Raw genomic sequence first — 55,936 nt, 5'->3', positions numbered from 1 at the left:
ACTGACCAGTGACCCGCACGTGGCGATGATCCAGTTCACCGGTTCCACCGCCGCTGGCCGCAAGGTCGGAGAGGCGGCCGGCAGGCATCTGAAGAAGGTCTCGCTGGAACTGGGCGGCAAGAATTCGTTGATCATCCTTGATGATGCAGACCTGGACCTGGCGGTGGCCAACACCGCGTGGGGCGTCTACCTGCACCAGGGCCAGATCTGCATGGCGACCGGCCGCGTGCTGGTGCACCGGAAGATCCACGACACGTTCCTGCAGAAACTGGTGGCCAAGGCCAATTCGCTGAAGGTGGGCGACCCGGCGCGCGAAGACGTGGCGATCGGCCCGCTGATCAATGCCGGCCAGCGCGACCACGCCGCGCGCGTGGTCGAACAGGCGGTGCAGGCCGGTGCCTCGCTGGAGGCGGGCGGCACCCATCGCGATCTGTTCTTCGCGCCGACGGTGCTTGGCAACGTCTCTGCCGACAATCCGGCGTTCAATGAAGAGATCTTCGCGCCGGTGGCGGTCGTGGTGCCGTTCGACGATGACGACGAAGCCGTGCGCCTGGCCAACGACAGCGAGTACGGGCTGTCGATGGCGATCGTGTCCAGCAACGTCGGCCGCGCGCTGAAGATAGGCGAGCGCCTGCGTACCGGCCTGCTGCACATCAACGACCAGACCGTGAATGACGAGGTGATCAATCCCTTCGGCGGCGTCGGCGCGTCCGGCAACGGCACCAGCATCGGTGGCCCGGCCAACGGCGAGGAGTTCACCCAGTGGCAGTGGTTGACCGTCAAGGGCGAAGCGCCCGCTTACCCGATCTGATCGAAGGAGCCATCACGATGAACGACAACAACGCAACGCGTGAGATCACCGCCGCCGTGGTACGCGGCAAGGAGCAGCCCTTCGTCATCGAGCAGGCGACGCTGCGCGGCCCGCAGGACGACGAGGTGCTGGTGAAGGTGGTGGCCACCGGCCTGTGCCACACCGACCTGATCGTGCGCGATCAGTACTATCCGGTGCCGCTGCCGGCGGTGCTCGGCCATGAGGGTGCGGGCATCGTCGAAGCGGTTGGCCCGAACGTGCGCGACCTCAAGGCGGGGGATCACGTGGTACTGACCTACGGCGCCTGTGGTCACTGCAATCCCTGCCGGGGCGGACACGGTGCCTATTGCAGGGATTTCTTCGCCCTGAATTTCGGTGGCGACGATGGCCACGGCCATACCGCCATCACCGATGCGCAGGGCCAGCCGCTGCACGATCACTTCTTCGCGCAGTCCTCGTTCGCCACCTACGCGCTGGCCCGCGAGATCAATGCGATCAAGGTGCCTGATGACGCACCACTGGAATTGCTGGGCCCGCTGGGGTGCGGCATCCAGACCGGTGCCGGTGCGGTACTCAACTCGCTGCAGGTGCGCTCGGGCAGCAGCTTTGCAAGCTATGGTGCCGGTGCGGTGGGCCTGAGTGCGGTGATGGCGGCCAAGGTGGCCGGCGCCACCACCATCATTGCCATCGACGTGGTGCCTTCGCGCCTGGAGCTTGCGCTGGAACTGGGGGCCACCCACGTGGTCAACAGCCGGGAGACCGATGTGGTCGAGGCGGTGCGCGCGATCACCGGTGGTGGTGCTGACTTCGCGCTGGAATCGACCGGCCGTCCGGACGTGCTGTCCGCCGGCATCGAGGCACTGGGTGGGCTGGGCATGATGGGCGTGGTCGGTGCGCCGAAGCTGGGCACCACCGCCAGTTTCGATGTGAACAACCTGCTGCTCGGCGGGCGCAGCATCCGCGGCATCGTCGAGGGTGACAGCGTGCCGCAGGTGTTCATTCCGCAGCTGGTGACCCTGTTCCAGCAGGGGCGCTTTCCGTTCGACAAGCTGGTGAAGTTCTATCCGTTGGAACAGATCAACCAGGCGGCCGAAGACAGCACGAAGGGAATCACGCTCAAGCCGGTCCTGCGGATCGCGGCGTAAGGGTGGGGTGGGTTTGCAGGGCTGCGCCCTGCACCCGCCGAAGCAATGGCAGCCGCCAGAGCAACAGCAGAAGCTGGATTCCTGAGGTTGGCGGGGTGGGTCCGGTTGCTTTTGGTGGGTGCCGACCGTTGGTCGGCACGGGGTCGGAGCCGTTCTCCAAAGTAAAACGGCTCTGACCCCTTGTTTGAACCGCTGGCGGAAACATTCCGTTGTCGGAACGTAACGTGGCGTTGCCGCAGACGGGTGTACGCTGCCTCCATGATGGCCACGACAGTCGGGCAGCAGCAGTTGGTGGCGGCACGTGCCGCTTTCGCCGAGGGCGATGTGCGCTCATTGGGCGTGTTGCCGCTGCCGCTGCAGCAATCATGGCTGCGTTCGCGCGCGGCGGGCCTGCAACCGGGGCAGGAGCCGGACTATCGGCCGCTGCTGGGGGGCGGACAGCGTCTCCCGCATCCCGACGACCGGCGCCTGGCACGTTGCGTGCAGCCGGAGCTGGAGCAGCTCTGGGCGGCCTTCGGTGGGCGCGGCTGGACGATGTTCTGCGCCAACCGCGACGGCATGGTGATCGCGCAGCAGGCCCACGGCCTGGAAGATGCTCCCTTGCTGCGGCCGATCCAGGTCGGGCGACAGCTGGGCGAGACGGAGATCGGCACCACCGCGCCGGCGGTCAGCCTGGCTGACGATGTGCCGGCACTGGTACGCGGCAACGAACATTACCTGCAGCGGTTCGCGCCGGTGTTCTGCCTGAGCGAGCCACTGCACGATCTCGACGGTCGGGTCTGTGGGGTGATCGACATCACCGGTCTTGGCGAACGCGATCCCGCCCTGCTGCAGGGCTATTTCCGGCAGGCTGCGCTGGCCAGCGAAAATCGCTTGTTCCATAGCCTCACCGACGTGCACCTGCTGGCCGTACAGCATGATCCGCGCTGGCTGGCGTCACCGCTGCAGGGACTGCTGGCGGTGCAGGAGGATGGCCAGCTGCGTGCAGCCAACCGCGTTGCACGGCGCCTGCTGGGCCTGCCACGGCGGGGGCCATTGCCGCTGCTGGATCTGGAGGCGCTGTTTGCTCGCGCCAGTGCGGCGCAACGGCGTCGCCTGCTGCAACCGGGCGCAGCGCATCGGGTCCGGTTGGGCGAGGGTAGTGCGGTGTACCTGCAGCGTCTGCAGGGGCCGCGGGGCGGGGCGCACCGGTCTACTCAGCGGAGCACCCCGGCAGATCCGGTCGCGCCGCTGCTGCGTGACCAGCAGCGTGAGGCCGCGCGCCGCGCGGCCCAGGCCGCTGACGGCAACCTCAGCCTGGCTGCACGCCAGCTGGGGATCTCGCGCACCACGCTGTACAAGCTGCTGCGCGATTGACCGCGTAGTCCGCCGGGCATGACCCGGCGGGGGCATCAGTCGCGGAAGTTGTTGAACTGCAGCGGCAGCTCGAACTTGCCGGCCTTGAGTACGGCAATGGCGTCCTGCAGGTCGTCGCGCTTCTTGCCCTGCACGCGCAGCTTGTCGCCGTTGATCTGGCTTTCCACCTTCAGCTTGGCGTCCTTCAGTGCCGCCGCGATCTTCTTGGCGATCTTCTGCTCGATGCCCTGCTTGACGGTGATCTTCTGCCGGGCCTGGGCCAGGTTGGTCTCGATGTCACCGAACTCCAGGCTGAGCACATCGATGCCGCGCGCGGCCAGGCGTGCACGCAGGATGTCGTTCATCTGCTTGAGCTGGAACTCAGTCGGCGCAGTCTGGTTGATGACATCGCCATCGCGCTCGAACTTGGCGTCCACGCCCTTGAAGTCGAAGCGGGTGGCCAGTTCGCGGTTGGCCTGGTCGATGGCGTTGGTCAGCTCGTGGGTGTCGACTTCGGACACGACGTCGAAGGAAGGCATGGGCGTGGCTCCGCAGAATTCAGTGGCGGTCATTCTATCGCGGCGCCCATGCCCGGCGCCCGGCGGGGCGCGCGGTCGGCGATAATGGGCCATGAACCTGCAACGCTCCCCTTCGCGTGCGGTGGCCTGGATGGTCGCTGCGGTCGCCTGTTTCTCGCTGATGGACGCTGGCATGAAGCAGCTGTCGGCCAGCTATCCCACGCTGGAAGTGACTTTCCTGCGCGGTGCGGCCTCGTTGCCGTTCGTGCTGGTCTGGGTGCTGGTCAGCGCCGGCCCGCGCTCACTGATCCCGCGCCGCTGGGGCCTGCACCTGCTGCGTGGCGGGCTGGGCATGGCGATGATCGGCTGCTTCGTGTTCGCCCTGCGCGACCTGCCGTTGTCCACCGCCTACACCATCTATTTCGTTGCCCCACTGCTGATTGCCGCGCTGTCGGTGCCGTTGCTGGGTGAGCGGGTCGGGCCGCGGCGCTGGGTCGCCATCGGCATCGGCCTGGTGGGCGTGCTGGTGGTGCTGCGGCCGGGCGTGGACGGCTTCATTTCGGTGCCCGGCCTGATGGTGCTGGCGGCGGCAACGGCCTATGCCGTGGCGGCGATCACGGTCAGCCTGCTGACCCGCACCGATACCTCGCAGTCGATGGTGGTCTGGTTCCTGGTGATCATGGCCATCGGTGCCGGGCTGCTGTCCATTCCCGGTTGGGTGCCGCTGCAGCTGGCACATGCCCCGCTGATCGCTGGCATGGGCCTGGCTGGGGCACTGGGCCAGATCGCTCTGACCAAGGCCTTCCAGCTGGGCGAGGCCTCGATGATCGCGCCGTTGGAGTACAGCGGCCTGGTCTGGGTGATCGGCTGGGACCTGGCCTTCTGGGGCCAGCTGCCGGACGGCTATACCTGGGTGGGTGCGGCAATCATCGTGGCCTCGGGGCTGTACCTGCTGCACCGCGAGCGGGTGAACCGGCAGGAACCACCGAAGCCGCTGGATCACCCCTGAGCCTGGAGTGGTGCCGGCCGCCGGCCGGCACTACCGGGGAGGGCGGCGGCTTAGAATCAAAAGGAATAACATTCTGGCCCATGGCGCGGGCGCGCGACCGCCTGCGCTGGTAGGCTGCACGCCCCCTTCCGTCACCCAGCCGGTGAGCCACGCCCGTGATCGAGTTCCAGCGCCTGCACAAATCCTATGCCGTTGCCGGCCGCGCAGTCAGCGCGCTGCAGCCGCTGGACCTGACCATCGAGGCCGGTGAGGTCTTCGGCATCATCGGCCATTCCGGCGCCGGCAAGTCGACCCTGATCCGCATGATCAACCGCCTGGAAGAGCCCAGCGGTGGTCGCCTGCTGATCGGTGGCGAGGATGTCACCGCACTGGATGCGGACGGCCTGCGCGCACTGCGCCGGCGCATCGGCATGATCTTCCAGCACTTCAACCTGCTGTCTTCGCGCACGGTGGCCGGCAATGTCGCCTTCCCGCTGGAGCTGGCCGGCACGCCGAAGGCGGAGATCGACGCGCGCGTGGCCGAGTTGCTGCAGACGGTAGGCCTGGAGGCGCACGCGCAGAAGTACCCGGCACAGCTGTCCGGTGGCCAGAAACAGCGCGTCGGCATTGCGCGTGCGCTGGCAACGCGTCCGCAGATCCTGCTGTGCGACGAGGCGACCAGTGCGCTCGACCCGCAGACCACGGCCTCGGTGCTGTCGCTGCTGTCGAAGATCAACCGCGAGCTGGGCCTGACCATCGTGCTGATCACCCACGAGATGGACGTGATCCGCCGCGTCTGCGACCGCGTCGCCGTGCTCGATGCCGGCCAGATGGTCGAGACCGGACCGGTCACCCGCGTGTTCCTGCACCCGCAGCACCCGACCACGCGCCGTTTCGTCAGCGAATCGGAGCAGGTGGACGAAGGTGCGCTGCACCGCGATTTCGATGCCGTCGGTGGCCGCATCGTGCGCCTGACCTTCCTCGGCGGCGACACCTACGAACCCCTGCTCGGCAGTGTCGCGCGGCAGACCGGGGTCGACTACAACATCCTGTCCGGCCGTATCGACCGGATCAAGGACACCCCGTATGGCCAGCTGGTGGTCGCCCTGGTGGGCGGCGACCAGTCCGCCGCGCAGGCCGCATTCGTGGCCGCCGGCGTGCACGTTGAGGAGCTGCGTCGATGATCATCGCCACTGCCGGCGGATTCTTCCGTCACCTGGATGCGGGCAAGTGGGCCGACATCGGCCAGGCCACCATCGACACCCTGCTGATGCTGCTCGGTTCGCTGCCGCTGACCCTGGCCATCGGCCTGCCCCTGGGCGTGCTGCTGTACCTGTTCGGCGCGCCGCAGATGAAGCGTCGGCCGTTCGCCTATGGCGTGCTGGCGCTGGTGGTGAACCTGCTGCGCTCGGTGCCTTTCATCATCCTGATGATCGTGCTGATCCCGGTCACGTTGTTCCTGATGGGGACGTCGCTGGGTGTACGCGGTGCGATCGTGCCGCTGGTCATCGGTGCTGCACCGTTCTATGCGCGCCTGGTCGAGACCGCGCTGCGTGAAGTCGACCGGGGCGTGATCGAGGCGACCCAGGCGATGGGTGCCACCACCTGGCAGCTGGTCACCTGCGTGCTGCTGCCCGAAGCGCGCCCCGGCCTGATTGCCGGTGCGACGGTCACCACGGTGGCGCTGATTGGTTTCACCGCGATGGGCGGTGCGATCGGCTCCGGTGGCCTTGGCGACCTGGCCTTCCGCGACGGCTACCAGCGCTCGCACACCGACGTGGCCCTGGTCACCGTGGTCCTGTTGCTGATCCTGGTGCAGCTGCTGCAGATGCTCGGCGACCGCCTGGTCGCGCATTACAGCCGCAAATGACGAGGCGCTCCACCCGCATCAGGTAGTGCCGGCCGCTGGCCGGCAGACTCGCGATGCGTCCGGATGTGGCAGGGTTGCCGGCCAGCGGCCGGCACCACCGGAATGTTGGCCCGGAGGCGCTCATAGCGCTTGGCTCTGGACACAGCCGCATCGATCAGGAATCGATATCGCCAGACTGGGACTGGCAGCACATCACGTTCCTTGGTATGTTCCGTTCAACGTAATACGTTTTACGGAATGATCCGTTCATTCCGCTGCAAGCAGACCCGCGCTCTGTTTGAAGGAACCTGCCCCCGCGCCTGGCGCCCGATCCGGCGGGCTGCTGAGCGCAAGCTGCAGTTGCTCGACTCGGCACAGACGTTGGCCTTCCTGCGCAGCCCGCCGGGAAACCGGCTGGAGGCCCTGTCAGGTGATCGAAGGGGGCAATACAGCCTTCGCATCAACGATCAGTGGCGGCTCTGCTTCACCTGGACAGACAACGGTGCCGATGCCGTGGAAATTGTTGACTATCACTGAGGTGCCCGCCATGAAGCGTCCCTACAACGGCATGCGCGCCATCCATCCTGGCGAGGTCCTGCGCGAAGAGTTCCTGATACCGCTGGGGCTGAGCGTGAACGCGCTGGCGAGGGCCCTGGATGTTCCCGCAACGCGGCTGCATGCCATCGTGCATGGCGAACGCGGCATTTCGGCGGACACCGCCGCACGGCTGGCGCGCCATTTCGGTGGGGATGCCGCGTCCTGGCTTGCGATGCAGGCGGCCTACGATCTCAAGACCTTGCCAACGCGCAACGAGATTGAGCGCAGGGTGCAGCCGCGGGCGGCCTGAGGTTCAATCGCGCGGATCCAATGCCCGCAACCACAGGCGCGATCAGCGCACGTTCGGTACTTCGTAACCCAGTTTTCCGACCTGCTCGGGGTGCTGCGGCACGCGCTTGAGCTTGTCGGTGTTCACGCCGTACTCGTCACGCAGGCGCTCGGCCAGCTCCTTGTACAGGGCTTTGTCCATGTCCGGCGTACGCGAAAAGATCCAGGCCATTTCGCGGCCGGGGTAGCCGATCAGCGCCCACGAGTAATCCGGCGCCACTTCCAGCACCCGCGAATGGGTTGGCACGACGCGGTAGAACCAGGTGCGCCAGCCGTGGTTGCCGCTGTCCGGGTCGACGCTGGCGCGGGCACGCACTTCCTGCAGCGGTTCGCCGAAGCCATCACGGTAGCGGTAGGTGATGCCGACCTTGTGCGCGTCGCGCAGCTCGTACTCGTTGACGCTGGCGACATGGCCACGTTCGATGAAGTTCGGCACGCGGCCGATCACATACCAGGTGCCCATGAAGCGCTTCAGGTCGATCGGTGCGTCCAGGGCAGCTGCACCAGAGGCACTGGTACGGGGCGACGGCGGCTCACTGGCGGCCACGGCGGGGCCGGCCAGGGAAAGGGCCAGCAGCGCGGCGCAGAGCGGGCGGATCGAAGTCATGCGGGAGCGGGCTCCAGTGGGCTTGCACGCGCATGGTCGACTGTGTGCACGCGATCCGTCAATGGTGTCGCAACCTGTGAGAAGGGCCTTGCCCAAGCTGTGTTGCATTGTCCACCGGAGAAGCCCCATGAACGCACGTTCCGTTCGTCGCCCTGCAACTGAACGCGTCATCATTGAACGCGCCGATCCACGCCTGCTGCGCAGCGTGCAGCAGGTGGCGCTGGCCGGCCTGGCGCTGGTGCTGGTCTGGCCAGCCGCGCGCGGCAGCAGCGCCTGGCTGGGCTGGCTGCCGATGTGGCTGGTGGGCATGCCGCTGGTGGCCTGGTGGGCGTTGTTGCGCTTCCCGCTGCCTGGGCTGTCGTGGCTGCGGCTGGCCAGGCGTACCGGTGGACAGGCCCGTCGCCGCGCCGGCGGCACGACCCGTGGCCGGCGCAGCCCCGCAGCCACGGCCTGACCTTCGACACGGGGGCGGCCGCGACATTCCGTGCTAGCGTTCCAAGGCTTATGACTGCCTGGAGCTGCAATGTCACGACTCGCTTCCGCCTGCCTGCTGGCCGGCATGATGACCGCTGCCTCGGTGGGGACCGCCGTGGCCGCTGAAGATACCGACCGTTACGCCTGGCTCGAAGACGTCACCGGCGACAAGCCGCTGACCTGGGTCAAGGAACAGAACGCCAAGTCCGAGGCGCGCCTGGCGCAGACCCCGGCCTTCAAGCAGATGGAGACCAGCATCCGCGAGGTGCTCGACTCCGATGCCAAGATTCCCGCCGTGCAGAAGATCGGCGACTACTACTACAACTTCTGGAAGGACCAGCAGCACGAGCGCGGTCTGTGGCGGCGCACCACGCTGGCCGAGTACCGCAAGGCCTCGCCGCAGTGGGAAACCGTGCTCGACCTGGATGCGTTGAACAAGGCCGAGGGCGAGAACTGGGTCTGGCATGGTGCCGACTGCCTGCGCCCGGACTACAGCCGCTGCCTGATCGCGCTGTCGCGTGGCGGTGCGGATGCCGACGTCACCCGCGAGTTCGACCTGGCCAACAAGACCTGGATCAAGGATGGCTTCTTCCGTCCCGAGTCCAAGGGCGGCCTGAACTGGGTCGACCGCGACACCGTGTTTGTCTACACCGACTTCGGTGCCGGCTCGATGACCACGTCGGGCTACCCGCGCGTGGCCAAGCTGTGGAAGCGTGGCACGCCGATGACCTCGGCCACCCTGGTGTACGAAGGCAAGCCGGAAGACATGTACATCGCGGCGATGCACGATGACACCCCGGGCTTCGAGCGCAACCTGGTCAGCCGCACCCTGGCCTTCTACAACAACGAGATCTACCTGCGTGGCGACGATGGCACGCTGACCAAGATCGATGCGCCGAACTCGGCCGAGAAGGGCCTGCACAAGCAGTGGCTGACCCTGGAACTGCGCGACCCGTGGACGGTGGGCGGCAAGACCTATGCCTCCGGTTCGCTGCTGGCCACCAAGCTGGATGATTTCCTGGCCGGCAAGCGCGACTTCGAGGTGCTGTTCACCCCGACCGCGACCACCTCGCTGGCCAGCGCCACCTGGACCAGGAACCATCTGGTCCTGAACGTGCTGGACGACGTCAAGAACCGCCTGTCGGTGCTGACCCCGGGCGCCGATGGCTGGCAGACCAGCCGCTTCGTCGGCGCGCCTGCCTTCGGCACGCTGGGCGTGGCCGCGGTGGACAGCAACGACAGCGACGCTGTTTGGCTGACCGCCACCGACTACCTGACCCCGACCACGCTGGCACTGGCCGAGATCGGGCAGGCGCCGGAAACGCTGAAGACCATGCCGGCCTTCTTCGATGCCAAGGGCAAGGTGATCGAGCAGCACTTCGCCACCAGCAGGGACGGCACCCGCGTGCCGTACTTCGTGGTGCACGACAAGGCGATGAAGCTGGACGGCTCCAACCCGACCCTGCTGTATGGCTACGGTGGTTTCGAGATCTCGCTGACTCCGAACTACTCCGGTGGCATGGGCCGCGCCTGGCTGGAGAAGGGCGGTGTGTACGTGGTCGCCAACATCCGCGGTGGCGGCGAGTACGGCCCGCGCTGGCACCAGGCAGCGCTGAAGCAGAACCGTCACAAGGCCTATGAAGACATGGCCGCGGTGGCGCGCGATCTGGTCAAGCGCAAGATCACCAGTGCCAAGCACCTGGGCGTGCAGGGCGGCAGCAACGGTGGCCTGCTGACCGGCAACATGCTGACCCAGTACCCGGAACTGTTCGGTGCAGTGGTGGTGCAGGTGCCGCTGCTGGACATGAAGCGCTACAGCCATCTGCTGGCCGGTGCATCGTGGATGGCCGAGTACGGCAACCCGGATACAAGCGACTGGGAGTTCATCAAGACCTTCTCGCCGTACCACCTGTTCAACGCCAAGAAGAACTACCCGCCGGTGCTGTTCACCACCTCCACCCGCGATGACCGCGTGCACCCGGGCCACGCCCGCAAGATGGCGGCGAAGATGATCGACGCCGGCAAGGACGTGACCTACTACGAGAACATCGAAGGTGGCCACGGCGGTGCAGCCAACAACGCGCAGGCCGCACACATGTCGGCGCTGGCCTACAGCTTCCTGTGGGAGCGGTTGGGCGGTAAATAAGCAGAACGGAAAACGCCGCCCCAGGGCGGCGTTTTTCGTTGGGTCCGCGCATCTACGTGGCGTAGGGCCAGTAGATCCACGCCATGCGTGGATGCCGTTCGCGCAGATCGATCAGGCGCCCCAGCTCCGCAATCCACGTGCAATCCGCGCCACCGCTTCCTGCAACCGCGGCACTTCCTGGGTATAGGCCAGGCGCACGTGCTGGTTGGCGCGATGGAAGCCGAAATCCAGCCCAGGGGTGAACGCCACGTGCTCGGTTTCCAGGAAGTGCGCGCAGAACGCCTGCGCGTCGTCGGTGAATGCGCTCACATCGGCGTACAGGTAGAACGCACCCTGCGGCTCGACTTCGATGCGGAAGCCCAGTTCGCGCAGTGCAGGCAGCAGGAAATCACGGCGTTGGCGGAACGCTTCACGGCGCTGTTCGAAGATCGCCATCGATTCTTCGCTGAAGCAGGCGAGTGCGGCGTGCTGGGCGATGCTTGACGCGCTGATGTACAGGTTCTGTGCCAGCTTCTCCAGATCGGGCACCGCCGCCGGCGGTGCCACCAGCCAGCCCAGCCGCCAGCCGGTCATGCCGAAGTACTTGGAGAAGCTGTTCAGCACGAACGCGCTGTCGTCCACCTGCAGCACGCTGGGCGCATCCAGGCCGTAGGTCAGGCCGTGATAGATCTCGTCCACCACCAGGTGGCCGCCCCGCGCGTGCAGGGTCTGCGATAGTGCAGCCAGTTCGTCGGCGGAAAGCACGGTGCCGGTCGGGTTGGCCGGCGAGGCGACCAGCGCGCCGACGCTGTCGGTATTCCAGTGCTGTTCCACCAGCGACGGGGTCAGCTGGTAGGCGGTGTCCGGCCCGACCGGCACCAGCTGTGCGCCGCCTTCAACGAGGCGCAGGAAATGGCGGTTGCACGGATAACCGGGGTCGGCCAGCAGCCAGTGGCGACCGGGATCGACCAGCAGGCTGCTGGCCAGCAGCAGCGCACCCGAGCCGCCGGGGGTGACCAGGATGCGTTCGGGATCGATATCCAGCCCGTAATGGCTGCGATAGAAGCCGCTGATCGCCTGGCGCAGGGCCGGCAGGCCACGCGCGGCGGTGTAGCGGGTATGGCCGGCGGCCAGTGCGGCCTGGCCGGCACGCACGACCGGTTCGGCCGTGGTGAAGTCTGGTTCGCCGATTTCCAGGTGGATCACATCGTGGCCGGCCTGTTCCAGCGCCTGTGCGCGGGCCAGCAGGGACATCACGTGGAACGGAGCGATTTCATGGCTGCGCCGGCTGTAGCCCGGCGTGTGGGGCAGGGTACTCATGTGCCCATGGTACGCCGGTCGGCATGACCCATGACGATCCGCAGGGTTGCCGCATTGCAGGGATTGGGGTCAGATCCCTTTTCGGGAAAAGGGATCTGACCCCGCCGAAGACCATTGCATTGATGCGCCTGGAGCCTTATCTCATGAAATCCACCCTCTGCCTGTTGCTTGCCAGCCTGATGACCACCACTGCCACCGCCGCCACTCCGCCCGTTCCGCCGGATGCCGCCAAGCATCCGCATGTGGTCAAGGCGCCGTTCGGCGCGACCCGCAACGATGACTATTACTGGCTGCGCGACGACAAGCGCGAGAACAAGGACATGCTGGCCTACCTGCAGGCCGAGAATGCCTATGCCGACCAGCTGCTGGCGCCGCTGAAGCCGCTGGAAGACACCCTGTACAAGGAGATCGTCGGCCGCATCAAGCAGGACGATTCCAGCGTGCCGGCGCGCGAGCGTGGCTACTGGTACTACAGCCGCTTCGAGACCGGCCAGGACTACCCGATCCACGCGCGCCGCAAGGGCAGCATGGAGGCCGCCGAGGAAATCCTGCTGGACGTCAACACGATGGCTGCCGGCAAGGGCTACTTCAGTGTCGGCTCGATGGAAGTCAGCCAGGACAACCAGCTGCTGGCCTGGGCCGATGATGATGTCGGCCGCCGCCAGTACACGATCCGCTTCAAGGACCTGGCCACCGGCAAGGTGCTGCCCGACGTGATCACCGGCAGCTCCGGCGACCTGGTCTGGGCCGACGACAACCGCACCGTGCTGTACGTCGAGAACGATCCGGAAACGTTGCTGACCGTGCGCGTGAAGAAGCACGTGCTGGGCACCCCGGCCAGCGCCGACACCGTTGTCTACGAAGAGAAGGACGACAGCTTCTACATGGGGATCGGCCGCACCCGCGACGATCGCTTCATCACCATCGGCGTGCACAGCACCGTGTCTTCGGAAGAGCGTTACGCGCCGGCCAGCGACCCGACGAACTTCACCGTGCTGGCGCCGCGCCAGCGCGACGTCGAGTACGACGCCGACCACTACGATGGCCGCTGGGTGATCCGTACCAACGACGGTGCGAAGAACTTCAAGCTGGTCACCGCACCGACCGATGCGGCCTCGCGCGCGCAGTGGAAGGACTGGATCGCGCATGATGATGCGGTGTTCATCGAAGGCTTCGAACTGTTCGATGGCTACACCGCCATTGCCGAACGTTCCGAGGGCCTGGAACGCATCCGCCTGCTGTTCAAGGATGGTCGCAGCGACTACGTGAAGGCCGACGAGCCGGCGTATTCGATGGGCCTGGGCGACAACACCGAGGCCGATACGCCGTGGCTGCGCTACGTCTACACCTCGATGACCACCCCGACCACGGTGTTCGAACTGAATACCGCCACCGGCGAGCGCCGCCAGCTGAAGGTGCAGCCGGTGATCGGCTATGACGCCTCGAAGTACGAAACCGATCGCGTCTGGATCACCGCGCGCGATGGCGTGAAGGTGCCGGTGTCGCTGGTCTACCGCAAGGGCTACCAGAAGGATGGCAAGGGCGCGCTGTTCCAGTACGCCTATGGCAGCTATGGCATGTCGATGGATCCGTACTTCAACCAGACCGCGGTGAGCCTGCTCGACCGTGGCGTGGTGTATGCCATCGCCCATATCCGCGGTGGCCAGGAAATGGGCCGCGACTGGTACGAGAACGGCAAGCTGCTGCACAAGCAGAACACCTTCAACGACTTCATCGACGTCACCCGAGGGCTGGTGGCACAGGGCTGGGCGGCGAAGGATCGCGTCGCCGCGTCCGGTGGCAGCGCCGGTGGCCTGTTGATGGGCGCGGTGGCCAACCAGGCGCCACAGGATTACCGGGTGATGGTGGCGCAGGTGCCGTTCGTCGACGTGGTCACCACCATGCTCGACCCGACCATTCCGCTGACCACCAACGAGTACGACGAGTGGGGCAATCCGGAGCAGAAGCCGTACTACGACTACATGCTGTCCTACTCGCCCTATGACAACGTGAAGCAGCAGGCCTATCCGGCGCTGTTCGTGGGCACCGGCCTGTGGGATTCGCAGGTGCAGTACTGGGAACCGGCCAAGTGGGTGGCCAAGCTGCGTGACGACAACACCGGCCACTACCCGATCCTGTTCCGCACCAACATGGAAGCCGGCCACGGCGGCAAGTCGGGGCGCTTCCAGCGTTACCGCGAGCTGTCCGAGTCGTATGCGTTCGTGCTGCAGCAGCTGGGCATCGCCCAGCCGTGATGGCGACAGGGTGCCGGGCATTGCCTGGCACCCTGAACCGGTATCCTTGCGGCCATGAGCACGCCAGATCCTTCCGCCCCTCGCGACGCCACCACGCCACCGCGCGTGGTGCGTTTCCGCTGGGCGTGGTGGCTGCTGGCGTACGTCAGCCTCGGTACCGGCATCGTCGGCATCTTCGTGCCGGGCCTGCCGACCACCGTATTCATCCTGATCTCGGCGTGGGCCGCCTCGCGCGGCTCCGAGCGCCTGCACACCTGGCTGCTGCAGCATCCACGCTTTGGCCCGGCCATCGCCAACTGGCAGGCGCATGGTGCAGTCAGCCGCTACGGCAAGTGGATGGCCACGATCACCATGGCGGTATGTGCCGGCATCATGTTGTGGTGCGTGCCGATCGCCTGGGTGAAGTGGTTCTCGATCGGCAGCATGACCGTGGTGGCGATCTGGCTGTGGACCCGGCCGCTGCCGCCGCCCGCGGATTGAACCCCTGCGGTGGTGCCGGCCGCTGGCCGGCAACCCGATCCCCTGCACCAACCGCTCAGCCGCCAGTGGCTATACTCGGGGCATGAAGACCCCCCATCGAAACGCCATCCTGATTCCGCTGGCAGCGGCTTCGCTGCTGTTCCTCGCCGCCTGCGGCAACAAGGGCCCGCTGGTACTGCCGCAGAAGCCGGTGCCGGTGGAAGAAACCGTCGAACCGGTTGCCGAGCCCGCGACCGAAGCGACCCCGACCGAGACCCAGGGCAGCGGCACGCCGGCCACGACCGTGGACCCGGCTGCACCGACCACTCAACCGGCGCCTGCGCCTGCGAAGAAGGTGGGCGGCGGGAATGAGTAAGGCCGGTTCCAAGGCGCTGCGCTTCAGCAAGATGCATGGCGCGGGCAATGATTTCGTAGTGATCGACCTGCGTGGCGGCACTGCGCCGCCCACGCCTGAACTGGCCGCGCGCCTGGCCGACCGCCACACTGGCGTCGGCTGCGATCAGATCCTGACCATCGAAGCACCGCGCGCGGAAGGCTCGGTGGCGTCGTACCGCATCTGGAATGCCGATGGTTCCAACTCTGAGCAGTGCGGCAACGGCGCGCGCTGCATCGCGGCCTGGCTGGTGCGCGAAGGCAGTGCGCAGGGCGATGCATTCGTCATCGACAGCCCGTTGGCCAGCCACGAAGTGAAGGTGCTGGGCGAGGGCCAGTTCGCGGTAACCATGGGCGTGCCTGCCTTCGATCCGGCCAACGTGCCGCTGATGGGCTTCGCCCACGCGCGTGAGGAATACCTGCTGCCGTTGCAGGGGGAAAGCGTGCGATTTGCCGCGGTGTCGATGGGCAACCCGCATGCGGTGATCGAAGTGGGCCTGATCGATGCTGCGCCGGTCGAGCGCGTCGGTGCGCTGCTGCAGCAGCATGCATCGTTCCCGCGCTCGGTGAACGTGGGTTTCGCCCAGGTGATGGGCCCGGCGCATGCGCGTCTGCGTGTGAATGAGCGCGGCGTCGGTGAAACCCTGGCTTGTGGCAGCGGTGCCTGTGCCGCTGCGGTGACCCTGATGCAGCGTGGCCGCCTGCAGCGTGACGCGCGCATCAGCCTGCCCGGTGGTGACCTGCGCATCCAGTGGCCGGGCGATGGCCAGCCGGTAGTGATGGCCGGCCCGACCGCATTCGTCTTCGAAGGGGAGTGGATCGCATGACCGAAACCGTCGACAAGCTCGGAGCCCATGAAGTCGCTGCCTGGTTGCGGCGTCATCCGGGCTTCCTCAAGCAGTTCCCGGACCTGGCCCTGACCCTGGTGGTGCCGCGTGACGACGGTCCGACCGCGTCGCTGGCCAGCTACCAGCTGGAAGTGCTGCGCGAGAAGAACCGCGAGCTGGCACGACGGTTGGCCGATCTGGGCGCCACCGCCCAGATCAATGAACGCCTGGCAGTGCGCACGCATCAGCTGACCCTGGCACTGATGAAGCAGGACAACGCCGCCGATACCCTGCGTGCGATGGCCGCCTCGCTGCAGGAAGATTTCGCCGGCGACCTGGTACGGCTGGTGGTGCACACGCCGGTGGCCGGGCTGGAGCAGGCCGACTGGCTGCAGGTGATCGCCGCCGATGATCCGCAGCTGGGCCCGTTCCGCGACTGCCTGAAGGACGGCGAGCCGATCTGCGGCCGCCTGCAGCCGGAAAAGAATGCCGTGCTGTATGGCGTGCGCAGCGAGGAAGTGCAGACCACCGCACTGCTGCCGCTGCCGGGCATGGGCCTGATTGCGGTCGGAAGCCACGACCCGAACCGCTTCTATCCGGGCATGGGCACGCTGTTCCTGCGCATGATGGGCGATGCGTTGGTCGCCGGCCTGAAGCGCTTCCCGGGCTGAGCAGGACACGACGATGAGCGCGGTACAGGCCTTCCTGCAGCACCTGCAGGTGGAACGGCGGATGTCGGCGCATACGCTCGATGCCTACCGCCGCGACCTGGACGCGCTGTCGGTCTGGGCCGAGCCACGTGGTGTAGCGGTGGAGGCGCTTGATGCTGACGCAGTGCGCCAGTTCGTCGCCGATGAGCACCGCCGCGGCCTGTCGGCCAAGAGCCTGCAGCGCCGCTTGTCCGCCTGCCGCAGCTTCTATGCCTGGCTGCTCAAGCACGGGCGCATCGAGGTCAGTCCGGCGGCGACGCTGAAGGCGCCGCGTGCGCCGCGCCGGTTGCCGCAGGTGCTTGACGCCGACGAAGCCGTGCAGCTGGTCGAGCTGGAACCGGAAGGCGAGCTCGGCCGTCGCGACCGCGCGCTGCTGGAACTGTTCTATTCCTCCGGCCTGCGCCTGAGCGAAGTCTGCGCGCTGACCTGGCGCGATCTGGATTTCGACAGCGGCCTGGTCAGCGTGCTGGGCAAGGGCAATCGCCAGCGGCGGGTGCCGTTCGGCAGGCCTGCGCGCGAAGCGCTGCAGGCGTGGCGTGCGGAAAGTGGCGGTGGCCCGGCCTCGCCAGTGTTCCCCGGCCGCAACGGGCCGATCAGCCAACGCGCGGTGCAGATCCGCATCCGCCAGCTGGCGCAGCGCCAGGGCCTGTTCAAGCACGTGCACCCGCACATGCTGCGGCACAGCTTCGCCAGCCATATCCTGGAATCATCCGGTGATCTGCGTGGCGTGCAGGAGCTGCTTGGCCATGCCGACATCGCCACCACCCAGATCTACACCCACCTCGATTTCCAGCACCTGGCCAAGGTCTACGACGCCGCGCATCCACGCGCGAAGCGCCGCAACAAGGGCGACACGGCTGAATAGCCCGCCCTTGATCTGGATCAGGGCAGAGCGGGCGCTACCGGCGCATCGTGGCCGCAGGCCACGAGGAACCCGCCACCATGGCGAAGCCCATTCCGCTGCATCCGAAGCATCCCGAGCGCATCTGCTGGGGCTGCGACCGCTACTGCGCAGCTGACGCACTGGCCTGCGGCAATGGCTCCGGTCGCACCCAGCATCCGATCGAGACGCAGGGCGAAGACTGGTATATCGCCTGGGGCATCGAGCCCAATCCGGATCGGCCATCGCAAGCCAAGCGCTGAACGGCAGCCATCCGCACAGGCTTGATCGCACCCGGCGCTGTCCCCATGTCCCGGGAACAGCTATCGGAGGCCGCATGGACCCCAGTCAGAATCCCAACGTTTTCCACGCCACCACCATCGTCTGCGTCCGTCGCGGCGAGCACGTGGCCATTGCCGGCGACGGCCAGGTCACGCTGGGCCACACCGTGATGAAGGGCAACGCGCGCAAGGTGCGCCGCCTCGGTCGTGATGGCCAGGTGCTGGCCGGCTTCGCCGGTGCCGCCGCCGATGCCTTCACCCTGTTCGAGCTGTTCGAGGCCAAGCTGGAAAAGCACGGCCAGCTGCAGCGCGCTGCGGTCGAACTGGCCAAGGATTGGCGCACCGAGCGCCGCCTGGGCAAGCTCGAGGCCCTGCTGGCAGTGGCCGACAAGGAAACCTCGCTGATCATCAGCGGCACCGGCGATGTGATCGAACCGGAGGACGGCATCATCGCCATCGGTTCCGGTGGTTCCTATGCACTGTCGGCCGCACGCGCGCTGATGGCGCACACCGAACTGGATGCGCGCACCATCGCCAGCGAAGCCATTGGCATTGCCGGCGACATCTGCATCTACACCAACCGCAACGTGGTGGTCGAGGAGCTGTAAGGCCTCCCGATCCGCCGGGCATGGCCCGGCGCTACCGACAACGAATCCGTGAGCACATCCATGTCGAAGATCGAAGTTTCCTCCGCCACCATGACCCCGCGCGAGATCGTGCAGGAACTGGACCGGCACATCGTGGGCCAGCACGACGCCAAGCGCGCCGTGGCCATCGCCCTGCGCAACCGCTGGCGCCGCATGCAGCTGGTGCCGGAGCTGCGCAATGAAGTGATGCCGAAAAACATCCTGATGATTGGCCCGACCGGCGTCGGCAAGACCGAAATCGCGCGCCGCCTGGCCACGCTGGCCAACGCACCGTTCGTGAAGGTTGAAGCCACCCGCTTCACCGAAGTCGGCTACGTCGGCAAGGATGTCGAGCAGATCATCCGTGACCTGGCCGACACGGCCGTCAAGCTGTACCGCGAACAGGCCAAGGTGCGCGTGCGTACCCAGGCCGAAGAACGCGCCGAAGACCGTATCCTCGATGCGCTGCTGCCGCGCCGCAGCGGTGGCATCGGTTTCGATCCGGAAGTCGCCCGCAACGAACCGTCGGCGCAGGACAACGAGACCCGCATCAAGTTCCGCAAGATGCTGCGCAACGGTGAGCTGGATGAGCGCGAGATCGAGCTCGACCTGGCCGCGAACGTGAGCATGGACATCATGACCCCGCCGGGCATGGAGGAAATGGGCCAGCAGCTGAAGTCGATGTTCGCCAATCTGGGCGGCGGCGCCAAGGCGCACAAGCGCACGCTGACCATCAAGGCCGCGCGTCCGCTGCTGGTGGAAGAAGAGGCCGGCAAGCTGGTCAACGAAGACGATATCCGCACGGCGGCGATCGAGGCCTGTGAGCAGCACGGCATCGTCTTCATCGACGAGATCGACAAGGTCGCCAAGCGGGGTGATAACGTGGGCGGTGGCGATGTCTCCCGCGAAGGCGTGCAGCGCGACCTGCTGCCGCTGGTGGAAGGCTCCAACGTGTCCACCAAGTACGGCACGATCAAGACCGACCACATCCTGTTCATCGCCTCCGGGGCGTTCCACCTGGCCAAGCCCAGCGACCTGATTCCGGAGCTGCAGGGTCGTTTCCCGATCCGCGTGGAACTGGGTGCGCTGAGCAAGAACGATTTCGTGCGCATTCTGACCGAGCCGAAGGCCGCGCTGACCAAGCAGTACGAAGCGCTGCTGGCCACCGAGGGCGTCAAGGTCAGCTTCACTGCCGACGCCATTGATCGTCTGGCCGAGATCGCCTTCCAGGTGAACGAGCGCCAGGAGAACATCGGTGCCCGCCGCCTGCATACCGTGCTGGAGCGTCTGCTGGATTCGCTCAGCTACGAGGCACCGGACCGCGACGGCGAAACCCTGGCCATCGACAGTGCTTATGTCGATGCGCACCTGGGTGAGCTGGTGCAGGATCCGGACCTGAGCCGCTACATCCTGTAATGCCCGACTCTGCAAAGCCATGGGGCCGCCGAAAGGCGGCCTTTTTGTTGGCGGTCAGTGCGGGTGCCGGGCGCGGTAGGCCTGCAGTACCTGATCGATCACTGCGCTGGTGCGCGCAGCGCTGATGCCGGTCGACGGTGAGCGCCCGTTGCCGCGCAGCTCGTCCGCGATGGAAGCGATCAACGGCTGCTGGACCGACGGCGGGTTCGGGATATCGAACGCCTGCACGCCCGCTTCGGTCTCCAGAACCACCGGAACGTCCTCGAAGGTGGCAAAGCGCAGCTGCCCGCGGTCGCCGGTGATCTCGATCTCATCCTGGCGGCGGAAGGCGCAGAAACTCCATTGCGAGATGCCGTGCGCCCCCGCCCCGGTGCGGAAGCACATCGAGACGCTGTCCTCGGCGGCGTAGGCGCCGGTCAACGAACTGGCCAGGCCACGCACATCGCTCAGCGGCCCCAAGAGATGGTCGAGCAGGTCCAGGGTATGCGAGCCCAGATCGACGAACAGCCCGCCGCCGGCGATCGCCGGATTGGTCCGCCAGAAGTCCGGCGAGGCGGCATTCGCCGAATGCGGCCGATGCAGGGTGGCGCGCACGCTGCACGGCGTACCGATTGCGCCGCTGTCCAGCAGCTGCTTCACCTGTGCGAAGCGGGGCAGGGCGCGGCGGTAGTAGGCCACGAATACCGGCACGCCGCTGCGCGCGCTGGCCTCCAGCACGCGTTCGCATTCCGCGTGATCCATCGCCATCGGCTTTTCGATGTAGACCGGCTTGCCCGCGGCGATCGCCTGCAGCGCGTACTGCATGTGCGTGGAGGGCGGCGTTGCGACGTACACCGCGTTGACTTCCGGATCGGCGATGAGCGCATCGGCGTCCGCGTACCAGCGGGGAATGGCATGGCGCTGCGCGTAATCCTCGGCCAACGCCGCATTGCGACGCATGACCGCTGCCACGCGTGAGCCGGGTGTGCTGGCCAGGGCGGGGCCGCTCTTCTTCTCGGTGACACTGCCGCATCCGATGAAGCCCCACACCACATTGTCCAGGATCATGGGTCTGTCCTCAGATGGGTGCGGCGGCGGTGGCGGCAGCGCCGCTCACGCTTCCGGCAACGGCTCGGGCACCGTTCCGGGCACGAACACGCCATCCTTCACGTAGGCGGCCAGGGTCATGTCCAGCGCGAGCATGCCGTCGCGCTTGAGGTCCATCAGTTCCGGTTCGACCATCGCGCCGTGCAGCACGCCCAGCACGGTGGCGTGCAGCATGCGTGCGGCGATCTTCGGGTCGGCACTCTCGCGCAGCTGGCCCAGATCGCGGGCGCGGCGCAGGGCGCGCTCCATCCGGTCCAGCGCATCGCGGAAACCGGCCTGCTGCAGTTCGGTCAGCACCCTGGTGTCTGCCGATGCGTCGCTGCGCAGCATGATCTCCATGGTCTTGCGCAGGCGCTCATCTTCGGACAGCTCGATGAACGAATGGATCATCACCGCGCGCAGGTCGTGCACGGGGGTGTCGCGCTGGTCGCTGGAGGTGCGCTCCAGTTCCTGCATGAAGGGCAGATGCACCCGTTCAACGATCGCGGCCAGCACCTCGCTCTTGTTCTTGAAGTGCCAGTAGACCGCGCCGCGGGTGTAGCCGGCGCGGGCACCGATCATCTCCAGCGTGGTACGGGCCACGCCGTGTTCATGGAAGCAGGCTTCGGCGGCGTCAAGGATGCCTTCCCGGGTTGCCTGGGTGTCCTCTTTGGTCTTGCGGGCCATGGGTAGGGTACGAGTGCGGGTGAAACGTGGCTGAATTGTACCTGTTTACAAACAAACACGCATGTATGTATATTTCCGTCCCATCATTCCCGCCGTGTGCGTGGCAGGCCGTTGCCGGCTGCTTCTCCCCGCCGGTGAGCGTTGCCTGCTGGCGCTTTCGGCCTGTATCAGCGCGTTTTGAGATTCCTTCCCCTGAGAGCCTTTCCGTCATGTTGCTGAGCCGAATCCGACCCATCGCGCTGTCGCTGGCCATCGCCGCGACCGTGGCTGCCTGCGGCGGCCAACCCCAGGCCCCCGAACAGGGCCCCGGTGACGTCACCGTGGTCACGCTGAAGTCCGAGACCGTGGGCCTGACCCGCGAACTGCCGGGCCGTACCACTGCCTTCCTGGTCGCCGAAGTGCGCCCGCAGGTCAATGGCATCGTCGCCAAGCGCCTGTTCACCGAAGGTGGCATGGTCAAGGCCGGCGAGCCGCTGTACCAGCTCGACGACGCCAGCTACCGCGCCCAGGCCAACAACGCCCGTGCCCAGCTGGCCCGCGCCGAAGCCACTGCCAATGCCGCCCGCCTGAGCGCCAAGCGCATCACCGAGCTGGCCAAGGTCGACGCGGTCAGCCAGCAGGATCTGGAAAACGCCGTGGCCGCGCAGAAGCAGGCCGAGGCCGACGTCGGCGCCGCCAAGGCATCGCTGGATGCGGCCAACGTCACCCTCGGCTACGCCCGTATCACCGCGCCGATCAGCGGCCGCATCGGCAAGTCCAGCGTCACCCAGGGTGCGCTGGTCAACGCCGGCCAGGCCAATGCGCTGGCCACCGTGCAGCAGCTGGATCCGATCTATGTCGACCTGACCCAGTCCTCGGCCGAGCTGCTGCAGCTGCGCCGCGAACTGGCCGCCGGCCGCCTGCAGGACAACCAGACGCTGCCGGTCAGCATCCTGATGGAAGACGGCAGCACCTTCGAGCACAAGGGCACGCTGGAGTTCTCCGAAGTCAGCGTCGATCCGGCCACCGGCAGCTTCGGCCTGCGCGTGAAGGTGGACAACCCGGACGGCCTGCTGATGCCGGGCATGTACGTGCGCGCAGTGATCGGCGGCGGCGTGCGCAGCGATGCGGTGCTGGTACCGATGGCCGGCATCGCCCGCGATCCGAAGGGTGACACCTCCGCGATGGTGGTCGACAAGGACAACAAGGTCGAAGTGCGCCCGGTCAAGGTCAGCCGCACGGTTGGCGACAAGTGGCTGGTCGAGGACGGTCTGAAGGCCGGCGACAAGGTCATCGTCGAAGGCCTGCAGAAGATCGGCCCCGGCATGCCGGTCAAGGCCACCGAGAAGGGCGCTGCTCCGGCCAAGCCGGCAGCGGCCGCCCAGCCTGCCGCTCCGGCCGGCGACGCGAAGTAAGCGGAGAACCCCATGGCACGCTTTTTCATCGATCGACCCATCTTCGCGTGGGTGATCGCCATCATCATCATGCTCGCCGGCGGCCTGGCCCTGTTCAAGCTGCCGGTCTCGATGTACCCCAACGTCGCACCGCCGGCGGTGGAAATCAGCGCCACCTACCCGGGTGCATCGGCCAAGGTGGTCGAGGACTCGGTGACGCAGATCATCGAGCAGAACATGAAGGGCCTTGATGGCCTGATCTACTTCTCCTCCAACAGCTCGTCCAACGGCCAGGCCACCATCACCCTGACCTTCGAGAGCGGCACCAACCCGGACATCGCCCAGGTGCAGGTGCAGAACAAGCTGCAGCTGGCGATGCCGCTGCTGCCGCAGGAAGTGCAGCGGCAGGGCATCAACGTGGCCAAGTCCAGCTCGGGCTTCCTGAACGTCATCGCGTTCGTGTCCGAGAACGGCAGCATGGACGCCAACGACATCGCCGACTACGTCGGTTCCAATGTCGTCGACCGTCTGAGCCGCGTGCCGGGCGTGGGCAACATCCAGGTGTTCGGTGGCAAGTACGCCATGCGTATCTGGCTGGACCCGAACAAGCTGCATACCTATGGCCTGTCGGTTGCCGAAGTGACCGCAGCGATCAAGGCACAGAACGCCCAGGTCGCCATCGGCCAGCTCGGCGGTGCGCCGTCGATCAAGGGCCAGCAGCTCAACGCCACCATCAACGCGCAGTCGCGCCTGCAGACCCCGGAACAGTTCCGCAACATCATCGTGCGCGGTGCGCAGGACGGTGCCGAGCTGCGCCTGGGTGATGTCGCCCGCGTCGAGCTGGGTGCGGAATCGTACGACTTCGTCACCCGCTACAACGGCCAGCCGGCCAGCGGCCTGGCGGTCACCCTGGCCACCGGCGCCAACGCGCTGGATACCGCCGCCGGCGTGGATGCCGCGCTGGAGGACATGAAGAACTTCTTCCCGGCCGGGCTGAAGGCCGAGATCCCGTACGACACGACCCCGTTCGTGCGTGTGTCGATCAAGGGCGTGGTGCAGACCCTGATCGAAGCGATCGTGCTGGTGTTCGTGGTGATGTACCTGTTCCTGCAGAACTTCCGCGCCACCCTGATCCCGACCATCGCCGTGCCGGTGGTGCTGCTGGGTACCTTCGGCGTGCTGGCGATGCTGGGCTTCTCGGTGAACATGCTGACCATGTTCGCGATGGTGCTGGCGATCGGCCTGCTGGTGGACGATGCCATCGTGGTGGTGGAGAACGTCGAGCGCATCATGTCCGAGGAAGGACTGTCGCCGCTCGAGGCCACCCGCAAGTCGATGGGCCAGATCACCGGCGCGCTGGTGGGTATCGGCCTGGTGCTGTCGGCCGTGTTCGTGCCGATGGCCTTCATGAGCGGTTCCACCGGCGTGATCTACCGCCAGTTCTCGGCCACGATTGTCTCTGCGATGGCGTTGTCGGTGCTGGTGGCGATCGTGCTCACCCCGGCGCTGTGCGCGACCATGCTCAAGCCGCTGAAGAAGGGCGAGCACCACGTCGCCCACCGTGGCCTGGCCGGTCGCTTCTTCAATGGCTTCAACCGCGGCTTCGACCGCACCAGCGAAAGCTACCAGCGTGGCGTGCGCGGCATCATCCATCGTCCGTGGCGCTTCATGGGCATCGTTGCGGCGCTGTTCGTGCTGATGGGCGTGCTGTTCGTGCGCCTGCCCAGTTCGTTCCTGCCCAACGAAGACCAGGGCGTGCTGATGGCGCTGGTGCAGGCGCCGGTGGGTGCCACCCAGGAACGTACGCTGGAATCGATCGCGGCACTGGAAAACCACTTCCTGCAGAACGAGAAGGATGCGGTGGACTCGGTGTTCTCGGTGCAGGGCTTCAGCTTCGCCGGCATGGGCCAGAACGCGGGCATGGCATTCGTCAAGCTGAAGGACTGGAGCGAGCGTGACGCCAACAATGGCGTGATGCCGATCACCGGTCGCGCGATGGCGGCCCTGGGCCAGATCAAGGATGCCTTCATCTTCGCCTTCCCGCCGCCGGCCATCCCGGAGCTGGGTACCGCTTCGGGCTACACCTTCTTCCTGAAGGACAACAGCGGCCAGGGCCACGAGGCACTGGTGGCCGCGCGCAACCAGCTGCTCGGCCTCGCCGCCGGCAGCAAGAAACTGGCCAACGTGCGCCCGAACGGCCAGGAAGACACGCCGCAGTTCCGCATCGACATCGACGCGGCCAAGGCGACTTCGCTGGGGCTGTCGATCGACCAGGTCAACGGCACGCTGGCCGCCGCATGGGGCAGCTCGTACATCGACGACTTCGTCGATCGTGGCCGCGTCAAGCGTGTGTTCGTGCAGGCCGACCAGCCGTTCCGCATGGTGCCGGAGGACTTCGATCTCTGGTCCGTGAAGAACGACAAGGGCGAGATGGTGCCGTTCAGCGCGTTCGCCACCAAGCACTGGGACTACGGTTCGCCGCGTCTTGAGCGCTACAACGGTGTGTCGGCGATGGAAATCCAGGGTGAACCGGCCCCGGGTGTCGCCTCCGGTGACGCCATGGCCGAGATCGAACAGTTGGCCAAGCAGCTGCCGGCGGGCTTCGGCATCGAGTGGACGGCGATGTCCTACCAGGAACGTCAGGCCGGCTCGCAGACGCCGCTGCTGTACACGCTGTCGCTGATGATCGTGTTCCTGTGCCTGGCCGCGATGTACGAAAGCTGGAGCGTGCCGACGGCGGTGCTGCTGGCGGCCCCGCTGGGCATCCTCGGCGCGGTGCTGGCCAACACCTTCAAGGGCCTGGAGCGCGACATCTACTTCCAGGTGGCGATGCTGACCACGGTGGGCCTGACCAGCAAGAACGCGATCCTGATCGTCGAGTTCGCCAAGGAGAACCTGGAGAAGGGCGCCAGCTTGATCGAGTCGATCATGCATGCCGTGCGCGACCGCTTGCGTCCGATCGTGATGACCTCGCTGGCCTTCGGCATGGGCGTGGTACCGCTGGCGGTCTCCACCGGTGCCGGTTCTGGTGCAAAGCAGGCGATCGGTACCGGCGTGCTCGGCGGCATGATCGTCGGCACCGTGCTCGGCGTGTTCTTCGTGCCGCTGTTCTTCGTGGTGGTGCAGCGCGTGTTCAAGCGCAAATCTGCGACGTAAGCGAAACGGTAGTGCCGGCCGCTGGCCGGCACTACCTCCTGCCATCCGGCAGTACCGATGGAAGTCATTCCCATGAAAAGTGCATCCCTGTTCCTTTCCATTGCCGGCGTGCTCACGCTCGCTGGCTGCTCCACTCTGGTGCCGAAGAACACCGCTGTCGCTCCGGCGATTCCGGCGCAGTGGCCGGCCGAGGCCGCGCAGGGCGAGGTGGCCGATGTCGCCGCCGTCGGCTGGCGCGACTTCTTCACCGATGTGCGCCTGCAGCAGGTGATCGACCAGTCACTGCAGAACAACCGCGACCTGCGCGTGGCCGTACTCAATGTTGAACGCGCGCGCGGCCAGTACCGCGTACAACGCGCCGACCGCGTGCCCGGCGTGGCCGTCACCGGCCAGATGGAACGTCGCGGTACCGATGCCGGCGTCACCGAGCAGTTCACTGCCGGCGTCGGCGTGGCCGAGTTCGAGCTGGACCTGTTCGGCCGAGTGCGCAACCTCAGCGAAGCGGCACTGCAACAGTACTTCGCCGTGGCCGCCAACCGCCGTAACGCGCAGCTGAGTCTGGTGGCCGAGACCGCGACTGCGTGGCTGACCTACGGTGCCGACGCGCAGCGGCTGAAGATCGCCGATGCCACGCTGAAGACCTACGAGGATTCGCTGCGCCTGGCCGAGGCTCGCCACGAACGTGGTGGCAGTTCGGCGCTGGAGCTGACCCAGACCCGTACCCTGGTCGAGACCGCACGTACGGATGCTGCACGCCTGCGTGGCCAGCTGGCCCAGGACCGCAATGCGCTGGCGCTGCTGGCCGGTGGCCAGCTGGATCCGGCACTGCTGCCGGACAGCATCGAACCGCAGCTGCTTGCTCTGGCACCGCCGCCGGCTGGCCTGCCCAGCGACGTGCTGCTGCAGCGTCCGGACATCATGGCCGCCGAACACCAGCTGCTGGCCGCAAACGCCAACATCGGTGCGGCACGCGCAGCGTTCTTCCCGAGCATCTCGTTGACCGGCAGCATCGGCAGTGGTTCGAACGAACTGTCCAACCTGTTCGACAGTGGCACCCGCGTGTGGAGTTTCCTGCCGAAGATCACCCTGCCGATCTTCCAGGGTGGCAAGCTGCGCGCCAACCTGGCCATCGCCAACGCTGATCGTGATATCGCACTGGCGCAATACGAGAAGTCGATCCAGGTTGGCTTCCGCGAAACCGCCGATGCGCTGGCATTGAACGTCAGCCTGGATGAGCAGGTGAGTTCACAGCAGCGCCTGGTGGATGCGGCCGAACAGGCCAACCGCCTGTCGCAGGCCCGCTACGACGCGGGGCTGGACAGCTTCGTCACCCTGCTTGATGCGCGGCGTACCGCCTACAACGCGCAGCAGACCCAGCTGCAGGCCCAGCTGGCGCAACAGGCCAACCGCATCACCCTGTACAAGGTGCTGGGTGGCGGCTGGCACGAGCGCGGGTAGTCCGCGCTTCCGGTAGGTGCCAACCTTGGTTGGCACGGATGCGTCAGCGCTGGTGGCTGGCCCTGTGCCAACGAAGGTTGGCACCTGCCTTGATGATCGATGGTAGTGCCGGCCGCTGGCCGGCATTGTCATTTCCGGACCTGCTACACCGCTTCATCGTCGCGCCGCGCTGCATGGCAGGCGCGCACCCGCGCCAGCGCGTCGCCGGCTTCGCGTGCCATCTGCTCGTACTCGCGACGGATCTCTTCCAGCCGCTCTTCGTCCAGTTCTTCCAGATCCAACAGTTCGTTGTTGGCTTCGGCCGTCGCCCGGATCAGCTCGTCCAGCTTGATCTGCATCGCGGCGGTATCCGCGTTCTGCGTGTGCTGGATCAGGAACACCATGAGGAAGGTGATGATGGTGGTGCCGGTGTTGATCACCAGCTGCCAGGTGTCGTTGAAACCGAATACCGGGCCACTGATGCCCCAGATCACCACGATCGCCACCGCTGCCAGGAAGGTCCACGGCGAGCCGGTGGCGGCCGCGGCCTTCTTGGCGATCGTATTGAACAGGTTGCGTGCTTTCATCGTCGTCGTCCCACTCAGGTGACGAGGATGATCGGCAGTGGCGGCTCGTGCAGGGGCCGTGCAGCCGCCCAGGTGTAGATCAGGCGCGCAGGCGTGGCGCGTCCTGCAGGCGCACCGGACTGGTCTGGTAGACGTGCTGCCAGCAACGATCAACGAACTCGCGGGCCTGGGCTTCGCTCAGGCGCGGCATGATCTGCAGGGCGTACTGGGTCTGGAACATCTCGTCGCGCTGCGCATTGCTGGCGCGCGGCTGGGTGATCAGCGAATCGCAGGCGAACTTGATCCACGGTACGTAGGAGCCGAACGAGTTGTGCGGTAGTGCGCCATCGGCATGCTGGCGGCGCCAGTGGTCAAGCTCGGCGTCAACGTTGATGACCGGGGGAATGGTGGGGACTTCGGCGTGCATGACAATCCAGTTCGGTTGAGTGGAAAGGGAGTGGGGGTTCATCCGAGTGTGGCCGATGAGGCAGTGGAAGCCGCGTCAGCGCGATGTGCAGCCGGCGTTGCGATTGCCTATCAACTGCGCATGCTCGACCGCGCCGAGGTCTTCGGCCATGTCAGCCATCGCATTGCACAGGCGCTCATGGTCGAGCGGGTGGCCGCGTACCAGTTCCAGCTGCAGGCTCTGGTAGGCGGTCCAGAACAGCGCGCCACGCTGGTGCAGCGCGTACTGCTGCCGCAGGCGCTTGCGGATGGCGTCGAGGATCGGGTCGGGCGTGGGGCGTACGGCGTGCGCGCACATGGCTGGCTCCGCCGGGGAAAGGAGTCCCGGTAACCCCACCCTAGGCGCGGCGGCCGGGTGGGGTGTTACCGCAGCGTGTGCACGTTGCGTAGCTGACTGTGCACGGGTTCACGGCAATGGCCGCAAACGCTGCCGGCACTAGGGCGTGCCGGCACTGAAGCGTTCATTAAGCGGGTTCAACAGGACACTGCGTGGTGTTCATTCACCGATGTCTTCGTTCCAGATCTCCGGGTGCTGCGCAATGAAACCGCCCAGCAGGTCCACGCATTCCTGGCTGTCCAGGTCGATCACGTTGACGCCGTTTTCCCGCAGCCAGTCGATGCCGCCCTGGAAGGTGCGCGATTCGCCCACCACCACGGTGCCGATGTTGAACTGGCGCACCAGCCCCGAGCAGTACCAGCACGGAGCCAGGGTGGTGACCATGATGGTGTCCTGGTAGCGGCGCTGGCGGCCGGCCTTGCGGAACGCATCGGTTTCGCCATGCACCGACGGATCGCCTTCCTGCACGCGGCGGTTGTGGCCGCAGCCGAGCAGGCGGCCGTCGTTGTGGTACAGCGCCGCGCCGATCGGCACGCCACCTTCGGCCAGGCCCTGGCGGGCTTCGGCGATGGCGGTCTGCAGCAGGGCCTGGTAGTCGGGCGTGGTGATCATGCGGGGCTCCGGTAAGTCGTGGCCCGCCATGATACGGGCAGGGGGTGCCGCTGGCCCCCGGCGGTGCGATAATCGGGGCCATGAGCGAATCCCCCTACAAAGCCGGTACCACCCATTTCGGGTTCCGCGACGTCGCCGCCAAGGACAAGCAGAAGCTGGTCGGCCAGGTGTTCACCTCGGTCGCGCGCAACTACGACCTGATGAACGACCTGATGAGCCTGGGCGTGCACCGGGCGTGGAAGCGCTACTACGTGGCGACCGCGCAGGTGAAGCCGGGCGACCGCGTGCTCGACCTGGCGGGCGGCACCGGCGACATCGCCGCCCTGCTGAAGGAGCGCGTTGGCGCCGAGGGCTCGGTGGTGCTGGGCGACATCAACGCCGGCATGCTGTCGGTCGGCCGTGACCGCCTGACCAACCGCGGCCTGGTGCTCGGCCTGGACTACGTGCAGTGCAACGCTGAAGCCCTGCCGTTCCCGGACAAAAGCTTCGACCTGGTCACCATCGCCTTCGGCCTGCGCAACGTGACCGACAAGGACGCTGGCCTGCGCGAGATGTACCGCGTGCTGAAGGTGGGCGGCCAGGCCCGCGTGCTGGAGTTCTCCGAAGTCACCGCGGACTGGTTCAAGCCGATCTACGACTTCCACTCGTTCAAGATCCTGCCCAAGCTGGGCAAGTTGTTCGCCAATGATTCGGACAGCTACCAGTACCTGGCCGAAAGCATCCGCAAGCACCCGCCGCAGGATGAACTGAAGGCGATGATGGGGCAGGCCGGTTTCGAGCGCTGCCACTACAAGAACCTGACCGGCGGCATCGTTTCGATCCACTCCGGCTACAAGCTGTAAGCCTTGCCCTGGTGGGTGCCAACCTTGGTTGGCACTCGGCCGCTGCGGTCATCCGCTCTGGTAGGTGCCGACCTTGGTCGGCACGGGTCTGCCACATGCGTTGATGGATCCGTGCCAACCAAGGTTGGCACCTACTCAGGGAGCAGCCGCAGGATCGGCCTTGGCCGCATTACCCCGCACCGCGCAACGCCTGCGGGGCCGGAGGGAGGTACCATTGGGGTTTGATCCCCGTAACGGTCCCGATTCATGCGTAATCCGCTGATGCTCCTTCCGCTGGCCGTGGCCCTGGCCGCCGGCTGCTCCCAGGAGGCGGCCGCGCCCGCCGCTGCCCCGACTGCCGAAAAGGCCCCTGCCGCCCCCGTGAACGCCGAGAACCGCAGCCACGACGAAAGCTCGTATGCCGAGCCGGACAAGGTCGTCATCAAGGACATCGCGCTGGATCTGAAGCTGGACTTCGACCAGAAGCAGATCGGCGGTACCGCCACCTACACGCTGGAATGGAAGCAGAAGGATGCCAAGCAGCTGGTGCTCGACACCCGCGAGCTGACCGTGTCCAAGGTCGAGGCCGTCGGCGCCGATGGCGCGCGCAGCCCGCTGCAGTTCGCGCTGGCTCCGGTCGACAAGGTGTTCGGCAGCAAGCTGACCATCGAGGCCCCGGCGCAACCGGCCAAGGTGGAAGTGACCTACCACACCGCACCGACCGCCTCGGGCCTGCAGTGGCTGGCGCCGTCGATGACCGAAGGCAAGAAGCTGCCCTTCATGTTCAGCCAGTCGCAGGCCATCCATGCCCGTTCCTGGGTGCCGCTGCAGGACACCCCCAGCGTGCGCTTCACCTACAGCGCGCACGTGGTCTCGCGCCCGGACGTGATGGTGCTGATGAGCGCCGACAACGATCCGAAGGCCGCGCGTGACGGTGACTACACCTTCAAGATGCCGCAGCCGATTCCGTCCTACCTGCTGGCCATTGCCGCCGGTGACCTGGTGTTCGAGCCGATCTCCGGCCGCTCTGGCGTCTGGGCCGAGCCGACCATGGTCAACAAGGCCGCCAAGGAATTCGAAGACACCGAGAAGATGATCGGTGCCGCCGAGAAGCTGTACGGCGAATACCGCTGGGGCCGTTACGACATGCTGGTGCTGCCGCCGTCGTTCCCGTTCGGCGGCATGGAGAACCCGCGCCTGACCTTCGCCACCCCGACCGTGATCGTCGGCGACAAGTCGTTGGTCTCGCTGGTCGCCCACGAACTGGCGCACAGCTGGTCGGGCAACCTGGTGACCAACGCCAGCTGGAAGGACATCTGGCTCAATGAAGGCTTCACCACTTACGTCCAGGGCCGCATCACCGAAGCCCTGTACGGCAAGGAGATGGCCGAGATGGAGAAGCAGATCGACCAGACCGACCTGCTGGCCGAAGTGAAGGACATGAGCCCGGCCGACCAGGCGCTGGCGCTGCCGCCGCTGAACGAGCGGGACCCCGACGAAGCCCTCAGCCAGGTCGCCTACGTCAAGGGTTCGTGGTTCCTGGAATTCCTGGAGCAGCGCTTCGGTCGCGAGACCTTCGATCCGTTCCTGCGTGGCTGGTTCGATGATCACGCCTTCCAGAGCGCCAACACCGACCAGTTCGTCGAGTACCTGAAGAAGAACCTGCTGCCGAAGAATCCGTCGGCCGTGACCGAGGCCGAACTGAAGGCGTGGCTGGACGAGCCGGGCATTCCGGCGTTCGCTGCCAAGGCGCAGTCGCGCAACTTCAGCAGCGTCGATACTGCGCGCATCGCCTTCGCCAGCGCCGGCACCGTGCCGAGCAGCCAGGTCATCGCCGACTGGAGCACGCAGGAATGGGTGCGCTTCATCGACGGCCTGGGTGCCACCCAGCCACTGGACAAGCTGGCCACGCTGGACAAGGCCTTCCACTTCACCGGCACCCCGAATGGCGAGATCGCCATGCGCTGGTACCCGCTGGCGATCCGCAGCGGCTACGAGCAGGCCAATGAAGGCGCGGCTGCATTCATCGAGCGCGTCGGCCGTCGCAAGCTGATCCTGCCGATCTACGCCGAACTGGTGAAGACCCCGAAGGGGCTGGAGCTGGCCAAGCAGGCCTTCGAAAAGGCCAAGCCGGGCTACCACCCGATCACCACTGCCTCGGTCCAGGACATGCTGGCCAAGGCTGAAGCCAAGTAAGAAAACGCGCCGGGCATCCCCCGGCGCTTTTTTTGTAGAGTCGAGCCATGCTCGACGGCTGTTGGACGGCCAGTCGAGCATGGCTCGACTCTACAGAATCGCGAAAACACGAAGGACCTCCGCCATGAAACGACTGATCCTGCTCACCGCCTGCACCCTGGCCCTGGCTGCCTGCAGCAACCCCGAGGAAGAGCGCAAGGCGCAGGAAGCCGCCGCGGCCGCCGTGCAGGCGCAGAAGGAAGCCAAGGCCGAGGACGTCGCCAAGCAGTACGACATGGCCGTGGCCGCGCAGGACTGGGAGCGCGCGCGCCTGCATGGTGCCTCGCTGCTGGACCAGTACAAGGACACCGCCGCCGCCGAGCGCATCGCCGCAGGCTTCGACGAGGTCAAGGCCAAGGGCGATGCCGCGCGCGACCTGCGCCGCATGCAGGCGCTGTGGCAGTACAACCAGATCCCGGTGGGCAACAAGGGCAACCAGGTTTCGGCGCAGGTCTACAGCAAGGAACGGGTGGACGTGGATGGCAGCGGCGCCAAGCCGGTGCAGCTGGTGTTCCGCGATCATCCGGAGTGGAAGCGGCATGCCTACCTGGTACTGCAGGCCGGCGATTTCCGTTGCCCGCAGTGCACGGTGAAAGTGACCGTGGACGACGGCAAGCCGGTGTCGATGGCCGCGTGGCGTCCGAAGACCGATGAAGCCATTGCCCTGTTCATCACCGACCAGAAGGCGCTGTGGAAGCTGGCGCGCAAGGGCAAGTCGATCAGCATCGAGTTCCCGGTCAAGGCCGGTGGCACCCGCACCGCCGTGTTCGAAACCGGTGGCGTCGACGCCAGCCGCATGCCGCAGTGGTGGCAGTGATGGTTGCGGCGGGCAGCGCAGTGCACGCGTTGTCCGCGATCCGGCACTGGGTGTTCGACATGGATGGCACGCTGACCGTCGCCGTGCATGATTTCGCCGCGATCCGCCGCGCACTGGAGATCGCGGCCGAGGAAGACATCCTTGACCATATCGCGGCGTTGCCGGACGCACCGGCGCAGGCCAAGCGCGAGTGGTTGCTGGATCATGAGCGCGCGCTGGCCGAGGACGCGCTGCCGGCGCCGGGCGCGGTGAGGCTGCTGCGCGCGTTGTCGGCGGCAGGCTGCCGGCTCGGCATCCTGACCCGCAATGATCATGCGCTGGCGAAGCTGACGCTGGACGCGATCGGGGTCGGGGCGTTATTCGACGATGCCGACATCATCGGCCGCGATGAAGCGGTGCCCAAACCCTCACCGGATGGCCTGCAGCAGCATCTTCGTCGCTGGGGGATCGGGGCTGCGGAGGCGGTGATGGTCGGTGACCACGCCTACGACCTGGAGTGCGGCCGTGCGGCCGGCACGCATACCGTGCTGGTCAACCTGCCGGAGAACCCGTGGCCGGGCCGTGCCGACTGGCATTTCGCTGATTGCCGCGCCTTGCTGGCTGCCTGGCAGGGCGCTTGCTGATGTAGAGCCGAGCCCACGCTCGGCTGCTCTCCGGTCAGATCGCGCTGGCGCGCGCAAGCCGAGCATGGCTCGGCTCTACAGGAATCAAACAGCGTGTCGACCAAGGTCGACACCTACCAACGGCATTCCCAGCAGCGCACGCGCCGAAGGCGCGGGGATAAGGTGGAATGCGCGGGCAGTTCGGCTTACGCGCTCAGCGCGTAACCGAACTGCTGCTTGAACTGCTCGTTGAACTCATCGAAGGTGAAACGCTGGTTCTGCGTGCCCGGATGCTCGACCTTCAGCGCGCCCATCAGGTTGCCCATGCGGCCGATGGTCAGCCAGTCGTAGCCCTTCTGGATGCCGTAGATCAGGCCGGCGCGGAAGGCGTCGCCACAGCCGGTCGGGTCGACCACGCGGCGCTCGTGCGCCGGCGGGATGTCGTAGCTCTTTTCCGGGGTGTGGATGACCGCGCCCTTCGGGCCGCGGGTCGTGATGTAGGCCTTGACCCGGCTGACGATCTCTTTCTCGTCCCAGCCGGTGCGTTCCTGCAGCAGGTTCGACTCGTAGTCGTTGACCACCACGTAGTCGGCCTGCTCGATGAACTCGCGCAGTTCCGGGCCGTTGAACAGCGGCATGGCCTGGCCCGGGTCGAAGATGAACGGGATGCCGTCTTCGTGGAATTCCTGCGCGTTCTGGATCATGCCTTCGCGGCCGTCCGGGCCGACCAGGCCCAGGGTCACGCCCGGTACGCCACGCACGTGGTTCTCGTAGGAACGCATCATCGCGCCCGGGTGGAAGGCGGTGATCTGGTTGTTGTCGTGATCGGTGGTGATGAACGCCTGCGGGGTGAACAGCTCATCGATCACGCGCACGCGCGACAGGTCGATGCCCAGCCCGTCGAAGTACTCGCGGTACGGACCGAAGTCAGAACCCACGGTGCCCATCGGGATCGGCTGGCCGCCCAGCAGGTGCAGGTTGTAGGCGATGTTGCCGGCGCAGCCGCCGAACTCGCGGCGCATGCGCGGCACCAGGAAGGACACGTTCAGGATGTGCACCTTGTCCGGCAGGATGTGATTCTTGAACTGGTCCGGGAACACCATGATGGTGTCGAAGGCAAGAGAACCACAGATCAGAGCGGACATCGATGTAAGCCTATGCGGTGAATTTTGGGGTGGGCCGGCCCGGTTCGGCGGGCAAGCAAACGGCGCCCTTGGGCGCCCGACGGCGCAAAGGTTACCCGCTGGTGCCGCTCAGGGCCAGAACCGGGTGAGACCCGATCAGGCCGAAAGCCTGTGAAGACGCGGGTTCAGCTAGTTTTTTCCTTGCTCGGCGGCAGGCGGGTTGCTAGGCTTGTCGGCCTCGATTTCTGCCCATTTTTTCGCCATCCCGCGGCGGGCACGACACCCCTCAGGACTCCTTCCTCAGATGTTCAAGAAACTCCGTGGCATGTTCTCCAACGACCTGTCCATCGACCTGGGCACGGCCAACACCCTCATCTACGTGCGCGGGCAGGGGATCGTGCTGAACGAGCCATCGGTCGTGGCCGTGCGTCAGGACCGTGCCATCGGTGGCACCCGCTCGGTGGCAGCCGTAGGCGCCGAAGCCAAGCAGATGCTTGGCCGTACCCCGGGCCACATCACCACCATCCGCCCGATGAAGGACGGCGTCATTGCCGACTTCACCTATACCGAGGCGATGCTCAAGCACTTCATCAAGAAGGTGCACAAGTCGCGCGTGCTGCGCCCGAGCCCGCGCGTGCTGGTCTGCGTGCCGGCCGGTTCGACCCAGGTCGAGCGCCGCGCGATCAAGGAATCGGCCGAGGAAGCCGGTGCCCGTGACGTGTTCCTGATCGAAGAGCCGATGGCCGCCGCGATCGGCGCCGGCATGCCGGTGACCGAAGCGCGTGGCTCGATGGTCATCGACATCGGCGGCGGCACCACCGAAGTGGCGGTGATCTCGCTCAACGGCATCGTCTATTCGGCGTCGGTCCGCATCGGTGGCGACCGCTTCGACGAGTCGATCACCAACTACGTGCGCCGCAACCACGGCATGCTGATCGGTGAAGCCACCGCCGAGCGCATCAAGGTCGAGCTGGGCTGCGCCTACCCGCAGGCGGAAGTGATCGAGATGGAAATCTCCGGCCGCAACCTCGCCGAGGGCGTGCCGAAGATGATCAAGATCAGCTCCAACGAGGTGCTTGAAGCCCTGCACGAGCCGCTGTCGGGCATCGTCAGCGCGGTGAAGCTGGCGCTGGAGCAGACCCCGCCGGAACTGTGCGCCGACGTCGCCGAGCGCGGCATCGTGCTGACCGGTGGTGGCGCCCTGCTGCGTGACCTGGACCGCCTGATTTCCGAGGAAACCGGCCTGCACGTGCAGGTGGCGGACGATCCGCTGACCTGCGTGGCCCGCGGCGGTGGCCGTGCGCTGGAGCTGGTCGACATGCACGGCAACGAGTTCTTTGCGCCGGAATAAGCCGTCCCGGCTGCCTGCGCCCGCAGCGCCCCTCCGGGGTGCGGCCCACCACGAGGGTGGGCCGGCACCGGCGGGGCGCCCGCGTGTTTCCCTTCCGCCTTCTGCCAGTTGAATCGTTGCCGTGCCGCCCTACGCCGGACCTCCCGTTGCTTCCCGATCCGGTGATGCCGCCAGCCCGCTGCGTCTGCTGGCATATCTCGCACTGGCCATCACCCTGATCGTGCTTGACGACCAGGCCGGCTGGCTCGCGCAGCTGCGCGGGCAGGCCAACAGCCTGGTGCAGCCGGTATGGGCACTGGCGGGCCTGCCGGGCAAGCTCGGCAACCAGGTCAAGGACTCGGCGGCCAGCCATGGCCAGCTGGTCAACGAGAACCGTGAACTGCGCAACCAGCTGTTGCTGGCCAACGCGCGCCTGACCCGCCTGCAGACCGCCGCGCTGGATAACGCCCAGCTGCGCGAACTGCTGAACGTGGCCGAGCGCAGTGGCCTGGACGTGCAGCTGGCGCCGATCCTGGACATCGACCTGGACCCGGTGAAGCAGCGCCTGGTGCTCGACGCCGGCAGCCGCGAAGGCGTGCACGTCGGCCAGGCGGTGATCGATGCTGGCGGCCTGATGGGCCAGGTGATCAGCGTCACCGGCGGTACCTCCACCGTGCTGCTGCTGACCGACCCCGACCATGCCGTGCCGGTGACTGTGGCCCGCAACGGCGTGCGCCTGATCGTCTACGGCCGCGGCGACAAGCTGGAACTGCGCGACATCCCGCTCAGCGCCGGCGTGGAAGTGGGCGATGAGATCGTCACCTCCGGCCTCGGTGGCCGTTTCCCGGCTGGCTTCCCGGTCGGCACCATCACCGGCCTGCGCCCGGACGACACCCATGCCTTCCTGGTGGGCGAACTGAAACCGGCCGCACAGCTTGATCGCGGCCGCGACGTGCTTCTGCTGCGCCCGGGTGCAGCGATCCGCATTCCGCCGGAACTGCGCCTGCAGCTGGAAGAAACCGCCCCGGGTGGCCCGGCCAGCACCGCTGCCGCGCCGGCGGGAGCCGCGCCTGCTGCAATCACGCCGGCCACCACCACGCCGGCAACGCCTGCACCGGCTGTGGGCCGATCATCCGCTCCGTCTGCGACGCCGACGGTGGCCCCCGCATCCTCGCTTGATCCTGCTGCTCCGGTAGTGCCGGCCGCTGGCCGGCAACCGACCACGCCGGAGGCCCAGCGATGAGCCGCCTGCGCGACAATCCGTGGGTGCTGCCGGCCAGCCTGGTGGTGGCGCTGCTGCTGGGCCTGCTGCCGCTGCCGGCGCTGCTGCAGCCGTTGCGCCCGTACTGGCTGGCGCTGGTGCTGGCGTACTGGGTGATCGAAGCGCCCGAGCGCGTCGGCCTGGGCGTCGCTTTCGCCAGTGGCGTCATCGCCGACCTGCTGTACGGCGGGGTGCTGGGCGAACAGGCACTGCGCTTGGTGATGCTGGCCTTCATCCTGCAGCGCTTCCGCGCCCGCATCCGCTTCTTCCCGATGTCGCAGCAGATGCTGGCCATAGGCGGCCTGCTGTTCAACGATCGCATCGTCAGCGCCCTGGTGCACATCCTGGTGGGTGAACCCACCCTGCCGTGGTCGTACTGGTGGGCACCGCTGCTGGGCATGGGCCTGTGGCCGCTGGTGTTCGTGCTGCTGGATGCGGTGCGCTTCGGCAAGCGCGGGCGCTGAGCCATGATCCCGCGCCGCCAGGTCAAGAATCCGCACGCCGAAGCCGAACAGTTCCGGCGCCGCGCGGCGCTGGGTTTCCTGGGCGTGCTGGTCTGCCTGCTGGGCCTGGGCGGCTGGTACTTCAAGCTGCAGGTGCTGGACCACGACGTCTACGCCACGCGCTCGGAAGCCAACCGCATCAAGCCACGGCCGGTGGTGCCCGGGCGCGGCATGATCTACGACCGCAACGGCCGCCTGCTGGCCGAGAACGTGCCGGCCTTCCGCCTGGACGTGACCCCGGACAAGGTCAAGGACATGGACGCCACCCTGGAAGGGCTGGCCAAGATCATCAGCATCAGCCCGGAAGAGCTGGAAGCGTTCAACAAGTCGCGCAAGGCGCGCCGCAAGTTCCTGCCGGTCACGCTGAAGCTGCGCATGAGCGACGAGGAGATGGCACGCTTCGCCGTCGACCGCTGGCGTTTCCCCGGCGTCGAGCTGGAGCCCTACCTGACCCGGCGCTACCCGTATGGCGACCTGTTCGCGCACATCATCGGCTACGTCGGCCGTGTCGACGACAAGGATCTGGAGATCCTCGGCGAAGGCAATGCCGCGCTGACCCATATCGGCAAGTCCGGCCTGGAGCGCTATTACGAGCAGCAGCTGCGCGGCAAGGTCGGCTACGAGCAGGTCGAGACCAACGTGCAGGGCCGTGCCATCCGCACCATCGGCCGCGTTGCCGCGCAGTCCGGCGCCGATCTGCGGCTGTCGATCGACGCTGACCTGCAGCGCGCCATGGTGGCCGCCTTCGGTGACCAGGAAGGCTCGGCGGTGGCGATGGACCCGCGCACCGGCGAAGTGCTGGCGATGGTCAGCCTGCCGTCGTACGACCCCAACCTGTTCGTCAACGGTATCTCGCATGCCGATTTCAAGGCACTGAACGACAATCCGTCGCGGCCGCAGTTCAACCGCCTGGTGCTCGGTGGCGTCGCGCCCGGTTCCACGCTCAAGCCGCTGATCGGCCTGGCCGGCCTGGATTCGGGTGTACGCCGCCCGGAAGACAAGGTGTTGTCCACCGGCATGTTCTACCTGCCCGGCACCTCGCGTGGCTGGGGTGACTCGCACCGCGGTGGCCATGGCTGGACCGACCTGCGCAAATCCATCGCGCAGTCGGTCAACACCTACTACTACAAGCTGGCGCTGGACCTGGGCATCGAGCGCTTCGACCATTACATGGAGTACTACGGCTTCGGCCAGCCGACCGGTATCGACCTGACCGGCGAGATCGGCGGCATCCTGCCGTCGCCGGCCTACAAGCGGAAGAGCCGCAAGGAAGCCTGGTACCCGGGCGATACAGTCAACATCAGCATCGGCCAGGGTGACTGGAAGGTCACTCCGCTGCAGCTGGCGCGGGGTGTCAGTGGACTGGCCAACGGGCAGCTGCGCACGCCCCATCTGGTGATCCAGCAGCGTGCGGGTTTCGACCATGACTGGATGGCGACCGACCCGGGCGAAAGCAAACCGGTCAGTCCGAACCCGAACAATCTGCAGGCGGTGCGCGAAGGCATGATGGCCACCATGCTGCCTGGCGGCAGTGCGGCACGCATGGCGGCCGGCGCGCCGTACACGATGGCCGGCAAGACCGGTACCGCTCAGGTCATCAGCCGCAAGGGCACGGCCGCGGTGAATCCGAAGAGCCTGCCGATGCACCTGCGCCACCGCGCGCTGTTCGTCGGTTTCGCGCCGGTGGACCAGCCGGTGATCGCGCTGGCGATCGCGGTGGAGGGCGGCGGCTACGGCGGTGCGGCGGCTGCGCCGATCGCACGCAAGGTGTTCGACGCCTATCTGCTGGGCAAGATGCCTGAAGGCATGCAGCCGCTGGACAGCGAGCGCGGCACCACCGCCATCGGTGCCACCGCGTTCGACAACGAAGATGTGGGCGCGCGCCAGGCCGGTGACCTTGCTGCGGCACAGCTGGGCGAGCACCCGGTGCTGGTCGGCGTGCCCGCGCCGGAACCGGCGCCCGCACCGCCGCAGCCGGGGGCGCCGGCTGCTGCCGCGCTGCCGGCCACGTCACGCCCTACCGCCGCGGAGCCCGCACGATGAGAGTGTTCCTGCGTTGGGCCGGCGACATGCTGCGCCGCTTCTTCAGCACGCTGGACTGGGTGCTGTGCCTGGCTTTGGCCTCGCTGATGGTGATCGGCCTGGCCACGCTGAAGAGTGCTGGTGGCGACGGCCTGGTGATGGCCCAGGGCGCGCGCTTCGCAGTGGGCATGGCCGCGTTGTGGGGCATCTCGCGGGTGCCGATCCTGCGGATCCGCTCGGCCACGCCGATGATCTACGCAATCTCGATGATCCCGCTGCTGGCGGTGTTCGTGCTGGGCACCGGCAAATATGGCCGGCAGTGGCTGGACCTGAAATTCTTCTACCTGCAGCCGGCCGAGCTGCTGAAGGTCAGCCTGCCGATGATGGTGGCCTGGTACCTGCACAAGATGCCGTTGCCGCCGCGCTTCAACACCGTGCTCGTGGCCCTGGTCATCATCGGCGTACCAACCGGCCTGGTGATGCTGCAGCCGGACTTCGGCACCGGTGTGCTGATCGCCGCCAGCGGCGTGTTCGTGCTGCTGCTGGCAGGCCTGCCGTGGTGGTGGGTCGGCCTGGGCGTGGGCGGCGTGGCCGCGGTCGCGCCGGTTGCCTGGTTCTGGCTGCTGCGGCCGTACCAGAAGGACCGCATCATGATGTTCCTCGACCCGGAGATGGATGCGCTGGGTGCTGGCTGGAACATCATCCAGTCGAAGATCGCGATCGGTTCCGGCGGCTTCGATGGCAAGGGCTGGGGCGAAGGCTCGCAGTCGCACCTGAACTTCATTCCCGAGCAGACCACCGACTTCGCGTTCTCGGTGCTGAGCGAGGAATTCGGCTGGATCGGCGTGGCCACCGTGCTGGCGCTGTACCTGGTGGTGATCGGGCGCTGCCTGTGGATCGCCAGCCAGTCGCGGGATTCCTATTCGCGCCTGCTGGCCGGCGCTACCGGCCTGGCGTTCTTCGTCTATGTGCTGGTGAACGGCGGGATGATTTCCGGCCTGCTGCCGGTGGTGGGCGTGCCGATGCCGCTGATCAGCTACGGCGGTACCTCGGCGGTGTCACTGCTGGCCGGCTTCGGATTGGTGATGGCCGTGCGAAGCCACAACCCGGTGCACGGCGGCTACGGGTAGCACCGGCTGCGCGCTTCTGTAGAGTCGAGCATGGCTCGACTCTACAAACGCATGACCACCATGACAGCTTCACGCAAGCACCCGTTGTTACCGTGCTGCGCGTGGAATGGAAACGACTGCTTGGCGGCTGCCGTGAGGCGGTGCGCACGATCGACCTGCCGTTGCTGGTCGCGTTGTTGATCCTGATGGGCGCGGGCCTGGCGGTGCTGCACAGCGTGTCCGGGCCAGTGACCGGGCAGGCGGCGCGCTTTGCCGGTGGCCTGGTGGCGATGTGGTTGCTGTCGCGTGTTTCGCTGCTGCGCCTGCGCGCGTGGACACCGGCGTTGTATGCGCTGTCGATGCTGCCGCTGATGGCGGTGTATGTGATCGGCACCGGCAAGTACGGGCAGCGCTGGCTCAACCTGGGTGTCTTCTACCTGCAGCCGTCGGAGCTGCTCAAGCTCAGCCTGCCGTTGATGATGGCCTGGTACCTGCACCGGCAGCCGTTGCCGCCCTCGCCACGCACGGTGCTGACCGCCGCAGTGTTGATCGGCGTTCCTGCCGTGCTGATCCTGATGCAGCCGAACCTCGGCACCGCCACCTTGGTCACTGCCAGCGGCGTGTTCGCGTTGTTGCTGGCCGGCCTGCACTGGGGCTGGGTGGCAACGGGCGCGGCGGGGCTGGCGGTGGCCGCACCGCTGGCGTGGTTCGGGCTGTTGCGGCAGTACCAGAAGGATCGCGTACTGACCTTCCTCGACCCGGCGGCAGATCCGCTCGGCACCGGCTGGAACATCCTGCAGTCACGCATCGCAATCGGTTCTGGTGGCTGGCAGGGGCGTGGCTGGGGGCAGGGCACCCAGGCCACGCTGGATTTCCTGCCCGAGTACACGACCGACTTCGCGTTTTCCGTGCTGGCCGAGGAATTCGGCTGGATCGGGGTGGCGACGCTGTTCGCGCTGTACCTGTTCGTGGTCGGGCGCTGCCTGTGGATCGCAGTGCATGCGCGCGACACGCATGCACGATTGCTGGCCGGCAGCCTGGGGCTGGCGTTCTTCGTTTACGTACTCGTGAACGGTGGCATGATTTCCGGCCTGTTGCCGGTGGTGGGCATTCCGATGCCGTTGATCAGCTATGGCGGGACATCGGCGGTTTCGCTGTTGGCTGGCATCGGGTTGGTGATGGCGGTACGCGGGCACCGGCCCGTGCACGGGGGATAGGGTTTCCAGCCAACGGCGCAGCCCCTCGTGGGGGGGCGCGTAAAGCACTTCATGGGTGGGGCCGGGTAGATGGGCTGCGCAGGGGACGCTGCAAGTACGTCCATGTAAGCTCGGTCGCCGCATCCATGCGGCTCACGCCCCTGCGCAGCCCATCTACCCGGCCACGGACAGGTTCCGTGCGCGCCTACCCACGGAGAAGAAAGAGAAGATCAAAAGCAAAAGCGGCCTGGCGGGTCGCTTCATTGCCTTGTGTAGAGCCGAAGGCAGCGGCAGGAGCCGCTGCCAACGTCGCCCATGGCGACGGTCCGAAGGGTGCCGGTCAGGACGACCGGCATAGCCATGCTCGGCTCACGAGCAAGCGCAGCGCCGCGACCCGCTTTTGATCTTCTTCTTCTCCGTGGGTGGCAGACCTCCGAAATCTGTCAGAGGGCGGTCGGGTCGGGTACGCGGGGGGGGGGGCAGCCGCATGGATGCGGCTGCCAAGCCTCCAGGGACGGATTCACGGCGTCCCCCGCGTACCCGACCCGACCGGCCCACCCGCGGCTTCTGCTTTCCGCGACCACCCAGACACCCCCCACGAGGGGCTGCGCCGTTGGCTGGAAACTTCCTGACTCTGCGCAACGCCCGTTGTGGAAGCGTTCTCACAACGATGCACGGCAGCACACCTGCTGACCAAAGTCCGGAAAAAACGTTAGCTGGTTCACACTTTTACAGCGCGTTGATCTTGATCAATGGACTTGTCGTAATCGGCCTGCACAATGGCGGCCCGTTCGGCACGGCGCGCCGTCAATCGTTGCAGCGCGAGGGGGCGTCGGGCGGGAGCAGTACTGATCCAACGGATACAAGGAGCGCGGGGTACTGCCACTGGGGAGCGGCAGCCGCGCGGGTATCGACCGGATCCGGTTGCCGGTTGCGTCTGCGGGGATGGGGACGCAACCGGCCACCTCTATCTGAATGGGGAAGCGCGATCACGACGCCTTCACATTTCCCGCTGAACGCGGGCAAATCGTTGTGATTCATGGTGTTAGGGGTTTTAATTCATCCATGACCTGCTAACCTGCGACGATGATTCGACGCACTCTGGCCTGCATGCTTACCCTCGGCCTGGTCGCCTGCGCGACCCAGCCGAAGTCCCCACCGTCTTCGCCCCAGGCCAGCAGTACGCCGCGCCAACCCGCCGCCAGGGCTCATGGCCCGGCCGAGGCCGCGCCCGAAGCCGCCGCTGCCACCGCACCGCCGGTCGATCTCACCCCGGTGCCGTTCGAGGTCGCGCGGGCCCGCTTCATTGCCGATACCGCCAAGCGCTATGGTTTGAAGCCGGAGCAGATCAGCAGCGTGCTCGACCAGGCGCAGGTGCGCCAGCCGATCATTGCCGCGATGTCGCGCCCGGCCGAACGGGTCAAGCCGTGGAACGAATACCGGCCGATGTTCATCAGCAAGGCCCGCATTGATGGCGGCCGCGCGTTCCTGGCCCAGCATCGCGCCGAACTGGATCGCGTGCAGCAGCGTACTGGTGTGCCGGCCGAGGTGATCGTGGCGATCATCGGTGTGGAAACCAGCTACGGAAAGAATGCCGGCAGCCATCGCGTGCTCGATGCGCTGTACACGCTGGCCTTCTATTACCCGCGCAGCGGCGACCCGGCCAAGCTGGAACGCGAAGTGCGCCGCGAGCTGTTCTTCCGCGATGAACTGGCCAAGCTGTTTGAGCTCGGCCGCGAGGAAAAGCTGGACATCACCACGCTCAAGGGCAGCTACGCCGGTGCGATGGGCATGGGCCAGTTCATGCCCTCCAGCTACCTGGATTACGCGGTGGACGGCAACGGCGATGGTCGCCGTGACCTGTTCACCAGCTACGACGACGTGTTTTCCTCCATCGCCAACTACTTCGTGAAGAAGGGCGGTTGGGTGCGCGGCGGCCAGGTCGCCGTGCCGGCCACGCTGGTCACTGGCCGCGAAGAGTTCAACCCGACCGAGTGGATGCCGACCTGGTCGCTGTCCGATCTGGCCCAGCGCGGCTACCAGCCCAGCGCTGCAGTGCAGCCGGGCGCCACCGCCACCCCGATCACGCTTGAAGGCAGCACCGGCAAGCAGTACTGGCTGGGCTTCCAGAACTACTACGCGATCACCCGCTACAACCTCTCGAAGATGTACGCGATGGCCGTGTTCCAGTTGTCCCAGGCCATCGCCGGACAGGAGCTGCCCCCGGCATGAACATCAGATGGCTGGTCCCAGGCTTGATCGTTCTCGCGCTGGCTGCCTGCAGCAGCGCGCCGAAGAAGCCGGCCACGGCCGGCCATGGTGGCAAGTCGGGCGGCACGCTGGTGCAGGGGCGCGGCTCGCGCCCGGCACACTGCCCGGAAGGCTCGCCCTACGCGGCGGCCAAGGAAGACCTGAGCACCCGCGGCAACTACACCGCCGGTGGTCTGTACAAGCCGGGCGTGCGTGACAGCACCCCGGATTACATTCCGAACGTGGCCTGCATTCCCGAACCGGAAGTGACCGCCGAAGAACGCTCGGCGATCGGCAACAAGACGCCCTACGTGGTGCTGGGCAAGTCGTACAAAGTGCTTGATGACACCCGCAACTATGTCGAGCGCGGCACCGCGTCGTACTACGGCGCCAAGTTCCACGGCCGCCTGACCTCGAACCGTGAGGTCTACGACATGTACCAGTTCACCGCCGCGCACAAGACGCTGCCGCTGCCCAGCTTCGCCCGCGTGACCAACCTCGACAACGGCGAGTCGGTGATCGTGCGCGTCAACGATCGCGGCCCGTTCCATGATGGCCGCGTGGTCGATCTCAGCTACGCCGCCGCCGTGCGCCTGGGCATCACCCAGCGCGGTACCGGCAATGTCGAGGTGCGCGCGCTGCAGCCGGGCGAGGGCAACCTGCTGGCGCAGAAGCCCTCGCGCCGCGAACGTCGTGCTGCCGAAGCGGCCGTAACCACCGCCGTGGCCAGCGCGCGCCCGGCGCCAGCCGCACGCGCCAACGTCGACAGCGACATCGATCGCCTGGTCAAGCGCCTGCCGGGCGACAGCATGCCTGCGCGTGGCCAGCCGGCCACCACCCAGGGCGTGGCCAGCACCATGCCGGATGTGGCGGTCAGCAGCCTGCCGCCGAGCGCGCCGCCGGTGCGCAGCACGGTGCCCGCTCCGGCTGTCGTGGCCAGCACCACTCCGCGCGCGGTGGCGCCGGCACCGGTGCGCAGCGCATCGACCACGCCGGCCGCACCCAGCCTGTCGCAGCAGGTGGTGGGCGCGGTGATGGTGCAGGTCGCCAGCTTCTCCAGCCGTGACAACGCCAACCGCGCGATGGGCCAGCTCAACGCCGCCGGCATCGTCGGCGCGACCATCAGTGACATCGCTGCCGGTGGCCGCACCCTGTTCCGCCTGCGCGTTCCCGCCAGCGACCATGCCAGTGCTGCGGAACTTGCCGGCCGCATCGCCGGTCTGGGCCTGGGTTCGCCGCAGATCGTCAAGGATTGATCCGCCCGGGCCGGTGCTGCCGGCCCATGCTCCCCCGGCCTTACAATGGCCGTTACGTTCCACCCTCCATTCCCGGCCGTCCCCTGGAGCCTGCTGTCCAATGAAATTCCGTTCCGCCGCCACCGCCCTGGCCGCCACCCTGGTGGTGGGCCTGGCTTCCGCCCAGACGCCGCTGCCGACCCCGGCCACGCCGACGCCTGCCGCCGCTGCCGCCCCGGCCACTGTTGCCACTCCGCCGGCGCCCGCGCCCAGCGTGTCCAAGGCCTGGGTGCTGATGGATTACGCCACCGGCCAGGTGCTGGCCGGTGAAAACATCAACGAACAGCTGGCTCCGGCCAGCATCACCAAGGTGATGACGTCCTACGTGATCGCCGCCGAGGTCAAGAACGGCAAGGTCCGTGCGGATGACCAGGTGATGATGAGCGAGCGCGCCTGGCGCGAAGGTGGCGCCGGTACCGATGGCAGCTACAGCGGCTTCCCGGTCAACCAGACCGCGCGCCTGGAAGACATGGAAAAAGGCATGGCGATCCAGTCCGGCAACGACGCCGCGATCGCCCTGGCCGAACACGTGGCTGGCAGCGAGGAGGCCTTTGCTTCGCTGATGAACAGCTATGCCGCCAAGATCGGCATGAAGAATTCGCACTTCGTGAACGCCCATGGCCTGACCGCTCCGGGTCACCACAGCAGCGCCTACGATCTGGCACTGCTGGGCCGCGCGATGGTGCGCGATTACCCGGAAACCTACGCGTACAACAAGATCAAGGAATTCCAGGTCGGCAACATCAAGCAGCCGAACCGCAACCTGCTGCTGTGGCGCGATGGCAGTGTGGACGGCATCAAGACCGGTCACACCTCGGAAGCCGGTTACTGCCTGATGAGCTCGGCCCAGCGTGGTGACCAGCGTCTGGTGGCCGTGGTCCTGGGCGGCCAGTCGGAAAAGCAGCGTGCCGATGACAGCCTGGCGCTGTTGAACTGGGGCTTCCGCTTCTTCGAGACCCACCGCCTGTACGAACCGGGCAAGGCCGTAGCCGAGCACAAGGTCTGGAAGGGTACGACCGACAAGGTGCAGCTGGGCGTGGCGCAGCCGATGCTGGTGAGCGTGCCGCGCGGCCGCTACAACGACCTGAAGCCGAGCATCGATGTGCCCAAGACCCTGGAAGCACCGTTCACCGCCGGCCAGCAGATCGGCACCGTGAAGGTGATGCTGGATGGCAAGCTGGTGGCTGAAGCGCCGCTGGTGGCGGTGGCTGCCGTTGAACAGGCCGGCTTCTTCAAGCGCCTGTGGGACAGCTTCTGGATGTGGTGGGAATCGGAATGATCCACGCCCCGGCGTGGTGAAGGAAAAGGCCGGCGAATGCCGGCCTTTTCGTTCTGTAGAGTCGAGCCATGCTCGACTGTCGTTGCCATCAACCGGTGTGCCGACCAACGGTCGGCACCTACCTACAGCGACCGGCTGATGGTGAAGCTGCCGAACACCGGTGCTTCGCGCTGGCCGTTGAACTCGCGCGTGCTGTGGTAACGCGCCGCGGCGAACTTCCAGCGTCCGTACATCACGGCCACGCCGTAGCCGCCGTAAGCCACCACATGGCGCTTGTCCACGCTGTGACTGTTGCGGAACGTGTTGCCGTCCAGCGTGATGTCGCGGATCACCCAGGCAGCGTCCGAGGTCGCGAACAGGTGCCAGGACCAGCCATTGGGACGACCGCCGCGGGTCGGCGCAGTGTTCTCGCCGGCCGGGCGCAACGGCGTGCTGCCGAAGTCGTCCGGCAGCTTCCAGCCGAAGCGCACTTCACCGCCGAGGTTGGCCTTGGTTTCCAGGTTGCCGATCGATCCACCGTAGTGGCTGATGGCGTCCCAACCCCAGCCGTCGGCATTGACGCTGGCATCGCCCGGCCAGCGGCGCATGCGCTCATGGGTCAGCATGAACAGCGGCTCGTTGTGCAGCTGGTTGTCCCAGCCCTTGAATTTCTCGTCGCCCAGCACGTCGTGCACGGCGTTCTGCACCTGCTTGCCCTGTGCCCACGGGCCGACCACGCCCAGCGTCAGCTGGGTGGTCTGCAGGCGGTCGCCGCTGCGCGCATTGAAACCGAAGTTTGCGATCAGTACGCCAGCGTAAGGGCGGTCGTCCTCGATCAGGTCCCTGCGGCTGAAATCGGTCGGCGTGAAGATGCCCTGGCCGATGCTGAAGATCATGTTCTGCTGTTCGAACTTGCCCGGGTGCAGCCCTTCCAGGTACTGGTTCACCCAGCGCGCCATGCGCGGTAGGCAGGGGTCGTCGGTGTAATCGACCAGATTGGGCGAGACCAGGGTCAACAGTGCACCGTTGGTGTAGCCCTGGTCCTGGTGGCGGCCGCCGAACAGGTCATTGTCGACGCGGAAATTGACCTGCGGCGGGTGGTCGCGCATTGCGTCCGGACCACATTGTTCGGCCGCCTGGGCGGCAAGGGGGAGGGCAGCAGCCAGCAGGCCGGACAGCCCGAGGGCTGCAAGGCGGCGTTGGGAAGGGGGGCTCATGGGAGAAGTTGTTTCTGTCTGTCGTTAGATGCTGCGACACGGTACTCGCGCGAACGTGATGGAACGAGCGCGTTCGGATCACTTGTCTGTTCCGAAAACGACATTGTCTCGTGAAGACAATGCTGCACTGTCCTGCGGTGCGCGATGGGGCCAAGGCTGATGCTGAACGGCCGTTCAGCTGCAACGCAGCGACTCACCGGTGCACTGTTTGACGTTGATGAATACTCTTGGGTTTGTTGCCCTGCGGCCCGATAATGGGGGCATGGAAATCAAGTCCGACAACCCCGACCACGGCTTCCAGTTCCCCGGCCAGTTCGAGCTCAGTGCCATGGGCCCGGCCAACCGCGGCCTGGAACATGAGCTCCCCCGCCTGCTGCTGGCTGCCGGCATCGATGTCGTCAACGAACGCATCAGCTGGAAGCATTCCTCCAACGGCAAGTACGTGTCCGTCCGCATCGTGTTCAAGGCCGAGAGCCGCGAACAGTACGACCTGGCGCACCAGGCGCTGCGCGACCATCCGGAAGTGAAGTGGACGCTGTAGCCGACCGCTGCCCGGCCGAAGCCGCCCCGGAAGACCGCGCGCCGCGTCCGGCGCTGGTCCGCGACCTCGGCCGCCAGGCGTACGAGCCGGTGTGGCGCGCCATGCAGCGCTTCACCGATCAGCGCAGCGAGGCCGACGCCGATGAGCTGTGGGTGGTCGAGCACGACCCGGTATTCACCCTGGGCCAGGCCGGCAAGGACGAGCACGTGCTGGCGCCGGGCGAGATTCCGGTGCTGCATGTGGACCGCGGTGGCCAGGTGACCTATCACGGCCCCGGCCAGCTGGTGGTCTATCCGCTGCTGCGCCTGCCACGGCTGGGCATCGGTGTGCGCGACTACGTATGCCGCATCGAGCAGGCCATCATCGATACCCTGGCCGAGTGGAACATCGGTGCCGAACGCCGCGAGGGCGCCCCGGGCGTCTACGTCGGTGGCGCCAAGATCGCCGCGCTCGGCATCCGCGTGCGCCGCGGCTGTACCTTCCATGGCCTGGCCTTCAACGTGGCCATGGACCTGGAACCTTTCCACCGTATCAACCCCTGTGGCTATCAGGGGTTGCAGGTGACCTCGGTAGTAGACTTGGGCGGGCCCTCCGGGATGGAGGCCGTCAAGCCGGTGCTGCTGGGCCACCTGGCCCGCCAGTTTGGCCTGCTGCTGCAGCCTACGTCCGAACTGCCTGATCTTTCTGCGGCCGCCTGACCGCCCCCCGGAACTGCCATGACTGAAACCACCGCCCGTTCCATTCCCCTGCAGATCGTGCAGGGCGACTCTCCGTCCGCCGCGCCGTTGCAGGCCGGGGTCAAGCAGCTGGGCGGTGACAAGATCAACCGCTCGCCGGTGCAGTTCGCCGACGCGCCGGTGCTGCGCAAGCCGTCCTGGATCCGCGTGCGCATTCCTTCGGGCAACGCCGTGCAGAACCTGAAGGCCAAGCTGCGCGAGAACCGCCTGGTGACGGTGTGCGAGGAAGCCAGCTGCCCGAACATCCACGAGTGCTTCGGCCACGGCACCGCCACCTTCATGATCCTTGGTGAAGTCTGCACGCGCCGCTGCTCGTTCTGCGACGTGGCCCACGGCCGCCCGAAGCCACCGGATGCCAACGAACCGGCCAGCCTCGGCCAGACCGTGGCCGACATGGGCCTGAAGTACGTGGTGGTGACCAGCGTCGACCGCGATGACCTGCGCGACGGCGGTGCCCAGCACTTCGTCGACTGCATCAGCGCCATCCGCGAGAAGTCGCCGGGTACCCGCATCGAAGTGCTGACCCCGGACTTCCGCGGCAAGGGCCGCATGGAACGCGCGCTGGAGATCCTGGCGCAGAACCCGCCGGATGTGTTCAACCACAACATTGAAACCGTGCCGGACCTGTACCGCAACGTGCGCCCGGGTGCGGACTACCAGTGGTCGCTGAACCTGCTGAAGAACTTCAAGGCGCAGCACCCGGACGTGCCGACCAAGAGCGGCATCATGCTGGGCCTGGGCGAAGACTTCGAACAGATCAAGGCCACCCTGCGTGACCTGCGCGCGCACGACGTGGACATGATCACCATCGGCCAGTACCTGCAGCCGACCGCGCACCATCACCCCGTGCTGAAGTACTGGACGCCCGAGGACTACAAGGCGCTGGAAGTCTACGGCTACGAGCTGGGCTTCAGCCACGTGGCCTCCGGCCCGATGGTGCGCTCGTCGTACCACGCCGACGTGCAGGCCAAGGGCGCCGGCGTTTCCTGACACCCTGCCGGTGGGTGGGAGCTACTTTTCCTGTGGGTGCGGACCGTTGGTCCGCACACCTCTGCCTGCCGTAGAGCCGAGCCCATGCTCGGCTGCTTGCTGCCGGCCAGCCGAGCATGGGCTCGGCTCTACATGCATTCACAATTTGCTACACCGGCCCCGCTAGGCTGGTTTTCCACCGAGCGCGGCCGGGTGACAAACCCGGCAACTTTCGGCACTGTCGTGGTGTCTGAACACCACGCAGTCTCCCCCTTGGCAAGGCGCCTTCGAGCACGTCAATGAAATTCAAAGCCCCCGCATTCCTGATGGCCCTGGCGCTGGTCGCGCCGCTGGCGCTGGCGGCCAAGGCCGACTCGCCGGCATTGCCCGCCGCGGCAACCGCCGATCAGGTGACCACCTCCAAGCTGGTGTACGGCCTGCTGTCCGACAGCCGTTACGCCTACCGCCCGCGCGCGTTGGACGAGGCCACCTCCAAGGACGTGTTCAAGCGCTACCTGGAGACGCTGGACGGCGGCAAGCAGTACTTCACCCAGGCCGACGTGGCGCGCTTCGCGCCGTTCGAAGCCAACATCTCCTCGGCCATCCGTGGCGGCGAGCTGGAGCCGGCGTTCCAGGTGTTCGCGGTCTACAAGCAGCGCGTCGGCGAACGTGTGGCCTATGCGCGCAAGCTGCTCAAGCAGGAGCCGGACTTCACCACCGACGAGCGATTCGAATACGACCGCAAGAAGGTGCCGTGGGCGGCCAGCAGCGCCGAACTGGATGAGCTGTGGCGCAAGTCGGTGAAGAACGACTGGCTGCGCCTGAAGCTGGCCGGCAAGAAGCCGGACGACATCCGCAAGACGCTGGACAAGCGCTACGCGACGCTGGAGAAGTCGGTCAATGAACTGAAGGGCGAAGACGTCTTCCAGTTCTTCATGAATTCGTACACCAGCGCGGTCGATCCTCACACCGATTACTTCACTCCGCGCACCGCCGAGAACTTCAACCAGGCGATGTCGCTGTCGCTGGAAGGCATTGGCGCGCAGCTGCAGCGCCAGGACGACGTAGTGGTGATCCGCGAGATCATCGCCGGTGGTCCGGCTGCGGTGGACGGCACGCTGAAGCCGGGTGACCGTATCGTCGGCGTCGGCCAGGGCAAGTCCGGCCTGGTCGAGGACGTGATCGGCTGGCGCATCGACGATGTCGTGGCCAAGATCCGTGGCGCCAAGGATACCCAGGTCAAGCTGGAGTTCATCCCGGCTGCTGAGGGTGCCGACGGCAAGCACCACACGCTGGTGCTGACCCGCCAGAAGGTGCGCCTGGCCGAACAGGCTGCCAAGGGCGAGACCATGACCATTCCCGCCGCCAACGGCGAGCCGGCACGCAAGGTCGGTGTGATCAAGCTGCCGACCTTCTACCAGGACTTCGAAGGCCGTCGCCGCAATGCGGCCGATTACGCTTCGGCCACCCGCGACGTGGCCAAGCTGCTGGCCGGCTTCAAGAACGACAAGCTGGATGGCGTGGTGCTGGATCTGCGCAACAACGGCGGTGGTTCGCTGGACGAAGCCATTGAACTGACCGGCCTGTTCATCGAGCAGGGCCCGGTGGTGCAGGTGCGCGAGTCCGGTGGCCGCGTCACCGTCAACAGCGACCGCAACCAGGGCGTGGCATGGGATGGCCCGCTGGCGGTGCTGATCAACCGCGGTTCGGCCTCGGCTTCGGAGATCTTCGCCGGTGCCATCCAGGATTACGGCCGTGGCCTTGTGATCGGTGAGACCAGCTTCGGCAAGGGCACGGTGCAGAACATCGTCGACCTCGACCGTTGGCCGAGCGGTGAGACCCAGCGCTTCGGTCAGGTCAAGCTGACCATCGCCCAGTTCTTCCGCATCAGCGGCAGCAGCACCCAGCACAAGGGTGTGGTGCCGGACCTGGCCTTCCCGGCCAGCGTCGATGCCACCGAGTTCGGCGAGAGCACCTACGACAACGCGCTGCCGTGGACCCGCATCGCCGCCGTGCCGCACACCCAGTACGGCAACTTCGCGCCGCTGCTGCCGAAGCTGGAAACCCGCCATGACGCGCGCATTGCCGCCGACAAGGAATTCCAGTGGTGGAACGAGGACGTGCAGCAGTTCCGCACCGAGGCCGCGAAGAAGTACATCTCGCTCAACGAGGCCACTCGCCGCGCCGAGCGTGAGCGCCAGGACACCCAGCGCAAGGAGCGCCAGGCGATGCGCAAGGAACTGGGCCTGGCCCTGGACCCGCTGGCCGATGACAGCAACGACGACGGCCTGACGGGCAACGAGCGCGACATCGTCAAGGATGCCGCCCGCGAGAAGGCTGCCGAGAAGCGTCCTGACCCGCTGCTGCGCGAGTCGGCCTCGATCCTGGCCGATGCGGTGAACCTGCTGGCCAACGACCGCCCGCTGTCGGCGCAGGTGCTGCCGCAGTCCACCGGCGCCGGTCGCTGGGCGGACTGAGCCGGAGGCGGCATGTGAGATACCCGAGGGGCCGGCATTGCCGGCCCTTCTGCTTGAAATGGGGACGGAGGGAATTAAGTCGCTTGTGCCACATGCCACAAACGACTTAATTCCCTCCGTCCCTTTTTTGTGCATGAACAGGCAGCAACGGGGTGGCCCGGTCATGCCGGTTTCGACCCGCCGCACACGGCCGCAGGACTACCCTTGGCGGTAACGTCCTCGCAGGAGTACCCATGCGGGCCTCCCGTCTTTCCAGTGCTGTTGTGGCGCTTGGCAGCGCCCTGATCCTGTCGGCCTGTGGTGGCCGCGCCGCCGACAGCACGTTGCTGCGCGAATCCTTCGATTCCGGCGACACGTTCTCGCGTACGGTCGACGGTCGCCCGGGCGACGCCTGCGAAGCGGCGCGGCGCACCCTGCTCAGCCAGGGCTACGCCATCGCCCGTTCCGACGAAGCGCAGGTGGAGGGCAACAAGAACTTCCAGCCGCGCGAAGACGACCACGAGCAGCTGGTGCTGCGCATTTCCTGCGCGCCGCGTGGCAGCCAGACGTTGGTATTCGTCAGCGCGGTGCAGGACCGCTATGCGCTGAAGAAGAGCCCAACGTCAGCCAGTGTCGGCGTCGGTGCGCTGGGCTCGGTGTCGCTGCCGTTCGGCAGCAATGACGACTCGCTGGTGAAAGTGGCCAGCAGCACGGTCACCGATGCCGGGTTCTATCAGCGCTTCTTCCAGCGCCTGCAGCAGTACCTGCCGGCGACTGCAGGCACACCCGCACCACCTCCGGCCGCACCACCGGAACCTGCACCGGCCAGCACGGACCAGAGTTGAGGGTGCGCGCCAGTTTGATCGGCGTGGTTCTGCTGCTGGCGCCTGCGCTGGGCAGCGCGGCCATGGCGCCGGATTGCAGGCAAGGCCTGCTGCAGCGGCTTGGATGGCGCTTCGACGAGGCGATGGTCAGTGCACCCCAGGTGTACGGCGGTCCGGTATGCGCGCGCGCGTCGCTGGCTGAAGCACAGGCGGCGGGCGATCTGCGCGTGCAGTGGCCGGCCGGAATGCCCGCTGCGGCCCGCCAGGCAGTGCTGCAGGAGCTGCTGGATGACCCTGCGACGGTCTGTGCCTATGCCTTCCAGTTGGGCGCAGCCACGCAACGTGCAGCCTCGGCATTGCAGGCCAACCCCACCTTCCGCTTCTCCGGCCCGCAGCTGGGCTGGATCGGCTTCGGCCTGCAGGGGCCGCGCGCGCAAGGCTGGCAGCGCACGCGCAGTTTCGGCCGCGGCTTCGTGCCCAGTGCAGGCAACAGTCAGGCGCTGCAGGCGTTCTACAGCGGTGCCGTGCGTGCCGAGTGCGGGGTCGGCCGCCAGGTCGCGCAGCTGGCTACGCAACGAGAGCTGTATGGTGATGCCGCGTTCGATACGGAGTTCGCTGCGGATGAGCTGTCGATCGGCACCTTCCTCGCTCTGCATGGGACCGACAGCATCCTGCTCGGCGCGCATGCCGGCGACTTCTTCGCTGATGGCAAGGCGGTGCGTACCTCGGCGATGGGGCGGCAGGCGTTCGTCGGCGTGCCCGGTTTCATCGAACATGTGTACGACAAGGGCACGCTGGACGACCTGAGCAACCAGGCGGAAAATTTCGTGGTGGTGTCGGTGGGCGAGGAGGCCGCGCAGGCCCTGGCTGCGCACGGCGGCCTGGCCTGGTACGACCAGCGCAATGTCGAACTATGGAAACTCGCGCAGGACATCCCGCGTATCGGCCAGCGCTACTTCGAGCGCCTGCTGTTCGAGCGCGATCCGGACCTTCGTGCACGGCTGGAACCGCGCTACCACGCCACGCTGGCACGCATGGACCAGCTGCTGGACGATCCGTTCTACCAGCAGTTCGTGATCTATGTGCACCCACGCGGTATACGTCCCATCGGCTACCACGTCGCCCGCCTGCTTGATCGCAACCCACGAACGCCGTTTTCGATCGACCTGGCGGTGCACAATCTGCATACCACGCTCTACCGGCGTTGGCGCGAGGCGCAGCTGCGCCACTGCGCGGCTACCGGCAGGCCAGGCAGCCTGACCCTAGACCCCAACTGAAGGTGAAACAATGGACATTGCAATGATCGGCCTCGGCCGCATGGGCGCCAACATGGCCCAGCGCCTGCATCGCGGCGGCCACCGCGTGGTTGGCTACGACCCGGGCGAAGGCGCCCGCCAGCGCGCCGCCGAGGCCGGCTTGGAAGTGGTCGATTCGCTGGCAGCTGCCGTGGCGGCGCTGCCGGTACCGCGCGTGGTGTGGCTGATGGTGCCGGCCGGCGAAACCGTCGACCAGACGCTGGGCCAGCTGACCCCGCACCTGGCCGAAGGTGACATCGTGATCGACGGCGGCAACTCCAACTACCAGGACTCGATCCGCCGCGCCAAGACGCTGGCCGAGGATGACCTGGGCTACGTCGACTGCGGCACCAGCGGTGGCGTGTGGGGCCTGCAGGAAGGCTACAGCCTGATGGTCGGTGGCGAAGCCTCGGTGGTGGAGCAGATCGCACCGCTGCTGCGCACGCTGGCACCGGCCGAAGACCGTGGCTGG

53 protein-coding genes (2 of these 53 running past the window's edge) are annotated in these 55,936 nt (G+C 66.6%); 42 read left to right on the top strand and 11 right to left on the bottom strand.

Features of this window, described 5'->3' with window-relative positions; all coding sequences use genetic code 11:
* The 3 genes from ACW5IY_RS18820 to ACW5IY_RS18810 form a co-directional block, all read left to right on the top strand.
* Positions 1 to 811: the 3' portion of a benzaldehyde dehydrogenase gene (locus tag ACW5IY_RS18820; protein ID WP_049435897.1), read on the top strand. The gene continues 656 nt to the left of window position 1, outside the view; the window shows 811 of its 1,467 coding nt (coding positions 657-1,467); the start codon falls outside the window, past its left edge; the stop codon is at positions 809 to 811.
* Positions 812 to 828: 17 nt separating this feature from the next.
* Positions 829 to 1,956, top strand: coding sequence for an NAD(P)-dependent alcohol dehydrogenase (locus ACW5IY_RS18815; RefSeq protein ID WP_049435899.1), 1,128 nt, complete (start codon positions 829 to 831; stop codon positions 1,954 to 1,956).
* A 258-nt stretch (positions 1,957 to 2,214) separates the two neighbouring features.
* Positions 2,215 to 3,312 carry a helix-turn-helix domain-containing protein gene (locus tag ACW5IY_RS18810; protein WP_049435900.1) on the top strand — a complete coding sequence of 366 codons (1,098 nt, stop codon included), beginning with the start codon at positions 2,215 to 2,217 and terminating at the stop codon, positions 3,310 to 3,312.
* A 35-nt stretch (positions 3,313 to 3,347) separates the two neighbouring features.
* On the opposite strand, the gene ACW5IY_RS18805 is transcribed toward ACW5IY_RS18810, so the two are convergent.
* The gene (locus ACW5IY_RS18805) at positions 3,348 to 3,830 is read right to left on the bottom strand and encodes a YajQ family cyclic di-GMP-binding protein (protein WP_006471121.1); all 483 of its coding nucleotides are present in this window, start codon (positions 3,828 to 3,830) and stop codon (positions 3,348 to 3,350) included.
* A 91-nt stretch (positions 3,831 to 3,921) separates the two neighbouring features.
* Here ACW5IY_RS18805 and ACW5IY_RS18800 point away from each other — a divergent pair, with 91 nt between their 5' ends.
* The 5 genes from ACW5IY_RS18800 to ACW5IY_RS18780 all read left to right on the top strand — a co-directional run bounded on the left by ACW5IY_RS18800 (position 3,922) and on the right by ACW5IY_RS18780 (position 7,493).
* Positions 3,922 to 4,818: a DMT family transporter gene (locus tag ACW5IY_RS18800; RefSeq protein WP_049435902.1), complete on the top strand. Its 897-nt coding sequence runs from the start codon at positions 3,922 to 3,924 to the stop codon at positions 4,816 to 4,818.
* 155 nt (positions 4,819 to 4,973) lie between these two features.
* Entirely contained in the window at positions 4,974 to 5,981 is a 1,008-nt protein-coding gene (locus ACW5IY_RS18795) for a methionine ABC transporter ATP-binding protein (RefSeq protein WP_049435903.1), read from the top strand.
* A complete protein-coding gene (locus ACW5IY_RS18790; protein ID WP_049435904.1) occupies positions 5,978 to 6,667 on the top strand; it encodes a methionine ABC transporter permease in 690 nt (229 codons plus the stop codon). The genes ACW5IY_RS18795 and ACW5IY_RS18790 overlap by 4 nt, the downstream gene beginning before the upstream one ends.
* A 237-nt stretch (positions 6,668 to 6,904) precedes the next feature.
* Positions 6,905 to 7,183 carry a type II toxin-antitoxin system RelE/ParE family toxin gene (locus tag ACW5IY_RS18785; RefSeq protein ID WP_049435905.1) on the top strand — a complete coding sequence of 93 codons (279 nt, stop codon included), beginning with the start codon at positions 6,905 to 6,907 and terminating at the stop codon, positions 7,181 to 7,183.
* Between the two features lie 10 nt (positions 7,184 to 7,193).
* Positions 7,194 to 7,493: a HigA family addiction module antitoxin gene (locus ACW5IY_RS18780; protein ID WP_049435907.1), complete on the top strand. Its 300-nt coding sequence runs from the start codon at positions 7,194 to 7,196 to the stop codon at positions 7,491 to 7,493.
* A gap of 42 nt (positions 7,494 to 7,535) precedes the next feature.
* Here the strand turns inward: ACW5IY_RS18780 and ACW5IY_RS18775 are convergent, their stop codons facing one another.
* Entirely contained in the window at positions 7,536 to 8,138 is a 603-nt protein-coding gene (locus ACW5IY_RS18775; protein ID WP_010481371.1) for a lipocalin family protein, read from the bottom strand.
* Between the two features lie 127 nt (positions 8,139 to 8,265).
* On the opposite strand from ACW5IY_RS18775, the gene ACW5IY_RS18770 reads away from it, so the two are divergent.
* A complete protein-coding gene (locus ACW5IY_RS18770; RefSeq protein ID WP_049435909.1) occupies positions 8,266 to 8,592 on the top strand; it encodes a hypothetical protein in 327 nt (108 codons plus the stop codon).
* A gap of 69 nt (positions 8,593 to 8,661) precedes the next feature.
* On the top strand, positions 8,662 to 10,758 hold the full coding sequence (locus ACW5IY_RS18765) for a prolyl oligopeptidase family serine peptidase (protein WP_049435911.1): 2,097 nt from the start codon (positions 8,662 to 8,664) through the stop codon (positions 10,756 to 10,758).
* A gap of 111 nt (positions 10,759 to 10,869) precedes the next feature.
* Here the strand turns inward: ACW5IY_RS18765 and ACW5IY_RS18760 are convergent, their stop codons facing one another.
* Complete coding sequence (locus tag ACW5IY_RS18760; protein ID WP_049435913.1) at positions 10,870 to 12,057, bottom strand: pyridoxal phosphate-dependent aminotransferase; 1,188 nt, start codon at positions 12,055 to 12,057, stop codon at positions 10,870 to 10,872.
* Positions 12,058 to 12,200: 143 nt separating this feature from the next.
* Here ACW5IY_RS18760 and ACW5IY_RS18755 point away from each other — a divergent pair, with 143 nt between their 5' ends.
* The 9 genes from ACW5IY_RS18755 (at position 12,201) to hslU (ending at position 19,904) form a co-directional block, all read left to right on the top strand.
* Entirely contained in the window at positions 12,201 to 14,312 is a 2,112-nt protein-coding gene (locus tag ACW5IY_RS18755; RefSeq protein ID WP_049435914.1) for a S9 family peptidase, read from the top strand.
* Between the two features lie 54 nt (positions 14,313 to 14,366).
* On the top strand, positions 14,367 to 14,792 hold the full coding sequence (locus tag ACW5IY_RS18750) for a YbaN family protein (RefSeq protein ID WP_049435915.1): 426 nt from the start codon (positions 14,367 to 14,369) through the stop codon (positions 14,790 to 14,792).
* A gap of 82 nt (positions 14,793 to 14,874) precedes the next feature.
* Positions 14,875 to 15,147 (top strand): LPS translocon maturation chaperone LptM, encoded by a 273-nt coding sequence (gene lptM, locus ACW5IY_RS18745; protein WP_019337667.1) that lies wholly within the window; start codon positions 14,875 to 14,877, stop codon positions 15,145 to 15,147.
* Positions 15,140 to 15,991 (top strand): diaminopimelate epimerase, encoded by an 852-nt coding sequence (gene dapF / locus ACW5IY_RS18740; protein ID WP_049435916.1) that lies wholly within the window; start codon positions 15,140 to 15,142, stop codon positions 15,989 to 15,991. The genes lptM and dapF overlap by 8 nt, the downstream gene beginning before the upstream one ends.
* Positions 15,988 to 16,662, top strand: a complete 675-nt coding sequence (locus ACW5IY_RS18735; RefSeq protein WP_049435917.1) for a DUF484 family protein — start codon at positions 15,988 to 15,990, stop codon at positions 16,660 to 16,662. Before dapF ends, ACW5IY_RS18735 begins: the two co-directional genes overlap by 4 nt.
* Before the next feature lie 13 nt (positions 16,663 to 16,675).
* A complete protein-coding gene (gene xerC / locus ACW5IY_RS18730) occupies positions 16,676 to 17,566 on the top strand; it encodes a tyrosine recombinase XerC (protein WP_049435918.1) in 891 nt (296 codons plus the stop codon).
* Positions 17,567 to 17,643: 77 nt separating this feature from the next.
* On the top strand, positions 17,644 to 17,844 hold the full coding sequence (locus ACW5IY_RS18725; protein ID WP_006393300.1) for a DUF3079 domain-containing protein: 201 nt from the start codon (positions 17,644 to 17,646) through the stop codon (positions 17,842 to 17,844).
* Positions 17,845 to 17,918: 74 nt separating this feature from the next.
* Entirely contained in the window at positions 17,919 to 18,470 is a 552-nt protein-coding gene (gene hslV / locus ACW5IY_RS18720) for an ATP-dependent protease subunit HslV (RefSeq protein ID WP_005411093.1), read from the top strand.
* A 60-nt stretch (positions 18,471 to 18,530) separates the two neighbouring features.
* Positions 18,531 to 19,904 (top strand): ATP-dependent protease ATPase subunit HslU, encoded by a 1,374-nt coding sequence (gene hslU, locus ACW5IY_RS18715; RefSeq protein ID WP_019337671.1) that lies wholly within the window; start codon positions 18,531 to 18,533, stop codon positions 19,902 to 19,904.
* Between the two features lie 54 nt (positions 19,905 to 19,958).
* On the opposite strand, the gene ACW5IY_RS18710 is transcribed toward hslU, so the two are convergent.
* Positions 19,959 to 20,951, bottom strand: a complete 993-nt coding sequence (locus ACW5IY_RS18710) for a Gfo/Idh/MocA family protein (protein WP_049435919.1) — start codon at positions 20,949 to 20,951, stop codon at positions 19,959 to 19,961.
* Positions 20,952 to 20,996: 45 nt separating this feature from the next.
* Entirely contained in the window at positions 20,997 to 21,656 is a 660-nt protein-coding gene (gene smeT / locus ACW5IY_RS18705; protein ID WP_049435920.1) for an efflux transporter SmeDEF transcriptional repressor SmeT, read from the bottom strand.
* A gap of 209 nt (positions 21,657 to 21,865) precedes the next feature.
* On the opposite strand from smeT, the gene smeD reads away from it, so the two are divergent.
* From smeD to smeF, 3 genes are read left to right on the top strand one after another with little or no spacing between them, the layout of a single operon-like run.
* Positions 21,866 to 23,050 carry a multidrug efflux RND transporter periplasmic adaptor subunit SmeD gene (gene smeD, locus ACW5IY_RS18700; protein ID WP_010481396.1) on the top strand — a complete coding sequence of 395 codons (1,185 nt, stop codon included), beginning with the start codon at positions 21,866 to 21,868 and terminating at the stop codon, positions 23,048 to 23,050.
* Between the two features lie 12 nt (positions 23,051 to 23,062).
* A complete protein-coding gene (smeE, locus tag ACW5IY_RS18695; RefSeq protein ID WP_049435921.1) occupies positions 23,063 to 26,185 on the top strand; it encodes a multidrug efflux RND transporter permease subunit SmeE in 3,123 nt (1,040 codons plus the stop codon).
* A gap of 57 nt (positions 26,186 to 26,242) precedes the next feature.
* Positions 26,243 to 27,643 (top strand): multidrug efflux RND transporter outer membrane subunit SmeF, encoded by a 1,401-nt coding sequence (gene smeF / locus ACW5IY_RS18690; RefSeq protein ID WP_152906196.1) that lies wholly within the window; start codon positions 26,243 to 26,245, stop codon positions 27,641 to 27,643.
* A gap of 143 nt (positions 27,644 to 27,786) precedes the next feature.
* On the opposite strand, the gene ACW5IY_RS18685 is transcribed toward smeF, so the two are convergent.
* From ACW5IY_RS18685 to ACW5IY_RS18670, 4 genes are all read right to left on the bottom strand, one after another.
* Complete coding sequence (locus ACW5IY_RS18685) at positions 27,787 to 28,209, bottom strand: low affinity iron permease family protein (RefSeq protein ID WP_032129005.1); 423 nt, start codon at positions 28,207 to 28,209, stop codon at positions 27,787 to 27,789.
* A gap of 79 nt (positions 28,210 to 28,288) precedes the next feature.
* Positions 28,289 to 28,615, bottom strand: a complete 327-nt coding sequence (locus tag ACW5IY_RS18680; protein WP_014038526.1) for a hypothetical protein — start codon at positions 28,613 to 28,615, stop codon at positions 28,289 to 28,291.
* 75 nt (positions 28,616 to 28,690) lie between these two features.
* A complete protein-coding gene (locus ACW5IY_RS18675; RefSeq protein ID WP_049435923.1) occupies positions 28,691 to 28,951 on the bottom strand; it encodes a hypothetical protein in 261 nt (86 codons plus the stop codon).
* Positions 28,952 to 29,149: 198 nt separating this feature from the next.
* Positions 29,150 to 29,602: a nucleoside deaminase gene (locus tag ACW5IY_RS18670; protein WP_005411083.1), complete on the bottom strand. Its 453-nt coding sequence runs from the start codon at positions 29,600 to 29,602 to the stop codon at positions 29,150 to 29,152.
* Positions 29,603 to 29,682: 80 nt separating this feature from the next.
* Here ACW5IY_RS18670 and ubiE point away from each other — a divergent pair, with 80 nt between their 5' ends.
* From ubiE to ACW5IY_RS18650, 4 genes are all read left to right on the top strand, one after another.
* Complete coding sequence (gene ubiE / locus ACW5IY_RS18665; protein WP_049435925.1) at positions 29,683 to 30,444, top strand: bifunctional demethylmenaquinone methyltransferase/2-methoxy-6-polyprenyl-1,4-benzoquinol methylase UbiE; 762 nt, start codon at positions 29,683 to 29,685, stop codon at positions 30,442 to 30,444.
* A gap of 246 nt (positions 30,445 to 30,690) precedes the next feature.
* On the top strand, positions 30,691 to 32,619 hold the full coding sequence (locus tag ACW5IY_RS18660; RefSeq protein ID WP_049435926.1) for a M1 family metallopeptidase: 1,929 nt from the start codon (positions 30,691 to 30,693) through the stop codon (positions 32,617 to 32,619).
* Between the two features lie 124 nt (positions 32,620 to 32,743).
* The gene (locus ACW5IY_RS18655) at positions 32,744 to 33,475 is read left to right on the top strand and encodes a lipoprotein (protein WP_049435927.1); all 732 of its coding nucleotides are present in this window, start codon (positions 32,744 to 32,746) and stop codon (positions 33,473 to 33,475) included.
* The gene (locus ACW5IY_RS18650; protein WP_049435928.1) at positions 33,475 to 34,098 is read left to right on the top strand and encodes an HAD family hydrolase; all 624 of its coding nucleotides are present in this window, start codon (positions 33,475 to 33,477) and stop codon (positions 34,096 to 34,098) included. The genes ACW5IY_RS18655 and ACW5IY_RS18650 overlap by 1 nt, the downstream gene beginning before the upstream one ends.
* A 185-nt stretch (positions 34,099 to 34,283) precedes the next feature.
* Here ACW5IY_RS18650 and ACW5IY_RS18645 read toward each other — a convergent pair whose 3' ends face one another.
* Positions 34,284 to 35,222, bottom strand: coding sequence for a carbohydrate kinase family protein (locus ACW5IY_RS18645; protein WP_049435929.1), 939 nt, complete (start codon positions 35,220 to 35,222; stop codon positions 34,284 to 34,286).
* Between the two features lie 283 nt (positions 35,223 to 35,505).
* Between ACW5IY_RS18645 and ACW5IY_RS18640 the strand changes: the two genes are divergently transcribed.
* The 9 genes from ACW5IY_RS18640 (at position 35,506) to ACW5IY_RS18600 (ending at position 47,446) form a co-directional block, all read left to right on the top strand.
* Positions 35,506 to 36,552, top strand: coding sequence for a rod shape-determining protein (locus ACW5IY_RS18640; protein ID WP_005419402.1), 1,047 nt, complete (start codon positions 35,506 to 35,508; stop codon positions 36,550 to 36,552).
* A gap of 121 nt (positions 36,553 to 36,673) precedes the next feature.
* A complete protein-coding gene (gene mreC, locus ACW5IY_RS18635) occupies positions 36,674 to 37,774 on the top strand; it encodes a rod shape-determining protein MreC (protein ID WP_049435930.1) in 1,101 nt (366 codons plus the stop codon).
* Positions 37,771 to 38,256, top strand: a complete 486-nt coding sequence (gene mreD, locus ACW5IY_RS18630; RefSeq protein WP_008265483.1) for a rod shape-determining protein MreD — start codon at positions 37,771 to 37,773, stop codon at positions 38,254 to 38,256. The genes mreC and mreD overlap by 4 nt, the downstream gene beginning before the upstream one ends.
* A gap of 3 nt (positions 38,257 to 38,259) precedes the next feature.
* Positions 38,260 to 40,338 (top strand): penicillin-binding protein 2, encoded by a 2,079-nt coding sequence (mrdA, locus tag ACW5IY_RS18625; RefSeq protein WP_049435931.1) that lies wholly within the window; start codon positions 38,260 to 38,262, stop codon positions 40,336 to 40,338.
* Entirely contained in the window at positions 40,335 to 41,447 is a 1,113-nt protein-coding gene (gene rodA / locus ACW5IY_RS18620; protein ID WP_049435933.1) for a rod shape-determining protein RodA, read from the top strand. The genes mrdA and rodA (ACW5IY_RS18620) overlap by 4 nt, the downstream gene beginning before the upstream one ends.
* Before the next feature lie 101 nt (positions 41,448 to 41,548).
* Complete coding sequence (gene rodA, locus ACW5IY_RS18615; RefSeq protein ID WP_171954641.1) at positions 41,549 to 42,643, top strand: rod shape-determining protein RodA; 1,095 nt, start codon at positions 41,549 to 41,551, stop codon at positions 42,641 to 42,643.
* A 1,065-nt stretch (positions 42,644 to 43,708) separates the two neighbouring features.
* Positions 43,709 to 44,854: a lytic murein transglycosylase B gene (gene mltB / locus ACW5IY_RS18610; RefSeq protein ID WP_049434279.1), complete on the top strand. Its 1,146-nt coding sequence runs from the start codon at positions 43,709 to 43,711 to the stop codon at positions 44,852 to 44,854.
* Entirely contained in the window at positions 44,851 to 46,128 is a 1,278-nt protein-coding gene (locus ACW5IY_RS18605; protein ID WP_049434277.1) for a septal ring lytic transglycosylase RlpA family protein, read from the top strand. The genes mltB and ACW5IY_RS18605 overlap by 4 nt, the downstream gene beginning before the upstream one ends.
* 100 nt (positions 46,129 to 46,228) lie before the next feature.
* Positions 46,229 to 47,446 carry a D-alanyl-D-alanine carboxypeptidase family protein gene (locus ACW5IY_RS18600; RefSeq protein WP_049434276.1) on the top strand — a complete coding sequence of 406 codons (1,218 nt, stop codon included), beginning with the start codon at positions 46,229 to 46,231 and terminating at the stop codon, positions 47,444 to 47,446.
* Between the two features lie 122 nt (positions 47,447 to 47,568).
* Here the strand turns inward: ACW5IY_RS18600 and ACW5IY_RS18595 are convergent, their stop codons facing one another.
* Positions 47,569 to 48,642 carry a lipid A deacylase LpxR family protein gene (locus ACW5IY_RS18595; RefSeq protein WP_029379720.1) on the bottom strand — a complete coding sequence of 358 codons (1,074 nt, stop codon included), beginning with the start codon at positions 48,640 to 48,642 and terminating at the stop codon, positions 47,569 to 47,571.
* A 262-nt stretch (positions 48,643 to 48,904) separates the two neighbouring features.
* Between ACW5IY_RS18595 and ACW5IY_RS18590 the strand changes: the two genes are divergently transcribed.
* From ACW5IY_RS18590 to gnd, 7 genes are all read left to right on the top strand, one after another.
* On the top strand, positions 48,905 to 49,183 hold the full coding sequence (locus ACW5IY_RS18590) for a YbeD family protein (RefSeq protein WP_005411067.1): 279 nt from the start codon (positions 48,905 to 48,907) through the stop codon (positions 49,181 to 49,183).
* Entirely contained in the window at positions 49,171 to 49,881 is a 711-nt protein-coding gene (lipB, locus tag ACW5IY_RS18585; RefSeq protein WP_049434274.1) for a lipoyl(octanoyl) transferase LipB, read from the top strand. The genes ACW5IY_RS18590 and lipB overlap by 13 nt, the downstream gene beginning before the upstream one ends.
* Before the next feature lie 18 nt (positions 49,882 to 49,899).
* The gene (gene lipA / locus ACW5IY_RS18580) at positions 49,900 to 50,910 is read left to right on the top strand and encodes a lipoyl synthase (protein ID WP_049434271.1); all 1,011 of its coding nucleotides are present in this window, start codon (positions 49,900 to 49,902) and stop codon (positions 50,908 to 50,910) included.
* Positions 50,911 to 51,188: 278 nt separating this feature from the next.
* Positions 51,189 to 53,366 (top strand): carboxy terminal-processing peptidase, encoded by a 2,178-nt coding sequence (locus ACW5IY_RS18575; RefSeq protein WP_032130309.1) that lies wholly within the window; start codon positions 51,189 to 51,191, stop codon positions 53,364 to 53,366.
* A gap of 233 nt (positions 53,367 to 53,599) precedes the next feature.
* Positions 53,600 to 54,190, top strand: coding sequence for a DUF2242 domain-containing protein (locus ACW5IY_RS18570; RefSeq protein WP_049434270.1), 591 nt, complete (start codon positions 53,600 to 53,602; stop codon positions 54,188 to 54,190).
* A gap of 17 nt (positions 54,191 to 54,207) precedes the next feature.
* On the top strand, positions 54,208 to 55,446 hold the full coding sequence (locus tag ACW5IY_RS18565; protein WP_049434285.1) for a hypothetical protein: 1,239 nt from the start codon (positions 54,208 to 54,210) through the stop codon (positions 55,444 to 55,446).
* 10 nt (positions 55,447 to 55,456) lie between these two features.
* Positions 55,457 to 55,936, top strand: partial view of a phosphogluconate dehydrogenase (NAD(+)-dependent, decarboxylating) gene (gene gnd, locus ACW5IY_RS18560; protein ID WP_019338841.1) — the 5' portion only. Its footprint extends 426 nt past the window's final position; only the first 480 of its 906 coding nucleotides appear in the window; it begins with the start codon at positions 55,457 to 55,459; the stop codon falls past the right edge of the window.

It is taken from the genome of Stenotrophomonas sp. C-A (genome assembly GCF_054030835.1).
Note: the sequence above shows the minus strand (reverse complement) of the source record. Positions and strands in the feature narration are given on the sequence as shown.

Excerpts from the sequence above, each read along its gene's own strand:
- ACW5IY_RS18735 (WP_049435917.1), top strand. The coding sequence starts at position 15,988 with ATGACCGAAACCGTCGACAAGCTCGGAGCCCATGAAGTCGCTGCCTGG.
- ACW5IY_RS18710 (WP_049435919.1), bottom strand. The coding sequence starts at position 20,951 with ATGATCCTGGACAATGTGGTGTGGGGCTTCATCGGATGCGGCAGTGTC.
- smeE (WP_049435921.1), top strand. The coding sequence starts at position 23,063 with ATGGCACGCTTTTTCATCGATCGACCCATCTTCGCGTGGGTGATCGCC.
- smeF (WP_152906196.1), top strand. The coding sequence starts at position 26,243 with ATGGAAGTCATTCCCATGAAAAGTGCATCCCTGTTCCTTTCCATTGCC.
- mrdA (WP_049435931.1), top strand. The coding sequence starts at position 38,260 with ATGATCCCGCGCCGCCAGGTCAAGAATCCGCACGCCGAAGCCGAACAG.
- ACW5IY_RS18675 (WP_049435923.1), bottom strand. The coding sequence starts at position 28,951 with ATGTGCGCGCACGCCGTACGCCCCACGCCCGACCCGATCCTCGACGCC.
- ACW5IY_RS18680 (WP_014038526.1), bottom strand. The coding sequence starts at position 28,615 with ATGCACGCCGAAGTCCCCACCATTCCCCCGGTCATCAACGTTGACGCC.
- ACW5IY_RS18650 (WP_049435928.1), top strand. The coding sequence starts at position 33,475 with ATGGTTGCGGCGGGCAGCGCAGTGCACGCGTTGTCCGCGATCCGGCAC.
- rodA (WP_049435933.1), top strand. The coding sequence starts at position 40,335 with ATGAGAGTGTTCCTGCGTTGGGCCGGCGACATGCTGCGCCGCTTCTTC.
- ACW5IY_RS18780 (WP_049435907.1), top strand. The coding sequence starts at position 7,194 with ATGAAGCGTCCCTACAACGGCATGCGCGCCATCCATCCTGGCGAGGTC.
- ACW5IY_RS18755 (WP_049435914.1), top strand. The coding sequence starts at position 12,201 with ATGAAATCCACCCTCTGCCTGTTGCTTGCCAGCCTGATGACCACCACT.
- ACW5IY_RS18575 (WP_032130309.1), top strand. The coding sequence starts at position 51,189 with ATGAAATTCAAAGCCCCCGCATTCCTGATGGCCCTGGCGCTGGTCGCG.
- ACW5IY_RS18595 (WP_029379720.1), bottom strand. The coding sequence starts at position 48,642 with ATGAGCCCCCCTTCCCAACGCCGCCTTGCAGCCCTCGGGCTGTCCGGC.
- ACW5IY_RS18750 (WP_049435915.1), top strand. The coding sequence starts at position 14,367 with ATGAGCACGCCAGATCCTTCCGCCCCTCGCGACGCCACCACGCCACCG.
- ACW5IY_RS18775 (WP_010481371.1), bottom strand. The coding sequence starts at position 8,138 with ATGACTTCGATCCGCCCGCTCTGCGCCGCGCTGCTGGCCCTTTCCCTG.
- ACW5IY_RS18805 (WP_006471121.1), bottom strand. The coding sequence starts at position 3,830 with ATGCCTTCCTTCGACGTCGTGTCCGAAGTCGACACCCACGAGCTGACC.
- lptM (WP_019337667.1), top strand. The coding sequence starts at position 14,875 with ATGAAGACCCCCCATCGAAACGCCATCCTGATTCCGCTGGCAGCGGCT.
- ACW5IY_RS18770 (WP_049435909.1), top strand. The coding sequence starts at position 8,266 with ATGAACGCACGTTCCGTTCGTCGCCCTGCAACTGAACGCGTCATCATT.
- mreD (WP_008265483.1), top strand. The coding sequence starts at position 37,771 with ATGAGCCGCCTGCGCGACAATCCGTGGGTGCTGCCGGCCAGCCTGGTG.
- ACW5IY_RS18790 (WP_049435904.1), top strand. The coding sequence starts at position 5,978 with ATGATCATCGCCACTGCCGGCGGATTCTTCCGTCACCTGGATGCGGGC.
- ACW5IY_RS18815 (WP_049435899.1), top strand. The coding sequence starts at position 829 with ATGAACGACAACAACGCAACGCGTGAGATCACCGCCGCCGTGGTACGC.
- ACW5IY_RS18640 (WP_005419402.1), top strand. The coding sequence starts at position 35,506 with ATGTTCAAGAAACTCCGTGGCATGTTCTCCAACGACCTGTCCATCGAC.
- xerC (WP_049435918.1), top strand. The coding sequence starts at position 16,676 with ATGAGCGCGGTACAGGCCTTCCTGCAGCACCTGCAGGTGGAACGGCGG.
- smeD (WP_010481396.1), top strand. The coding sequence starts at position 21,866 with ATGTTGCTGAGCCGAATCCGACCCATCGCGCTGTCGCTGGCCATCGCC.
- ACW5IY_RS18785 (WP_049435905.1), top strand. The coding sequence starts at position 6,905 with ATGATCCGTTCATTCCGCTGCAAGCAGACCCGCGCTCTGTTTGAAGGA.
- ACW5IY_RS18600 (WP_049434276.1), top strand. The coding sequence starts at position 46,229 with ATGAAATTCCGTTCCGCCGCCACCGCCCTGGCCGCCACCCTGGTGGTG.
- ACW5IY_RS18765 (WP_049435911.1), top strand. The coding sequence starts at position 8,662 with ATGTCACGACTCGCTTCCGCCTGCCTGCTGGCCGGCATGATGACCGCT.
- dapF (WP_049435916.1), top strand. The coding sequence starts at position 15,140 with ATGAGTAAGGCCGGTTCCAAGGCGCTGCGCTTCAGCAAGATGCATGGC.
- ACW5IY_RS18645 (WP_049435929.1), bottom strand. The coding sequence starts at position 35,222 with ATGTCCGCTCTGATCTGTGGTTCTCTTGCCTTCGACACCATCATGGTG.
- ACW5IY_RS18605 (WP_049434277.1), top strand. The coding sequence starts at position 44,851 with ATGAACATCAGATGGCTGGTCCCAGGCTTGATCGTTCTCGCGCTGGCT.
- ACW5IY_RS18800 (WP_049435902.1), top strand. The coding sequence starts at position 3,922 with ATGAACCTGCAACGCTCCCCTTCGCGTGCGGTGGCCTGGATGGTCGCT.
- ACW5IY_RS18810 (WP_049435900.1), top strand. The coding sequence starts at position 2,215 with ATGATGGCCACGACAGTCGGGCAGCAGCAGTTGGTGGCGGCACGTGCC.
- mltB (WP_049434279.1), top strand. The coding sequence starts at position 43,709 with ATGATTCGACGCACTCTGGCCTGCATGCTTACCCTCGGCCTGGTCGCC.
- ACW5IY_RS18590 (WP_005411067.1), top strand. The coding sequence starts at position 48,905 with ATGGAAATCAAGTCCGACAACCCCGACCACGGCTTCCAGTTCCCCGGC.
- ACW5IY_RS18685 (WP_032129005.1), bottom strand. The coding sequence starts at position 28,209 with ATGAAAGCACGCAACCTGTTCAATACGATCGCCAAGAAGGCCGCGGCC.
- ACW5IY_RS18660 (WP_049435926.1), top strand. The coding sequence starts at position 30,691 with ATGCGTAATCCGCTGATGCTCCTTCCGCTGGCCGTGGCCCTGGCCGCC.
- ubiE (WP_049435925.1), top strand. The coding sequence starts at position 29,683 with ATGAGCGAATCCCCCTACAAAGCCGGTACCACCCATTTCGGGTTCCGC.
- lipA (WP_049434271.1), top strand. The coding sequence starts at position 49,900 with ATGACTGAAACCACCGCCCGTTCCATTCCCCTGCAGATCGTGCAGGGC.
- ACW5IY_RS18760 (WP_049435913.1), bottom strand. The coding sequence starts at position 12,057 with ATGAGTACCCTGCCCCACACGCCGGGCTACAGCCGGCGCAGCCATGAA.
- ACW5IY_RS18655 (WP_049435927.1), top strand. The coding sequence starts at position 32,744 with ATGAAACGACTGATCCTGCTCACCGCCTGCACCCTGGCCCTGGCTGCC.
- smeT (WP_049435920.1), bottom strand. The coding sequence starts at position 21,656 with ATGGCCCGCAAGACCAAAGAGGACACCCAGGCAACCCGGGAAGGCATC.
- ACW5IY_RS18670 (WP_005411083.1), bottom strand. The coding sequence starts at position 29,602 with ATGATCACCACGCCCGACTACCAGGCCCTGCTGCAGACCGCCATCGCC.
- hslV (WP_005411093.1), top strand. The coding sequence starts at position 17,919 with ATGGACCCCAGTCAGAATCCCAACGTTTTCCACGCCACCACCATCGTC.
- ACW5IY_RS18570 (WP_049434270.1), top strand. The coding sequence starts at position 53,600 with ATGCGGGCCTCCCGTCTTTCCAGTGCTGTTGTGGCGCTTGGCAGCGCC.
- ACW5IY_RS18725 (WP_006393300.1), top strand. The coding sequence starts at position 17,644 with ATGGCGAAGCCCATTCCGCTGCATCCGAAGCATCCCGAGCGCATCTGC.
- hslU (WP_019337671.1), top strand. The coding sequence starts at position 18,531 with ATGTCGAAGATCGAAGTTTCCTCCGCCACCATGACCCCGCGCGAGATC.